Consider the following 57,671-nt stretch of genomic DNA (forward strand, 5'->3'; position numbering starts at 1 on the left):
TCACCGCTTGTTCCTTCAATTTCAAAATAGGCTTGATAATCGAACGAATCAGGAAATAGACAATGATTATGCCTACTACAAGACACCCGACAATCGTAAGCAAAGTGCTGATCAAAATCGGCTGTGCTGCTTCATCCACTTCAGATAAATACAGCGTTCCGCCTATTTTCCAGCCTGTCAGCTTGTTGGTCGCATAGTTCATGTATTTGGGCTGGCCTTCATACTGATACTCGTATTCACCCGCGTCGCTCTCATACATACGTGATTCAATATCTGCAATTTTGGTGCCTGGTGCCTTCGTCGGATGAACAATGTAAGTACGATTGCTGTCTAGCAATATAGCATAGCCCTCATGGCCTACTTTAATATTGTTCAAAGTCTCCTTAATACCGCTAATCTTCAAATCAATGCCAATAACACCCGAGCCATCCGCCGTGGCTCTGGACACCGTAACTGTCATTTGCTTGGAGGAAGAGGAGAGATAGGGCGAACTAATCACTGTTTTGGCTTGTTCCTTTGTGGCATCCTCATACCAAGATCTAACTCGAGGGTCATAGTTATCGGGTAATTGCTTTTGTGGATAGGTTATAAATTTACCATCCTTTGAACCATAATAAATGGCTTCTGCTTCAGGATGGATTGTAATATATTGCTTAAAAAATTCCTCCAGATCGGCTACCTTTTCCTCCGTCTCTACTCGATTGCCTTTTAGCTTCTCAGCAAAATATTCTGCGTCGTATATCTTAGGTGAAACAGCACTGTCAATAACATAATTAGTGCGGACAATGGCCTGCTCGGCGCTATATTCAATCTGGTTTCGAATCTCCTTGCTGGCGCTCACAAACGACAGAGCGCCAACAATCAAGGACGGTATGATCAAAAAGGCGATAAAAGCTACCATCAACTTCATTTTAAAGTTATTGCTGAGTTTCCCTCCCACGAGCCATTTTCTCGAAAACTTCTTCATCATCAACATCTCCATTTCATCATTAGAATGTTTGTATACGGTGAACCACTTCGTGTTACCAGTGATATTCACTCGAAAAATCCATTTTGCGTTCTTTATCAACTCCCCCTAAAATGCTTGTACACATAAAGTTATAAACATAGTAGCGAGTAGGTCTATGTACTTAGTTTTGAATGCGGCAAGGCTCCTTGGAACCGATTCCTTAATGTAATATACCTAAAAAATATTAAAAAAAATGCGCTATACATGTTAAGGAAATGTTAGTTTCAACTTATTATGCCTACCGCTTAACATGAAATAATCCCCTTGAAGGTGGCATACATAAGGTCATTTTTCGTAAAATTACCATATGCTTGCTACCCCAAAGGGGATCAAGTTTGTTTTTATTTCATTCTATTCAATCCAGTAAAGCTTTAAGATCGTCGAGAGTCATTACAGGTGCCTGGCAGGCAAAATGCTCACACACATACACAGCCGGTTTACCGTCGACGAGCGTATAGTCACGGATATAAGGGACTATGTCTGCGATTGCAGACTGCCCTTCATCCTTCAAAATAGCAACTGTATTCGGCCTGAATCCAGCCTGAATCGCCCGAATGAATTGGAGCGTCTGCGGATCATCACGCTGGCCTACAATCACAATTTCCTTCGTCGTCCCGGTCGCGTACAACAACGAGCTTAGCAAGGCCGAATATCCTGGCGGATCATAAGAAACCATACCCCCAAAAGCCTTGAACTGCTTTGCTGCATAATCCTCCAAGCGGGCTTCACCCGTCAGTCGTGCCAGCCGCACAAAATTATGGGCCGCTATGCTGTTGCCGGACGGGGTCGCACCGTCGTAGATTTCCTTAGGCTTGGCAATGAGCTGCTCACTATCCTTCCCATAAAAGAACAAACCATGATGCTCCTCATCCCAAAATAGATGAATCATATCCTGGTTTAATGTCAGCGCTCGTTGCAGATATTGTACATCAAAGGTCGCCTGATACAACTCAATCAAGCCCCACACATAAAAAGCATAATCATCCAGATATCCGGGATAAGCCGCATCACCATCCCGATAACGCGCCAGCAGTCGCCCGTCCGCCCGTCTCAGGTGGCTCCACAGGAACGACTCTGCCTTCTGTGCCCGTTCCGTATAAGTCACGTCCCCAAAAGCCTGTCCTGCCTTGGCCAATGCAGCGATCATCAGCCCGTTCCACGAGGTCAAGATCTTGTCATCCTTGTGAGGATGAACCCGCTTTTCCCTGGCCGCAAACAGCTTGTCTCGCAGCTCACGTACCCGATCTTCCAGCTCTTGTTTAGTCAGGTCATGCTTCAGCCCGTAGGCTTCCAGATTGATATCAATCAGATTTGGAATGTTGTGGCCTTCAAAATTCCCATAAGGTGTAATCCCGTACAAATCGTTGAAAAAGGAGGCATCCTCATCACCCAGTACTGCCCTTACCTCGGAGTCGTCCCAGACGTAAAATCTCCCCTCTTCTCCTTCGGAATCCGCATCCTCTGCCGAATAGAAGGCCCCTCCTGCATCCGTCATCTCCCTTGCAATATATGTAAAAATTTGTTCTGTAATCTGCCGATACAGCTCCTTGCCCGTCACTTGCCAAGCCTCCGTATAAGCAATGGCGAGCAGAGCATTGTCATACAGCATTTTTTCAAAATGCGGCACCAGCCACTTCTCATCCACTGCATATCGTGAGAATCCCATACCCACATGGTCGTAAATTCCACCCCGATACATCGCATCCAGCGTCTTCTCTGCTATTTCCAGTGCCTGCTGATTTCCAGTGTGCTGTGCATATCGCAGCAAAAAGGACAAGTTATGCGGAGAAGGAAACTTGGGTGCTTCTCCAAAGCCGCCATATTCCTTGTCAAAGGTGTGGCTGTATTGGTGGAAGGCTTTATTCAAGCTCTGTTCATCCAGTTCACCGCGATATCCTGCAAGCATGTCCTGCCGCTCATGCTCTGTCAGCACTTGCTCACTTAATTCCACCAGCTCTTCGGGCTGTTCTTTCCACCGGGTCCCCACCTTGTCCAACAACTCCAACAGACCGACACGGCCAAACTTTTGCTCCTTGGGCAAATACGTACCCGCAAAAAAAGGCTTCTGATCCGGCGTCATCAGAATCGTCAACGGCCAGCCCCCATGCCCGGTCATCGTCTCGCAGATGGACATATAAATATGATCCACATCCGGACGTTCCTCCCGATCCACCTTAATGGATACGTAGTCCCGGTTTAATATCTCCGCAATCTCTTCATCCTCGAACGATTCTCTTTTCATAACATGACACCAGTGACAAGTTCTTATATTATACCTATGTTAGCCCGAAGGCTAACTATAGCCTATACTTAAAAATATAGGTTTTCCCTCTCGTTTAGCCTTTGTAAAGGCTTCAGGACTCCATGAGAGCCAGTTTACAGGGTTATGGGCATGTTGTAAGAGGTACGGGCTTCTTTCGCTAATAAGGCTGTTTGTATGCTTGTGCTTAACGGTTTCGTCACGCATCCTAAATCACTCCATTCATGAAAAATAGGGAGTCTTCATTGACTCCCTTATAGTTTGCCCAATTTTATGAAATTGTTATATGTATGATTGATATTTATAACTATAAAAAAAGCTCACTCCCATTTTTATTGTTAAAGGAGCAAGCTTAAAAATTCCTATATGGCGCTGTAATGCAACTTACTTATCCTCATCATTAAAAATAGCTTCAAACTCTTCATCTGTATAATCTCTATTGCTAGGTACATGATAGCGCTGAGGTAGTCCATTATGATCAAGTACATGATCAACAATCCCATCACTATCCGAAACAACAAAAGTAATTTCATCATCGCCTTCATAGCTCTTTGGCGTGATATCAGCCAAAACCAACCAAGCAGCACCCTCAACTCTGTAGAATTCCGGGTAAAATTTTACGGACTTCTCAGTGTCAGCATGAATTACACCGTATAGCTTATATTTTTCTTGATAATCCTGAGCAATTTTTCTGGCTTGCTTTGCTGTTAAATTAGTATTTACTCTTTCGTCCACTATTCTTCATATCCTTTCCAACTAGGCAGAGGCCACTGTCCGTTTCTCAATTTATAAATATATCTCTGTGCTTCGTATATTTCGGAGGAATTAAATTTGTCATTACTTTTCATAATTTCATTATAAACATACTCTTCTTTTTCTATAGTCGATAACTTCATATATTTTTCTTTTCCAAGTTCTCCAAAGTGTTTTGCATGAACATTCATAATTTTCAGTCCATCTGGTGTTAACCTTCTCTGACCACTTACAGGCATTTCTTCCCATGATTTCAAATCTAGATCATGGCCTTTGGGAAATGGTCTAACCTCACCGTTAAATCTTATTGTATTACCAATCCCAATTTTAGGTTTGATTACCGAACTGACTCCTCCAAATAATCCTGCTGTACCGAATCATATTAGCCCAATGTTCCTTTGACCAGGCATTGTTTGGATTAAATGCCCCTTGAATCATACCCGTTACTCCAAATGTACCGAAATTGAGCATGTCATTCCATGAATCGTTTTGTTTAGCTGCCCGTTCCATGTAGCCTTGATACATTCCTTTTGGAATACCATACGAAATATAATCTAGGAAGCTCCAGACTTTAATGGTTGTCATAATTTACCTCTGATTTGAGTTCGTTATGACATAATAACACTATTCAAATTTATGGAAAATGACCTTAATTCCCAATTGTTATGAGAAGGATTAACCTTTCTACCTATGACCAAAAGCTTATAGTCGTCGCTTTCAACTCCTGATCTTCAATCATATCCTGTAACTCAGGAATCAGTGTTAGGAGTTTTTTGTAGTTATATAGCTGCTGTTTCGCGATACCAAGTTCATGAGCAATATCGGTTTGCGTTTTTTGCTGAGTCAAATATCAGCAATTCATATGTATGTTAATTGCTTAAATATAAAATGCACCCCCAATTTTTATTGGCTGAACCTGCTGGTCCTCTCCAATAACTGTTTTGGGAGTGCATCTATTTTAGCTCCTTTTTCATTCCGTTTTATTTATGTTTAAGCACCTCCAATGGTAACTTGAGGCTTAATACCGTGGTGGTGGTTAAAGGCTTGATCTGGCACAGTAACAATAAACAAAAAACTAGCCGCGATGATCAGAAGAGCTACTTTTTTCAACATTATCTAACCACACCTTTTCAATAAGATTTAAAAACTTCGCTTTGGTTTCGGTAACCACATACTCACGAAAATGTAAAAACAGACCCATACAATTTATAAAATAAGTCTCATTATTTAGTATATGATAACTTTCCATTGAATACATCAAATGTTTAAAACCATCAATATAGGAACCTCGATGTAAATAATAATAAGCTAACTCGTAACCAAACCACGCGATATAGTCCGGTATCACCTGTTTGGTGTACATATCATCGGATGAGGAACGCTCAGAAAACGAATTAATCTCCGTATCAAACCGTTGAAGTATATCATCCACTTCTAATTCAAATCGGTTTGCTGCAATTACAACATTCAACAATTTGGAGATTTCCTCTTGTTCGTTAGAGCCTGATGTTGCTGCAATATATTCAACATAATCTCGAAGCACACTTATATCTCCTGACAACAGCTTGTATACGTAAGTATTACCTTCTGCCCAATGTTGGAACAAACCAATCCAGTGTTGGGTTTTTTCGTCAGTCTCTTTGACCCAATCTAAATTAGTGTAGGTGTATGTATAATCTAGAGCTTGTTGGTAATCGCCTTGCGCTTCACATACACTGGCACACAGTAAATCAGCATAGGTGATGTAAACAAACATGGGGCGACTTAGCCTTTTAGAGCACTCATCATACTCTCGGCTGTCCTGTTGGTGTTTCATCGAATATTGGATTTCCGCTTTAGCCCTCATTTTTCTCGCCATTTCATCAACTTTGTCCCATTTACGCAAAGACCTGTACACGTTTGCCAAATCCTTCAATGCGTCAAGCTGATCTATTTCATCTAGGCGTTCAACAAACGCTTCAAATACTGCTGAGGCCCTGAGATTTCCGCTTTGATCGTCTCCAATCTGAATCGTGAATATACGATATTGACAAATGGCTAAGCGTTCGGAATGTTGATACTTTTCCGCTTCAGCTACGCCCTCATAGAGCAGTAGTGCGGCAGCATGTCGTCCCTGTGCAAATAGGGTTTCCGCAATGTCAAATAATTTGGGCGAATAGAGTAGATTGTCCATGATGGCTCCTACCACCCGATGGATCGCATCCAGCTTGTCCAGCTCTGCACAACGATATAGCAACCGCTCAATTCGACGCATATTCGGGGGGAAGTCGATGATGTAGTTTTCTATAAATAAGTCGTAAAAGTAGCCTTCCGCTAAACCCATAGCCTCAGTAATTCGGTCAAGCTGGTTTACAGACATAGACTTATTTCCTGTCACAATACTACTTACTATTCCCCGATTCATCCCTGCAATATGTCCAAATTGCGTTAGGCTCAAACCCTGTTGTTTTAAGTATCTGTCTAATTCAGCTCGTATCGTAGGTGTGATTTCCATGGATAAACCACCCTTTCAGCATAAACTTATCATTTGATGCATAGTTAAATAAACTATGGAATTGGAAAACAAGTAGTAATATAATAGTCTGATTGCTCATAATTGTACCATTTTTTAGAATAAAATCATATCCCTTTCAGATATTTACTCAAGATACCTTTTTGAATAGCTTCTAAAACCATTTTTAGTTTTTCAATCATTCGCTTACGTTGAGAAATAGCTTCATTTAACAAATCATGTGGTTTCATGCTTCTACCGAAATCAACGGATGCATTATTAAAAGCCTGTACATGGGGATGTTCTTCAAGGCTATATAGTAAATTGGTAACAAAAAAACGCCTATTGCTAGGTCGTCTCATCCTCAGTATGTTCAATGGCCTAAATAAAAGGCATCAATGATTTCTCATGTTTGTTTGCATATCATTATGTATACGCCATGAGAGGATGAAATAATCTCACAAGAAACAAAATACTGATTACATCCGCAGCACTCCTGTAAGAATGTTGCGGATGCATTCCTTCCTGTCATCTTATTGCTCCAAGTGTACATAATCAAAATTAACAAAACCACCAGTTGATTTAGTGGCATAATTGAACAAAGGTTTAGAAGCTTTAAGTCCTTTCTGAGGTTGAATCACCAACCGTTAATTAATTTCTAAATAATCCACGAATGCATCCCAAGTCCCGTTATCGGTAGTTACGATCAGTTTAACCTCTTGATTTCCAGTTGCATGGGTGATATTGGATAAGGTTTGGACCGTCGGCGTAGTTCCGGTAAAATAAAATGAACCAACTGTGGTTCCTCCTATTTGCAAGTCTACTCTGGCGGTGCTTGAATTATTGGAAGAGCCCCTGACTGAAATACTATGGGTGGAGTTTGCAAAATACTGAGTGTATGCGCAATAATCATTATTTGCATATAAAGCGACCCCATTGAAAGGAGAACTGATCTTCCCAGCGTAAGTACCGCCAAGAGTCATATTCTCGGCTTCAACCTTGGTTCCTCCAGTAGTGTTGGGTGAAAACTGCCAGTAATCAATATTAAATAAGTTATTGGTCCCTGCTCCGGTAAAGACTAAGAAAACCTTGTGAACACCGGTTGCATTGCTTACAGTGGTTTCTATTTCCTTCCATGTTTGTGTTCCTCCAGTGGAACTGACGTTAAGAGTTCCAACAAGAGTACCCGTGGTACTGTCCAGACGTATTTCTATTTTGCCGCCTACATTTGATGCTACATTTGCTTTAAACGTCTTGGCTCCGCCGGAACCAAAGTCAGCGTTTCCTACAGCAATCCAGTCACCATTGTGTATATTTGTCACATCAAGATTATTTGTTGGTCCGCCTGCTGCCTGACTTACCTCAGTTGTAATGCCTGCATTCCATCCGATCGTTTCAGCCTCAGTCCTATTGTATGGATTAAGATTGGCTATCTGAGATACACCTGCCATATCTCCCTGAACCTCTTGTACTGTTCCATCAGCATTATGCACAAGCTTATTGATATGCGGAGAACGGTATCCTTTTCCATCTCCCAATACAGCCTTGCTGACCGTTTGGGCATGGTACACTACATACCATTGGTTATTAAAGTTAAACACAGCATGATGGTTATTTCCGCCAACTCCAAAAAATGTAGATGGATTTTTCAGAAAATGCCCTTTATAAGTAAAGGGACCCATAGGACTGTTGCTCACCATGTAGCCGATTTCACCTGCTGGATAATTTGACGGGTGTGTACCGGAAAAATTAATACAATAAGAGTAATAATATTTGCCGTTATACTTATGAATTCCAGAATCTTCAAACATGTAAGGAGCATCAATGGTTACTGCACTTCCAACAATGCTAGTCATATCAGCGCCCAATTTTAAAACTCTGGCTGTTTTAGGATTTGCAATTGACGCTGGGTCCGAGGTATTGGGTATACCTCCACCAGCATACAGATATCCTGTTCCATCATCATCCACCAATACTGCCGGGTCAAAAAGCCATGTAACTCCGGACATTCCAGCTGTGCTTTGTGTAACAAGAGCTTTTCCGACTGGGTCTTTCCACGGTCCGATCGGAGTGTCTGCAGTTAGCACACCAATACCAGATGCACCATTTGCGAAATAAAGGAAGAATTTATCCTTACCGTTTATATTTTTGTGTGCAACTGACGGAGCCCATGAGAGTGATGCCCATTTTGCAATGCCAGTTCCATTATTTGCATTATTGTATCCTGCGACCGGAATTGCACCGTGGTCCGTCCAGTTCACCATATCAGCAGAAGATATGACGTTTATTTTATTAAGTGCACTAAAATCATTATCTTTAATCGTTCCGTCACTATTATAGACGTACGCATCGCTTGACATAAAGATATAAACCCTTCCATTATAGACTAGTGCAAAGGGATCGGCTCCCAATTTATGGTCCATCAGAGGATTTGAATTCCCAGAAAGTTTTGCAATTGTACTGTTAGCAGCATGAACAGACATCATTGGTAAACAGCTCAGCAATAATGTAAAAGCTAATATAAACACCGAAAGCTTTTTAATCATAAACGTATTACCTCCATTTTTTATTTATCAGTCTATTTAATGTTACATTTTCAGAAAACAATATGGTCTACTTTCAATTGAAATCGCTTTCAATATTTCAGGCATCTTTTGGATACCCGTACCTTAAGTTTTCCGAAGAGAAAGCCATAGCGAGTCTCTTTCACGCCGAATATATTAGCATTTTAGCATTTATCATATGATCTAGTTCATTAATTCAATTTCGAGTCTTTGTTAATAATTTTTTTCCTCCACCCTCTTCCTTTCGTCATCTGCAACAATTTTGTTGAGCTTTTCCCTGCCCCGCTAGCTCCATTTAATCCGGTGGTACTTCCATGTGCTGCTAAAGCTAGCGCCTCAATTAAATGGGGTGTTTATATTTTTTTATGCTTGATCTAAAACCTATTTAAAGCGACTATGCAAAAAATCAATCCTTTTATGGTAAGGAATGGGCCTGTAAAATATTGACCTATTTGAAACTCTATCTCCTCCAACTAGTACCTCAATGCTTTTCAAAACAAACCAAGCGTGCATGGACAGCACGAACCCGACTATTTATACTCTGCGAATGCCCCCTGCTGTTTCACCATGCCGTTAAATATAAAATATATAAAAGATTCTTTATATCTATAATTATCCCGAAATAAATATGGCTCACAGAACCAATTTTATTTCTTTGGCAAGTTCGGACAGCTTTTGATTTCTAAGATGTTCATCCATTTTGTTCTCCGCTGAAACCATTACTTTTTGAATTAAGCATTCTGCTTCATGGTTCATGCAACAATCGAACAAAGAAGTTGTGCCTTCAATCGCATGAATGACATCTAGAAACGAAATATCCTCCCAGTTCCGCTTCAATCTATAACCGCCATTGGCACCTGAAGTGGATTCAATCATTCCCGCCTTGACCAGCTTGGTCAGTATTTTAGACAAGTAAGTAGGTGAAACCCCTTGTCGATCCGCTAACTGTTGTACACCAACAGGCTTATTATTAGGAGTTAATGCTACTAAACAGAGCATGGTGTGAAGGGCATAGTTCGTCGCTTTAGAATACTTCATCCTCGGTGGCTCACCTCAATTCAGGATTTAATCTATATATGATATCCTTTATAATGCGGCATCGTCAAGTTTCGAATGCTCCGACAGATACAAGGAAAAGACAACGCCAATCTCTGAAATAAGCAAGGCACCTCCCATTACTTTAGCTGATTAAAAATATATTCTTGCATTTGGTCTAAAAAAATAATAATATTAGCATCTTTGCCATTTTTCAAAACCCAATGGATAGTCATCATTGAGTTAGCAGCATATAGTTCTGCTAAATACTCCAATGCGATCGACGTTGAATATTTCTGTTGCTTTAAATAAGCTAAGCAAGTCCTAAACAAAATTTGTTCAAACTCCTTACGTAGATCAGCTGATGCTATATGAACGGCTAACAATGTTGAAATCTCAAACTTATTTGTAATCATTTTATCGGTTACAAGTTCTATGGCATTAGCCACCTTCCCCTCTTCCATTGCCTCAAAACGATGTTCAACCTCAACTTTAAAATCAGAAGCATACTGTTTAACTATTTTTTCTAGCAAATCGTACTTATCCAAATAATGACTATAAAAAGTAGAACGTCCGATAAGAGCTTGATCACAAATTTTTTTGATCGTAATATCTTTAAAATCATGTTGCTGGAGTAATTCAATTAAGGCTCGTTCAATAGCCATTTTTGTTTTGTAAATTCTGATATCTTCATTCATTTAGCCATTTGCTCCTTATGTGTAAGTTTTCGAACAATTCAAGTATAACGTGTAAGATATCCTACAGATGATACGATATTAATTATGTTTTAAGCAGTAACTATGCTCTATAGTAAGCACATACCCGAATCGAAGGAGGAAAATATATGTTTAAGCAATATGTAAATAACGAACAATTTAATCTTCAAATTAATCGTTTTATCAATGATTATTACCAAGAAGATGATCGTGCCGAAGCTGATTTGGAAATAATCATTCCGAAATTAAACGATACCCATAGCTGGTATGAAGCTTGGCTAGATTTTGCAAAGAAACGCGAAGATAGCAAGGACTATGACTTAGCCTCAGCCTACTATCAAGCTGCCGAATTTTATCTTGCACCCACCGACCCCAATAAAGTAAAAATGTATCAAAAATATAGAGAAACATTCTATAGAAGCTTTCATGATTTTGATTATGAATCCTACAAGATTCCCTATGAGAACTCCTATCTGCCTGCTGTAAAATTATTGACACCTGGAGCTACGAAAACATTACTTGTCTTTGGTGGGTATGATTCTTACATGGAAGAGATGCTTAAAATGATGAAATTTATGAAAGGAATTGATTACAATATTATTGTATTTGATGGTCCTGGACAAGGAACTGCATTAAAAAACGGTCTTAAATTCATTCACAACTGGGAAAAGCCAATATCAACGGTGATTGATTATTTCCAATTAGATCGTGTAAGCCTTGTAGGTGCTTCTTGGGGAGGGTATTTGGCTATGCGGGCAGCAGCTTTCGAAAAGAGAATCGATAAAGTAGTTGCTTTTAACATTTTCTATTGTGGCTTGGATGCATTAAAAATGGGTATGCCAGAAGAAACGTATCAGAGTATAATGCAGCTAGTCGATCGTAATGAAGTGGTTCAAGTGAATTATTTATTCGAAAAGATGATGTCTCACAATATTGATTTACATTGGAAGATTACCAAGGGGATGGAAAACACGGGTGAAGCAACGCCTTTTGATCTCATTAGAAATTTCGAAAAACACACGATGCACGGCATTGGAGCATTCATTAATCAAGATGTTCTTTTATTAGCTGGAGAAAATGATCAATACGTACCTATTAGCCGACTCGCACAAATTCAACAAGAATTAATCAATGCGGCTTCTATTACAACCAAAGTATTTACTAAAGAAACGGGTGGCGAACAACACTGCCAAGCAGGTCACAGGGAGTTAGCATTTAATGAAATGAAAAAATTCCTATAACAATGGCTTATAAATAATTCGATATAAGTCCCAAAACCATGGTTGAGAATTTTGGACTCACCAAAAAACAATATGGGCATATGCTAGTGTATTCTTGCTGGAAAAAAGGAGGAGAATTAATTGGCATATACTCATTATCCGCAAACGGCTTATATGTATAGCCATTATCCGCAGTCGACTCATATGCACAATTTAAAAAATGAAACATTAGCAGTAGTTGAGCCTTGGGTAAAAAACGGTTTGTGGGAAGCCAAGACCATTTCCACGGAACATGCTTTAAGAGAGGCGGCAGCAGTTTCCTACCTCATCGGAAGAGGATATCATCCACAACATGCTCATCAAATTGTGGAATCGTGGTGGCATCATCAATAAAATAGGAATGTACAAATGGATCGCCTATGCGGTCCATTTTAACTTTAAAAACAAAGCGATCATGCAAACTAAGCATGGTCGCTTTGTTTTTTTCGACGCTATCGCCACTCCTTTCCAACTCTACACTTACCCAAAGAAAGAATTGCAAGCAATCAAAATAATGATAACTCCACTTAAGACCGTGCTGAACTGACCTAATGTGAAAGAGCCAATGCGAATCGACGACACTTTTTGTCCCAGGATCACACCAAGCCAGACCGTAATATAACTGCCGATTGCTGCGGTCAGAGAGATCGCGAGCGGTGACAGTCCTATCAGACCTGCACCGATCCCATTCGTAACGGCATTAGCGGCAAGTGCAACCCCCAGCACCGCTGCCTCAAGGTATCCAATAGAGCCTGATTTGTCTTTATCCACGGTTTCTGGATTTTGCAGAATTCCTTTGAGTGATCCGCCTGACGCAGCCTCTCCGTCTTCTTCACTGTCCTGGCTGGATTCCTGCTTCTTACGCGGTACTGCCAGCAGAATGATGCGGGCACCGACAATGAACAGCAATAATGCTCCAATCAGGACGGGGAATACGCCCGGAAGAAACTTCGCCAGCCACTGACCGGATATGATCCCTGTCATGCTAAGGATGAAACAGATAACCGCAATGATTAAATTTGATAAATAGTTAATACGGATCCCCCGAATCCCTTATGTCATGGGTCGGCAAAAAGAGGCTGTTTCCCTTTGCAGAAAGAACTCTGCACAGGGGACAGCCTCTATTTCTTTTTGTTCCTCTTTGTTCCGCCTAGGGTTGAAAAAAATTATAGATTGAACTGGAGAAGATGATCAATATGTACCTATTAGCCGACTAGCACAAATTCAACAAGAATTAATAAATGCGGCTTCCATTACAACAAATATGATGACTTTTCCTTGGCTACTGATTTTGAGGTTGAGCCAAAAAAATACTCACAGCCATGCTGAAAGCAGATGTTTTTTCAACAACGTCCATTCGCTCTCATTAATGCCCGATCCTTTTCTTTTAATCGCGGACATGCGTAACAGTAACCAAATTCACGATCCAAGCAATAAGCCAGGCAACAAGCTGTTTTCACTAACATTTTTTGATCAGGGATATTTGGGTGTTCAATGAAATTTGGTTTAATATTAAACGGGTTGTTACGGAGTCCGAACGCACTAGCATCGACATCGTGGGTGAGCAATTTGAAAAAAGAAATGATCCTGCTTCTACTTTCTTCATCAGACGCTTCGGCCAACTCTTCTTCCATTTGAGCATACAACGCATTAACGATTTGTCCCCATAATGGAATAGCGTTTATGGGGGCCAGTTGGGACAAAAGTTGGATTATAGGCGTTACCTGTTCCCTGTAAAAGGAATCAAGCGATTTCTTGTACCCCTCATCCCGGTCCATTATCGAAATTTGGTTAAATCGCACTTCGTTGATTTTAAATGAAAAAAGCGGATAGCCGTCAACTACATATAATTGTACGGCTAAATTAGATAATGATAAATCCAACAGCAACACGTTGCCTTGATACAGCATGTGCTGCATCGCACCGCATACCCCGGCGTACCAGCTAATAAAAAAAGCTGCCGCTACAGATCGTTCTTTAGCTTTGATGAGCGTGCCGTATGTGTCGATTAAGTGACTCATATTTTCAACTTTTAATAGATCAAATGCAGGGATGGTAAGCACGGTTTTATCGAGCTCATTCAAAGTAAGGAAAAAATTTTCTTCCAAATGTTGAAAATCAACCGTGCCCATAGCATACACTCCCATTATTGTTATCTATTTTTCAAAAGCATGAACGACATCGTTAATAGCATGAAGATCTGCCAGTGGAGACATGCCAAGACTAAACCATTCCTTGCCTCCCATCATGTGAACCTGTTTTTTCTTCACGGCTGTCATGTTTTTCCATAAAGAGCTGTTCAGCATTTCCTCATATCTATTCCGAACTTCTTGGCTGGAGTCATCATCTAACTGCAAAATGATATGGTCAGGATTATATTCCGGTATTTTTTCCAATGAAATGGATAGACTTAGCTCACCCTGTGGATATTCTTTAATCGGCTTTAGACCTAGTGTCTTATGGATGAAGATTCCCCGATCACTATTTTCTCCGTAAATAACGATCTCCTTCGCCATAATCATCATGTACATGACTGTCTCGTCACCAACTAGAGAATGGAGTTTCTCCTTGGCTTCAGTTTCTTTCGTTTGCAAATCCTGAATGACCTTTTCAGCCTGTTCCACTTTGCCTAGAACCTCGCCAATATCCCGTAACTCATCACGCCAATCATCCCGCTGCGGTAAAAGCACCGTTGGTGCAATTTTGGAAAGCTGAGCATAATCCTTATCGGACCACCACGTAGGGGCAATAATTAAATCCGGCTTAGAAGCCAGAATAGCTTCAAAATTAGGAGTTTGGGCAATTCCCATCTTCAGTGTATCTTTAAACGGTTCTTTTAAATAGGATGGGAAATCCGGATGATAGTTTTGTACCGCAACAGGCGTAACGCCAAGTGCATATAACAACTCCGGGTAAACAACAGAAAGTCCAATGACTCTTTTGGGCTCCGTTGGAATACTAAGGTCCCCTTTTAAAGTTGAAATAACGTGCTGCTCAGCAGTGGCTCCTTTATTTGCTTTTTCAGAATTGCCAGCTATGTTTCCTGCATTATTGGCTCCACAAGCAGTACTTACAATGACGAACAATACGATAATTAAACCTGCGATTATATGTCGTTGTTGCTTCATTCTTCGGTGGTCCTCCTGATCATTTGATTTATTTATGACAACCTCTAATTGATTATCATTATCATATATTAGGAGTATAGATGAATTTATAATTTCGGAATATTGACGATAGCGACTTTTTTTTATGCACGATCCCGCCAAATCTTTAAAACTTCATCCAGCATAAGCTCATGAGTGAAAGCCGTATATTCTACCCAAGGATATGAGGGAAGGAAGTCCACCCGGCTGTTCCTGACAGCTTTCAAATCACTCCATAGCTTAGAGTTCATGAGTGTTCGCCAACTTAATTGTGACTGAATGTCTTCGTCTACGATGAGCAATAAACGATCTGGATCAAAATTCGCTAGTTGATCAGGCGTTATCTGCTGATTTTGACTCAAAAGATCGACGCCTTGCACAGGCAGAACATGCAGATCATCGTAAAATACTGTACCTAGGCTTCTACTGCCCAAAACATTGTAACGATTGCCGGTGATTCTCAGAATGAGGAGACGATCATCCTTGAATACGTGTTTCACTTGCTCTCTTACAAAAAGAGCCCTTCGATCATATTTTTCAAGCCAAGTCTCGGCTGCTACGGTCTTGTCCAGAAATTCCCCAATTAAGCGCAAATGCGTACGCCAATCGTTCTTCACCCAGGGTACAAAAAATGCAGGTGCAATTTTCCTCAGCATATCCTGTTCCTCAGGAGGTACCAGAGTGTCGATACCAACAATAAAATCGGGTTCAGCAAGTCGAATTTCTTCTCTCTTGATCCATTGGTTTGAACTTAGAGGCAGCACGGCATCCATTTGATACTTTCGCTTGTAATATTCAGTCCATGGGTGGTCCGCTGGTGCAGCGCAAGGATTAATTTGAAGCGCAATCAATTGCCCAATGTTGGGGAAATCGTAAGCGACTATTTTTTTCCTGCTGTTCTTCATAAATGCCGCTGGAGGCACACCCGATACCTGTTTAAATTTGCGCCGAAAATAAGTATCATCATGGTAACCTACATGTCGTGCAATATCCCGAAGACGATTTTGCCCACCCGATCTCATCAGCTTTTGTGCCTGCTCAATTCGGAAAACTGCCAAATAATCTATCGCGCTGCAGCCATACCTTTTTTTGAATAATCGCATAAAATGACGGGTACTAATACCCGCCACCTTGGCCAAATGATCGATTGTGAGTTCTTGCTGATAGTGCTGCTCGATATATCCTTTAACGTATTCCAGAGCCGTTTCTGAATCATTTCCTTGTACAAGATAGGCATCTTGCAGGATGGTATGCAACAGTTCTTGAAAGAGAATTTGACCGCGAAAGCGTTTTAAACGATCCTCGTCCTGCAAGTATTGGCAAATGGTATCGCACAACGTATTAACAGAAACCTGCGACGTAAGGGTAACTTCCCCTTTAACGGGAAACGGGCTGTTCCTCTTAAGAATCTGCATAGAGTGGACTGAAGATCCCTCATCCATAACATCGAATCGCATATGATAAAATCCCCGTTCATCAAAGGTGTTCACGGCTGCTTCGACGAGTTGACCTGGCATGCACACGTAAACGCTGCCCTGTCGAAGTTCGGTGAATTGCCCATCAATCGTTAGCCACCCTTGGCCGCTTGCTGCAACAAGAATCATGTGGGATTCAATAAACTGAAGTCTCAGCTCCCAATCATTTGCTTGGTTCTTGATATGCTCAATTTCTCGAAGCTTGAAGCACATCCCTTCGAGTGATGCATATTCCTTGTGTTTAAAGTTCTTTTCTGTATCAACCAAGCAATCTCACCGCCCTTATACCAACTAAAAACATTTTAGCTCACAATTTTTCTCATCGCAATTTCCATGTGAATGTGACAGTTGACAGCGCGAACCCGGCTGTTGAGTAGTGAGCGCAAAGCGAGCGCCACCTCCAAATTCTGCAACGGCTTCGTCAAAGGGACAGCTCAGAAGTTTGCCTTTTGCCTTCCGGGCCTGAACAACACACAATCGAGTAGGAGGCTACCCATTAGTTGAGTAGCCGACCTCTCACACCACCGTACGTACCGTTCGGTATACGGCGGTTCAACCGCTTGAGTGCAATTGGCGTAGACGCTCGTACTGGGCAGGGAAGTCATAATACCCTGCCTGTGCGAGCCTTTCGTTTGTTACAGAGCGAGTCAGAATCGCGCTTCCGGCAATACGCCAGTAACCAAGCCGGGTATTTCCCCACTTGTAAGCTTGCCACTCCGGTATCCCTAACTTTCGCAGGTTTTGCACCTTCGTTCTCGGTTTCTTCCACTGCTTCCAGACGTACATGCGCATCCGCCTTCGCAGCCATTCATTCCAGCTTTGCAGGATTCGCTTCATGTCGGCTACATAGAAATAGCCGATCCATCCGCGAATGTAGGCCTTCACGTTCTCCATCACCTGCCGAGGGTTTCTGCCTTGGCTTCGGCTCGTTAAATCTTTCAGCTTCCTCTTTGCCTTTGCAAGGGATTGTCTGTGGACGCGGATATACACACCACTCCCGTTCTTTCCCAGCGCAAAGCCAAGGAATTTGAAGTGTTTCTGCGCTACGACGCTAACTACCTTGCTCTTCTGCGCATTCATCTTGAGCTTTAGCCTGTTCTCCAGATATGCCCCACATGATTCCAGAAGCCGTGTAGCCGCCCGCTTGCTTTTCGCCAGCACGACAATGTCATCCGCATAACGGATGACTGTCACACCTCGGCTTTTCATCTCCTGATCGAATTCGTTCAGATAGATGTTCGCTAAAAGGGGCGACAACGGCCCACCCTGAGGAGAGCCTTCTTCCGTTTCGCGGCGTATTCCGTTTTCCATGACTCCGCTTTTCAGATACTTTTTAATCAGGTCGGTTACACGCTTATCTTGGATTTGTTTACGCAAGAGGTTCATGAGTAGCTCATGGTTCAACGTGTCGAAGTATTTCGAGAGGTCGATTTCTACCGCATGGCCGTATCTCTGCTCCGCATACGCTTTTACTTTTCGGATGGCTTGCTGCGCACTCCGCCCCGGGCGATAGCCGTAGCTCCCATCCGAAAAGAGCGGTTCGAACAGCGGTTGCAACTGCTGGGCGATGGCTTGCTGGATGATGCGATCCACTACGGTCGGAATCCCGAGTTTCCGCACTCCGCTTCCATCTGGTTTGGGAATTTCCTTGCGACGTACCGGGCTTGGCTTATATCTGCCTTCCCGGATGTTTTGCAGGAGCTCGTCTCTGTTTTCCCGCAGCCACGGCAACGCCGCCTCGACTGTCATTCCGTCGATTCCCGGCGCTCCATGGTTGCGTTTGACCTGCTTGTAGGCTCTGTTCAGGTTGTCCCTGTCCAGTATCGCCTCCAGCAAGTCGCTTGCACCGTCTCTTTCTCCACTTTCCCGAGTTTCGGCACTCCGCGCTCCCGCATACTCTTCATGTTCCACACTATCCCTTTGCGGGCAGCCCTTTCGATATTCTGCTTTCATCGCACCGACTCTCCTTTCAGTATGTACTCGAGACTTACGATTGTTCGGCCCTTCCCGAGAAAAAAAACTTCCCGGTAGTATGGCCTCTGCTGACTTCTCACAGTAAGCTTTACTCCGTCTTTCGGATTTTTTTTTTTTCCCTACTCCACGTCTGTGAGATCTCCCCGGGTAAGAGCGATAACCTTCCCCTCATCTATCTGCCACATTTACATGATGGGATTCGGGCAGTATTGGACTTTACTTTGTCTTGCAAGCTCGTCCGTCCCACCATGCCTTCTATGTGATTTCTGTTCGTCAGACCGAGGGTTTGCCTCAGGCTTCCTTCAGATTCGGCCTCCCAGCCGACACCCTTGCCCTTGGCTAACAGTTCCTACTGCCAAGCCTGTAGCGGACTTTCACCGCCTAGTTATCGCCCATGCCGGGCGCACAAGAAAAAGCCATCTCTCCACTGCAACAGTGGATGGATGACTTTGAATTAGCGGTGCGCTTACTTACTTAAAGAAGGAATTGCAAGCAATCAAAATAATGATAACTCCGCTTAAGACTGTGCTGAACTGACCTAATGTGAACGAGCCGATGCGAATCGCCGACACTTTTTGTCCCAGGATCACACCAAGCCAGACCGTGATATAACTGCCGATTGCTGCGGTCAGAGAGATCGCAAGCGGTGACATTCCCATCAGACCTGCACCGATCCCATTCGTAACGGCATTAGCGGCAAGTGCAACCCCCAACACCACTGCCTCAAGGTACCCTATAGAGCCTGATTTGTCTTTATCCACGGTTTCTGGATTTTGCAGAATTCCTTCGAGTGATCCGCCTGGCGCAACCTCCCTGGCTTCTTCACCGTCCTGGCTGGATTCCTGCTTCTTACGCGGTACTGCCAGCAGAATGATGCGGGCACCAACAATGAACAGCAATAGCGCTCCAATCAGGACGGGTAATACGCCCGGAAGAATCTTCGCCAGCCACTGACCGGATATGATCCCTGTCATGCTAAGAATAAAACAGATAACCGCAATGATAAAATTTGATAAATAGTTAATACGGATACCCCGAATCCCATAAGATATTCCAACCCCCAAATTATCCAGACTGGATGATACCGCAAAGCCAAAAATTAAAAGCCATGCAACCATGGGTGTCTCACTCCTTGTTGTCGGTTTACAGTCATACTATTGAGCATATTGCAAAAAGGTGCTCATCATTTCTAAAAATGTTGAGATTCCCTCAACATTCGATTCAACACCAATACAAGGTGAGGTGAACTGCAAATGTCCGATGCGAAGAGAAACGCCACACTGGGCGAGACACTGCTCTCCTTGCTGAAAGAACGTTCTTTGTCTATGCGCAAGCTAAGCGCCGCTACCAGCATTGATACGGCCACGATATCGCGGATCGTTAACGGGAAGCAAAAAGCCAAGCCTGAACATCTGGAAGCTTTTGCCCTTCATCTTGATGTTCCTTCCGCTCCACTCTTCCAAGCTGCTGGTTATGGTGCTCCCGCTCCCCCTATTCATCAGAACCAGCCGAACGATATCTACTCCTCCATCAACAGCATTAAAGAAATTCTTCAAGCCTCCAACCTCATGGACCACCAGTTTACTGCCGAGCTGGTTCAGAAAGAACTGAGCAAATACGAACCCTATGTTCTAACCGAAGAAGGGGCACAGATTATCCACAATGACTTTCACGGTAAAGTAAAAAGCGTCAACGGCGCGGGACCGTTCATTGAGGAGCTCAAGAGAATGTATCAGCTCTACAGTAGCGATAACATCACCCTGGAGGAGCGCTCGATCCTCGGCAGCGGCTTGTTGTACTTCGTCTCCGCCACAGATATCATCCCCGATTATGTATTTCCATTAGGTTATCTGGACGATGCGATTGCCGTACAAATCGTACTGGGTCGCCTCCAGGATACGAGAAACAACAAGCCTCAGCCGTAGACCTCAGATTGTTATAGTATGGTTGATAATGCAAGAACTTATGTCATGGGTCGGCAAAAAGAGGCTGTCCCCTTTGCAGAAAAAACTCTGCACAGGAGATAGCCTCTTTTTCTTTGTGTTCCTCTTTGTTCCACATAGGATTGAAAAAAAATTATCTATATAAACAGGAGGCTTACCATTCGATTTCTTCAAATAGACGGAAAACCATCTTTTTTTCAAATTCATCTAAAGTTTTAAATCCAGATATTTCATCTTCTTTTTCTCCAAGTTTTATCAAAGTCGCTATAGCTAAGTCCCCCACCTTATAATGACCTAATAGCTTATCTTGGGGGTCCCTTTTTAAAGATAATTCACTTAATTTTTTTATTATTTTCTCTGTACGAAAGCCTTCTTTTCCGATATGTGCCATTGCATGATATAAAACTATGGGGTTTTTTTCTTCTAGCAAATTTTCCAACTCCATCTATTGAACATTTTCCTTCCGCTTTTTCGATCTAAAATTCCCTTATTTCAACTAACTTAGTTAGAAATGATCTTTTTTACTCTTAAATTATTCTATTTCATATGTGTTCATTATCTAATTTATTCAAAGTTACATCACTAATATCTTGAATGGGAATGTTTAAATTACGCCAGTAGTTTAAAGGATAAGCCGACCTACCCACAAGTATTTCACCTTGGCGTATATAGAAACTGCCCCCTCTTTCAAAGAATTTAATCATGGGTTCATACAAATCTATATGATCTAATGCTTCTTTGACCCCTTCATCGGCTAATGCGGAAATTTCCAAGTAACAGTAACTCAAAGCTTTGATATATATGTTCTCTAGCTCTTCAAGTTTGGGGCAAACTTTAGATACATCAAGGCTAACTGTTTTTCCAAGCACACTAGCAATACTAAATATAGGATACTTATTGACAGCAACAGATGAAGATTCTATAAATGCATTGACTCTTCTGAAATATTCACTAATCAAAATATGGTGTGAATCACACACCTGATCCCCTAAACTTTCAAAATGAATCGAGGACAAACGCTCTACAGCTTGATTAAGTATTCTTCCCAATTAGTTTAACCTCGCTTATTTAAACATATTTTTAAAATAATAATCTTCATATCCTGGAAAGGACTTGTTCGGTTGAGAAGGGGCATTTTCATGAGCACCGGGCGGATAACCTTCGTATGTTCCCTTTTCTTGATTCCAAGATTCAAGCGTGCGGTACTTCTGACCTTCCGCCATTAATTTACGCTCTGTTAGCTCATGCTCAGCCAATTGCTTAAACCACATTTTTTGTTCCAGAGATAATTCTCCTTTTTGTGCTGTTTTCCAAGCAAAAGCAATCTCATCATCAGCAGTAAATCGCTCAAGCCTAAATTCTAGTCCTCCCGGTTGAGGTACTTCATGTTTACCAAAGAATAGATGCTTTTTCATAGTTATTATTTCATCAATACTAAGACTTGTATTGCGAGCAACTTCCTCAATATCATTCATCTTTAAATTTCTTATTGATTGGTACTCTGCTTCTGCAAATGTATCATAATTCTTTGAACCAGCACCAGTAAAGCCTTTTCCATCTCTTGTCTCTGTGTTAAAACCAGGGTGCTGTTCGCTTTCTTTTAAAACATTAGTCGTATTCTTGGTAACTTCATATTTAACAGACCCTTCCAAAATATTCTTGGGCTTAATCAGCGCTTTGGTAGTCGTAGAACCTATCATCAAACCTGCTGTACCGATCATATTTGCCATATGTTCCTTTGACCATGCATTGGTGGGATTAAATGCACCCTGAATCATGTCTGTCACACCAAATGTAGCAAAATTGAGTTTGTCATTCCACGAATTATTTTGCACGGCTGCCCGTTCCATGTACCCTTGATACATTCCTTTTGGAATACCATACGTCATATAATCCATGAAGCTCCACACTGAATCGAATTTCTTCTCATAGCGTTCTGAATTAGCGTCTACAAAATCCTGACCCAGTTCAGTTAAGCTATCTGCCGATTTCTGAAATGCATTTCGTGTATCTGGAGTAGGAACAGCACATGAATTAGGTGGAGGAGGTAAACAACCCGTGTCAATATTGCCTGCTTCCATCAGATCAGCTAATCTGAATTTATCCGCATGATGGCGCAATTCTTTTGAAATTGAATCAGTTAGTGTAACAAAGTCATCCATATTCTTTTGTGAAATATGAAAGCTGTAGTAGAATTGCTCCTTCGTTATGCCATCCCAAAATCGTTCCATAAACGAAATTTGCTGCGATAATTGACTATTCATTTTCATCACGGTTTGCTGTGCAAGATCAAATTTCTTAGAGACAGTTATAAGTTGTTCAGGTGTCACTTTAATGGTTGTCATAATTTACCTCGGTTTAGGTTCGTTAAGACATAATAACATTATTCAAATTTATGGAAAACCATCTCCACTCCTAATTGTTATAAGAATAAGAAGACTTAATCCCTATGACCTATGACTTATATAATTAAATACAGCTCCCTCTTAATTATAAAAAAACACCTTCTATAACTCCTCATCTTCTGCTGAATATCGTGAAAATATATCTTATTTCAGTTATATGATCATAAGATTAAAAACCATCTCATATTAAATAAGCCGGTACGCTATAGCGTCCGGCCATGGCCTTTTAACTCTATTTTGTATAAGTTTTCTTTCCCTTTACTTTACAAAGGTATACCTTAGTTTAGATAATTTTTCCCATCAAATATTTCTAACATCATCAAAACTCCCGTTTTGTACCCAGAAATATAATCCGAAGCAGATAATATAGAAATTAGGACATCATTTAAATCAGATAGTTCTTCAATTAACTTATAATCGTGTTCTGGCAATCTTGCTTTTAGAGTTTCCATAGAAGCGGATATTTTCTGATGGGTTAGTTCAAGTTCAGGGTTCTTCGGTTTGCTTCGTTCACTTGGATACCATTTGCCGTAATATAAATCCTCCAATATACTCATATCATCTTCTCCTTCTTGATACAGACTTTGCGTAAATTTAGGATCCGTAGATGCATTTTGTTCCCCAAAAATAAGAATATCCTATTGGAAATATCAATATTGAATTTTAGCGAATATTTCACTAGAAAATAATTGAAGTACTGCCTTCTAATTTCCACCAAACAAGCACAGACTATTTATTAAATAGAACGAACCAAAAAAAGCCCTACCCCACAGGGTAGAACTCTAAAATCATCAAGCCGTCTCACATATGAGCATTTTCCGCTACAAAATGATCTGATCCTATTGTTCGGTCGGCATCTTCCGTTCAAGCAACAATTTCATCTTGATATCCAATGGGTAAGGGAACCTCCACAAATGAGGCTCCCTTTTTTTAATAAGATAACATGAATATTTAGAATAGCTCATTTATTAAGCAATTTTTTGGTTACCCAGGTTATAGCTGCATTATTGACATCTTCACCCTGGCCTCCGTGAGGAGCTTTAGAGTTAGACATAAAAATATTTTCTACTCCAGCATGGTTAAGAGCATCTCTAAGTCTCCAACTTTGTTGAATAGATACTAAACTGTCACGTCCTCCATGTGCAATAAACATTGGTGGGTCATCTGAAGATACATAATTTATAGGACTTGCCAATTCTGCCAACTTTACTTTTTTCCAATAAGGAGAATTGGTTTGTTTTTTATCCCGAATATCTCTCAGGACTGCCACACCTTGTCCTTCTTTATCAAATCCAAGAAGTTTGGCTTCAGCTGCTCGTGGAGAGTCATGTGTTTCGGCTGCCTCCTCAGGAGATTGCAGGGTTGGGTCCATCTCAGGTCCCATGGTAAACATATCTGTTGGACCGTAAAAATCAACTGCAGCCATTACTTTGCTTGAATACTCAAGATTGCCCCCAACATCACCTTCAAGCTCTTTTATATCACTAGTAACAGCAAGTTCGGTAGCCAGATGTCCACCTGCAGAATTTCCTGCTACTGCAATTTTTTCTGGATCAATACCGTATTCCTTGGCATGAGCACGCAGATATCTGATACTGCCCTTAACATCATAAATGGGAGCCGGGAAAATAGCTTCGCCACTTAGCCGATAATCTATGGAAACAAAAGTAATTTTATCCTCTAATACTTTTTTGAAAACCTGGTATGCTGAATCTGTAGCCACTTGATCTGTGGCTCTACCTGTCATTTGTGCTGGGCGATTTGGTGGTGCGGCTGTTTCCTTTTTTGCATCTTTAGGAGCATCATCGCCCTGATAGTCCCCTATAAGCCATCCTCCTCCATGAACATACACCAAGACAGGAGTTGCTTCGGTTACACCCTCCGGCTTGAAGATGTTCATTTTTAACTCTTTTTTCTTTCCATCGTCATTAGTTACGGTTGCATACACCACATCTTTATAGGTAGGAGCCATACTAATAACATCTGTAGGAGGACTTTCAGCTGCAGCGAAACTTTCCTTTTGTGTGGCAAAAGCCAATGTTGCTAAAAGTGCGAAGGATACCATTCTTAGTTTTTTATTCATACTCTCTCTCCTTGAATATATTATTGATACTGGTCTGGAATCATTTGATTTGAATTAGGATTCTCACTTTTTTTCATTCTCGCATTCTATCAGGTTATCTAAAGTTCTTATTAAGAAACTTTGATACAATGCTATTTCATCCTCGCTAAATCCCTTGTAAAAAATCTCTCCGACTTCATCAATAATCTTTTTGTTCAATTCCACTAGATTTTCATTTCTATTCACTACTTTAACTATTGTTTTCCGTTTGTCTGTTTGGCAAGGCATAAAACTGATATGTCCTGCTTTTTCCAACTTAGTTAATATACTCGTTAAAGTTGACTTCTGAAGATTGGTAATCCTTGAGATTTCATGTATAGGTATTTCGTCTTTCGTCCAAAGATAAAACAAAATCCTTGCTTGTGTTGCTGTTAAAGTATCAACCTCAGATTCCCTGTGTTTTCTTGAAACTATTCTAGCCAGCAATGCATCTATGGATGCTGATAAAAAAACAGATCTTCCTTTTATAATTCTCATTTGCACCTCCATTTTTTCAAAAAAAGTACCATATCGTACTAAAATTATAGTTCGATATGGTACTATTTTCAACAAGTATTTTTTTGGTGCTTGCATTCATTATCTTTTGCGACCTGTAGATCACCCCAATTAATAGTAGTAAGTACGGCCTTTTCTTTGTTTTCTAATCTACATCTTTAAAATTTGAACAGAGATCTTAATTAAATACTCTTCATAACCTCTAACTGAAAGATCATCTAACAAGACATCCTCATAAAAAAATCCCTGTAGTTCTATGCTCTTATCATTAGCATAATTTATTATTCGATCATAAGTGTCACATACACTCGAGTATCCCTCTGTATGGTACGCGATTAAATATGTTCCTTTTTTTCGCTTGAAATTTGAATAATTTGATTTTTTACTAACTCTAGTAAAAAGATAATCATAATTGAACGTTTCATTTGCTAAAACTCTTTTTGTATCTCTCATCCAGCCTACTGTGTGAGAGGCATCAATACTATAAATGTTCAAGTACTTTTCGTGTTTTATCATAGAATCGTAAATGCTTTTATCATTTGTATAAGGATCAGCCTCTGTTATTACCAAAAACTCATCGTTATTTTCCTCAATAATCATATCAGTTGAAATGATCTCAGTTGCTGCTTGGGTAATTCGTTTCTTCTCTGATATTATACTTTTCATTTTTTGCAGTTGTTTAATTTTTGAATTCAGCATTGCCTCTTCATGATCAAGTAGGGCAATGAGCTCATGAGGTGACCTTTTATTTAAATATTCTTTTATCTCTTTTAATGGCATTTCTAATTCTTTAAGTATTGAAATCACTTTAAAAACATCAATTTGATTAATTGAATAATATCTATACCCATTTTCAGCTTTAAATTCAGGAGAAAGAATTCCAAGTCGATCATAGTGAAATAAAGTATCCTTGCTAATACCCATCACTTTTGCAAATTGTCCTGAAGTTAAATGAGTTTGAACATTATTCTCCATGAAATCCCTCCTTGACTATGGTGTTACACCACACTTTATTATAACCAAGTAACCTTCAAATAGCAGTAGACCATGAGGAGTATCTAATCAATTTGCAGTGGATATTACGAAGAAGGCTACTTGGAAATTTAGTAATGCCTAAATCATTAATCTTGGGAGGATATAAGGAATGAAAGTTCTAGTTACAGGAGCAACAGGAAGTGTAGGAAGTTATATTGTTGAACAACTACTTGCAAAAGATATAGAAGTAAAGGCATTGTCAAGGAAGGAAGGCAACTTGCCTAAAGGAGCACAAGTAGTTCTAGGTGATCTTGATATTCCCGAAACTATAAAAGCACATCTCCGAACTATAGATAGCTTGTTTCTGATCACTCAGAGTGAACAATCGGACGAAAAATTTATAAAAAACAAAAGAATTATTCAGATGGCAAAAGAAGCTAATGTTGCAAGAATAGTAGCCCTGATCGATTTTGAAGGGAACCCAATTGAGGAGGTTATTAAAAATAGCGAAATGGAATGGACTTTATTAAAGCCAGTGGAATTTATGAAAAATGCACTTTACAGTGGTTGGGCAGAATCAATCCAAAAAGAAGGAATTATTCGTACGGCTTTCCCCGATAGTTTAAGCGCTAGAATTCATGAAGCTGATATCGCTGATGTCGCAGTAAAGGCACTGACAGAAGAAGGCCATGATAAACGAACATATGATTTGACAGGACCAGAAGCATTGTCTCCAAGAAGTATGGTTAAACAAATTTCTGCAGTTACAGATAAATACATTGATCTTGTTGAAATTACAGAAGAACAAGTAAAACAAGATTGGAAAAGCAAAGGCTATGACAATGAATTTATTGAATACTTTATTATAGGGATTGGGAAAAACCCTCCTAAAGGAGCCTATACAGTTCTACCGACAGTAGAACAAGTTACAGGCAAGCCAGCCAGAACATTTACTCAATGGGTTAATGAAAACAAGCATTATTTTGTATAATGTCAAAGAGTAAAACGATACTACATTAGACTAACCCAAGTAATAGAAACAGCGGTAGCCATGGATGGGAAATTAAAGTACTACCGCTGTTTTCTTGAACTATCGTACACATTAGCTGAACTGATTTGGTATCGAAGTGTGATTTGAGATAGAATTAATTAATAAATCCCAGTCTGTAGTTTGTTTCAACCTACTTCCTCCTCAATTTATATGTGACATATATTCAAATGCTGTTGTTCCATATACGCTTTTAAAGTGTTTATTTAAATGGGTTAAATCAACAAAACCACATTCTGCTACTGCTGAATAAATATCTCCATTTTTTTCTATTAACTGCTTTGCACGTTCGATCTTGCAGTTAAGAAAGTATTGGTATGGTGAGATTCCAGTATGAGCATTAAATAATCGGATAAACTGAAATTTCGATAAATTAAGCTCTTTACATATCTCGTCAAGTTTAAGTACATTTTCTAAGTCAGTATGAATCATATCCTTCGCTTTTCTAACTAGAGCGTTATCCTTCTTATCGCCTGTAGAAAGATTAGTTTGAAAAAGGCTATCAGTCAGGGATAAAAGTAATTCGCTACACAAAGCCTCATCTTTTTCGCTTAATATTGCATTAGAAAGACTTAATATTCTTTGTTCAAGTCTATAATCATACACAATAGGAGTTGAAAAACGTACGATATCCTTTTTCTCAATAATCTCTAAAAGCAATTGTGGCTCAATATATAGCATGACGTAATCAAGGCCCGCCTCATTATGTGCCATTCCGTCATGTGCCTGTTCTGGATTAAAGAGCATAACACCATTTTGATAGGATAATTGTAGGCTGCCATCCAAGTTATACTGTTGAATACCACGCAATGTTACGCCTATTGCATACTCCATGTGAGAGTGCTTCTTATACTTAAATTCAGTAATACTTGCTGATAACGCAGTAATACCTGCTGATTTTTTATAGATAAATTTGTCCATTTCAATCACCTCTAAGTAAGCTTACCTACATCCATATCATTATGGCAGCATAAGCTAAAAATAAGGCCATCATTACATTAACAGTCTTTTTATGATTCTGTAAAAACTCCTTGAAGATTGTACCGAAAAGAACCCATGTCACAAATGCTAAAAATCCAATAAGAGTTATAGCGACAATACTTATCGTCACCGCAGGTATTGCGATATAGTGAGGCATAATAAAACTAGGAATTACAGTCATTGTAAATAGTACTACCTTTGGATTTAAAAACTGCATAAGGAAGCCTGACATAAAGGTAGCCGTTTGGTTTACGGTTGGATTGGATGTATCCATTTTGTAAACTTGATATGCGAGATAGAACATATAACAGCTTCCGATTATCTGCATAACAATTAAAATTTTCGGTATGATCGTTACAAGCATAGTATTCAATATAGCAGAAATAACAAGTAATAAACCAAAAGCAATAGTTGCTCCATACGTATATTTCATTGCTTTTTTTGCACCAAAATTATGCACTGTGGATAATATGACGATATTGGTAGGACCTGGTGTAAAAGTAGCAATAATACAGTAAATCAAAACAGATGTAATATTCATGAGGAAAACTCCTTTTAACGTATTCTCATGAAATAATACATCTTAAGATAAATAGCATATAGTATATTATTGCAGGTATTGTAGCCTTCTTTTGAACAGTATAAAGACGTATCTGGACTGATCGTTCATTGATGTTAGTGAGTGGAACTTGGACCCAGAAGCGCCTATTTGGCTAGGGGAACGACTATTAATAGTTCGAAATTTCGATCAGATTACCATCAGGATCTCTTAAATACACAGATGTTATAGGGGCTAATGCTCCAGTTCTTTGTACTGGACCTTCTTCAACAGGTATTCCGAAGCTATCCAAATGGGAAATCACTTCTGATAGTGGGACATCTGTTATAAAACATAGATCAGCACTACCGGACATGGGGGATTTTGCTTTGGGTTCAAACTCTTTACCCACTTCATGCAGGTTTATTTTCTGTTGTCCAAAGCGAAGGGCCTTTCTCCCCTCTCCAAAAGTGATCATTTCCATCCCTAATACTTGGCTATAAAAATCACAGGTTGTATCTATATCTTTAACCGTCAACACCAAATGATCCAATCGAGAAATATGGATAACGTTCATCTCCCTTTTTTCGGTTATGCTCTAAGTACATTATACGATAATGAAACCGTGAGAGCTGGAATGAGTCTCTGAATCTAACCGGGAATGCACTTTTGTGGTATCCACTATTTCAATTTAGCAAGCAGCAACTCCAGTTCTTCTCTGTCTAAATGTCTCCATTTCCCCCGTTCCAGATGATCCAGTGTAATATTCATAATTCGAACACGCTCCAGCTTTAGCACCCTGTATCCCAGAGCCTTGCACATTCTACGAATTTGCAAGTTCAGACCCTGTGTCAAAATGATTCGAAACTCGTATTCGCCCGTACGATCAACCTTGCACGGCTTGGTAATGATGTTCAATATTTCAACACCGCGAGACATGGCCTGCGTAAATTCATCTGTAACAGGCTTGTCTACAGTCACCACATACTCCTTTTCATGACCATGCTCGGAACGCATCATTTGATTGACAATGCTTCCATCGTTCGTTAATAAGATTAGCCCCTCTGACGCTTTATCCAGCCTGCCAATGGCAAAAATGCGTGAAGGATAATTGACATAACTAATAATATTGCCAGCCACCTGCTCCGCTGCCGTACATACAATGCCGACAGGCTTATTTAGCGCCAAATATACAGGCTCACTACGATTAACTGGAATAGCTTCCCCATCGATCAGCACAATATCCTGTGGCTCTACATGAGCCCCTGCTTCACAGACTTTGCCGTTAATCGTAATTCGCCCGGCGGTTATCAACCTGTTCGTTTCCCGACGTGAGCAGAATCCCGTTTCGCTTATGTACTTGTTAATTCGCATGATTCACCTCATTTACGTCGTAGTAAGAGATATATGGATAAATAAGAAAGTACATTCTACACTGGTTTATTTAAAAAAACATCTGATTACGTATGCATAATCAGATGTTCGCTTTTGAAGACAACCCTATACATACTCGGCTTATTTACTTCTGCCGCCGCTTTTGTTCCCACTTGGTTTGGCAACGCTGCCTTTTGCAGCTCCTGCTGCCGTGCTTCCCGGTGCGCTTGTAGAAGCGCTTTTTCTTCTGACAGGCTTCGCTGTTTTATTCCAGCGTGTCCAGCCCTTACTGCCTGTACCTCTGCCGGTTCCGCCGCCTTTGCTTTTTCCACCCATATGATCACTCCATTAGTCGTCGTTCAGATGTAACTACGCTATCATACCATTACTTTAGGCATAATGCCTCCTTGTTTTGAAAATAGAAGCATAAGCTGTGCCAAATAAAGGAGAGCATAATTATGTGAGAGCTCACACATGTTAGTTTAGGCTGCAAAAAAGCTTTCTTTTCCCTGCTGATGAGGCTAATTTCCCTAGTAAAGAAGGATACAGGATGAATAATGACGTAAGGCTGTTTGTGGTCCGTCACGGTATCGGGACTGGTAATGGACCCGATGCTCCACTTAAAAATCCAGAGGGTTTCAATCAAGCCGAGCAGTTGGCGGATTCTCTGCTGCAAATGGATGGCTTCCATGTAGACCATTTGATTTCCAGTCCATATATGCGAGCCTGGCAAACTGCAGAAATCATTGGAGAACGATTAAACATAAGACCTGGTCCTGAAGATCGTCTTAGAGAACAAGGGGTAAGAGGTATTACCGAAGAAGAATCCGATGAAATGGTTACTGCCCGGGTCACTACCCTAACGGAAGAATTGCTGGAAAGCGGTCAACACACCTTTCTGTTAGTCACCCATCGCTTGATCCTAACACTTTTGTTGCATCACTATGCTCCAGATTTTGTTCCAGAGGAAATAACAAATCCGGATCTCTATCTTTTAACGTTCCGTGATGGAAAATGTCAAGTGAAGCGTTTGTGGAATACGAAGCAGCCTGTTGTAGTTTAATTCAAAAACCTGGGAGGTATTTAATTATGCAAGGAATGCTAGAAAGAAATCGCATCACTACCGTTAACAAACCCGATATATCCAACATGTCTGTTTGTATCGAAAATGTAAAGAAAGCTGTGCTCTCCAACCTTCAGGGACCGCCAGACCCTACGGATTATCACCAATTGATGGGAAGACTTCACACAGCCAAAGCCAAGCTTCCGAAAATTTATCAGGAAACAGTTGCCTGCCCTTTTATTAAAGTGCTGGAAGAGCTTGGACAACAGGGCTTCACCGAAATTTTACTGCAAGACCCGAATCGAAATAGTACGGCTAGGCTCATGCTGGATATCGCCCAAAGCATTCTCCAAAACGGAGAAGGCTATAATGCTCTAGCGACTGATGCTTTCCAGGAAATTGTCAGTGACCTGTATGATGGTTTTCTTAGTGCGGAAGATCGCGAAGGAATAAAAGAACCGGATCTTAGTGTTATCCCGGCACTTGTGAAATGGGGAGAACCAGAAAGCGGTCCATACACATGGCCTGCTGATGCCACAATAGTATTTAAAGTACAAACAGCGATTATCAGTCTTCCTCCTGCACATGCAACCAACGGACTGCTGGCTTGGTCCAGTATCCCACATGAAGTATGCGGTCATGACATTTTGCATGCTGATCTGGGCCTGCTTCAAGAGTTGACCAATGTCGTCAGAAACCGATTAAACAGCGAAAATATCGGACAAGGACTACCGGACTACTGGGCTTCCCGCATCGATGAAACCGCGTCGGATGTATTGGGTGTCCTGAATCTGGGACCAGCAGCTGCCATTGGTTTAATCGGTTATTTCCGGGGTATGAATGCCGCTTTTTCGGGAAGAGCTCAACTTCGAAATGAAGGACCTGCCCGTGATCCACACGCCGCAGATATTTTACGGGGATACTTGGGTGCCTACGCTACTGGACTGTTGGAGTTTGACCAAGCTGGAGCATGGGCGGAAGTCATTAAATCGGAAACCGATAAGGATTTGTCAAACATTAAACTTGACGGCAGAGCTATCGACGCTAACACAGCAAAACATTCTGCACAAATTGTGGCTGAAGCCATAATGAAGACTAAACTTGCAAGCCTTGAAAATCACAGTCTGAATGAAATCCAAAACTGGAGAAACGAGGATGAGAGCGTCGCCACACTTTTACGTACCTTGCTGCAAACCACCGGTTCGCTTACCGACGAACACCGCTCCGGCTTCTACGCCGCTCATGTGGTAGCTGCTGCTATTACCGAGGGACTTTCCCGCGAAGCAGATCTGCAAGTTATATTTAATCGGATGATGTCGCTGTTAAAGCTGATGCACGACACCAATCCTGCTTGGGGGCCACTTTTCGTACAGCATCCCGGGGATATTTCACGTCATCTGCTCTATCACCCAGCCACTCCAAACCTGATTTCCCTCTAGGTAATTCATAAGCATAACCCGCAAAATAGTTTGCTTAAGGACAAGCAGCCTTTTTGCGGGAACCTTTAATTCCCAACGTGGTATTTTTGCTTGTGTACAGGTTAATAATGATAGATGGGAATTTAGCCTATGAAGAAATCAGCCATAAAGGAGTGAAGCAGATGTCTGTTGATGTTTATCTTAACTTTAATGGTAACTGTCGTGAAGCAGCGGAGTTCTACGCAGAGGTTTTTGGTACGGAGAAGCCAAAAATCATGACGTTCGGTGAAGCACCGCCTAACCCCGAGCACCCTCTACCGGAAGAGGCAAAAAACTTAGTCATGCACACACGGCTCAACATTGATGGAAGTAATATGATGTTTTCGGATGTTTTTCCCGGTATGCCTTTTGTTGCTGGGAATAACATCAGCCTCGCCTTCGTCAATAAGGATGAGGAGAGAATCAGATCGGTCTTTCACAAATTAAAAGAAGGCGGGACCGTAAATATGGAGCTTCAAGAAACATTTTGGAGCAAATGCTACGGTAGCCTTAAAGATAAGTTCGGAATTGAATGGCAATTAAGTCATGACAGTGGAGAATCGGCCTAAGAAAAGTAAAAAAGACGTTAACCCTCTTCAAGTTTCACGTGGGTTAGCGTCATTTTCATTCATCGTATGCCCTTTAAATATCACTCCCGCACAAAAGTGTTGCAATAAGAAGCGAAATTCTTTTTTTACCAAAATTAACAATTATTTATCTTGGACGTGTCTTCAAACCGGAAATTGGTTCATATCGTTTCAATATGATAAATTGGCGTATACGTTCAAGGCCTTTTTGACGCTGGCTTCCATTATGATCTGGCTTGCTTGAGTTTGAAGACACGCCTTAGCAAACCCTAAAAAAGTTAAATTGATTTCTTATCTAAAAGGTTGTCTTGTACACTACTACTACCCATATAGTTTCTCATTAAAATAAATACCAAACTCAATAGTAACGATAAAATCCCAACTAATACGACGTATTGTGTACCCATTTCTGATATAAATAACCCGCCTACAGCTGCACCCAATGTTGTTCCTACGTTACAGGATGATATAAATAATCCATTGGCAAAATCAGGCGCTTCGGGAGCTGAAGACGCAATCAAATATTGATTAATATTTGCCATTATCCCTCCAGCCAATATTCCCCAAATTAAAGTTATAATTGCCATAGATGCGGTAAACTGTCCTGTGAAGAATAAAATGATGTAAACAGCACCCAATAACAAAGGAAAAGTTACTATAGATTTGGTGGCACTATGAGTAAGTGACTTTCCTGCGACAATGTTTCCAATAATATTGGCTCCACCGAAGATGAATAACGTTAAACTTATGGTATTCGGAGACATATTCGTTACTGTTTTCAGATATTCTGCAAGATAACTATAAACTCCAAATACAGCTGAGTTTAATAAAATGACAATCACGATGGAAAGCCATATAATAGGTTTTTTTAATACGGAAAATTGTGTACCATAAGAAAGTCTTTCTTCAACAGGCATAGATGGTACAAAAATCAATGTAGCAATGAATACAATGACATTAACAATAGCAAAGAATGCCATCGCCATTTCATACGAAACGGTACTATTAATAAAACTTGCGATCGGTACGCCAGCTACCATACCAGCAGATACTCCTATAAATACTTTAGCAACTGCTTTTGGAGCTTCTTCTTTACTTACTGAGGAAGCAGCTACTGTAAATGCCAATGAACAATAAATAGGATGAAAAAAGGCCAATATTACACGAACAACTAATGTAATGGTAAAGCTAGATGTAAATAGGGAGACTATGTTCCCCAACACGAAAACACCAAGTACAAGTAACATAACCTTCTTTCGATCTATACCCGAAAACAATAACGGCATAATAGGACCAGATATTGCAACACCAAGGGCAAAAAGACTCACCAGCCATCCTGCTTTTGGTATGGTGACATGAAAGTGATCAGCAATGGAAGGCAATAACCCAATAACCCCCATTTCGGTATTTAAAATGCCGAAGACCCCTATGGTCAATATGAAAATCAACAATTTATTTCGTTTAGTCAAAATAACAACTCCTATCTTCAAGACTTCTCAGTCTGTTCGATACACGTGACTTTACAAGTAACAACGGGCACTCATAAAAAAACTCCAATTTATTGTGATTATTAACAATATCATCAAAATTTACATAGCGTATGAAATTCTATTCAGTCAAAAAAGTGTGAACCCCGACAAGATATGCAGGATTCACACAGCGGTTTCACTCAAAGTACCATTGGCATGCAAAGCTCTCTACGAGTTTCAACACAAGCCTTATTTTTTCTTCAAATTTTCTTTGAAGAAGGATGTGAGCTTGTCAAAAGGAATTAAATTCACCCGGTCGTACAGATCCACATGACCTGCGCCCGGAACAATGTAGAGTTCCTTTGGTTCGGCCGCCAGCTTGTAGGCGTCTTCGCTGAACTCTCTGGAATGAGCGTTTTCACCCGTAATGAAAAGCATCGGACGAGGAGAAATCGTCTCTATGTCTGCGAACGGGTAAAAATTCATGAATTTGACGTTACTAGTAAGCGTCGGGTGTGTCGTAAGTTCAGGTGACGAGCCCTTGGGAGTGAATTCACCTCTTGGCGTGCGGTAGAAGTCATAAAACTCACGCTCAATGGCGGTAGAATTTTCATTCAGTTCATGTACTGTCCCACTGGTGTATTTAGTTTTACCGCCTGTGAACTCCACATAGCGTTGCTCCGCTGCCTCTTCGAGAATCTTCTTTCTCTGCTCGAGAGTCTGCGAGTTTTTAAGCCCGTTACGGTTGGCGGTACCCATGTCGTACATACTGACTGTCGCAATGGCTTTCATACGCGGGTCGATCTTGGCTGCGCTAATGGCAAAGCTCCCGCTGCCACAAATCCCGATAACACCAATCCGATCCCTGTCAACAAACGGCCGGGTGCCTAGGAAATCCACCGCAGCACTAAAATCCTCGGCATAGATATCCGGCGAAACAGCGTTGCGAGGCTGACCCTTACTCTCTCCCCAGAAAGACAAATCCAAGGACAAAGTAACGAATCCCCGTTCTGCCACTTTAGTGGCATACAGATTCGCACTTTGTTCTTTTACTGCGCCCATAGGATGCCCGACAATGATCGCGGGATTTTTGGTTTTCTGATTCAAACCTTTGGGAATAAAAAGATTCCCTGCAACCTTCATGTTGTATTGATTTTTAAACGTAACCTTCTGCACGGTTACCTTGTCGCTCTTGTAAAAGTTATCTGCTCCATTGGACATGTCTGGCGTGTATGCAGCGTCAACGCCGGTCGCGGATAAAACCAAGCACAGTGCTATCACTGTAAGTACAGGCATGATAATAGATTTTTTTTTCATTTTAAAATAACACCCTTTCTTAATTTTTAGGATAAGCAACCATATTACCTCTCTGTTATTTATTTTAGCGTGCTTTTTGTATATAACAAATACTCATATCTTATATCAAGATATGCTTGATAAGCATTTCTGAAACGTATATACTAAAACATTATAAAGGAGGAGTGATATATGGAATTTAGAGTTTTGCGATATTTTCTTACTGTTGCAAGAGAAGGAAGCATGACGGGTGCTGCTAATTTTTTGCATGTTACACAGCCAACCTTGTCAAGACAATTAAAAGAACTTGAACAAGAGTTAGGAAAAAAGCTATTTATTCGCAGTAGCCACAGTATCATTCTCACAGATGAAGGAATGCTCCTGCGAAAGAGAGCAGAAGAAATCGTTGATATGATCGATAAATTAGAGGCAGAATTTAGTTCCATGGAAGAAACAATAAGTGGCGATGTTTACATAGGTGGTGGAGAAACAGACGCCATGAAACAGATTGCACGGGTAGTAAAAGATTTACAGTTAAGTTATCCAAATATACGGTATCACCTCTACAGCGGAAACGAAGACGATGTAACTGAACGGCTTGACAAGGGACTGCTTGACTTTGGTATTTTAATTCAACCAGCCGATGTATCAAAATACAATTATATCAATATCCCCGCCAAGGATGTTTGGGGCGTTGTTATGAGAAAAGACAGTTCTCTTGCTTTCAAAGATACCATTCAAACAACAGATTTAATAAATGTTCCGCTAATCTGTTCGCGACAAGCAATGAAGCAAACATTTTCTAAAAATGAATTTGCGGATTGGTTTGGTGAAGATTTTGATAAATTAAACGTCGTCACTACATACAATCTTGCATATAATGCTGCTATTATGGTTGAAGAAGGCATTGGTTACGCATTGACACTTGATAAAATAGTGAATACGTCTAGTGATAGTAACCTTTGTTTTAAACCGCTAGAGCCAAGACTTGAATCTGGCTTAAATATTGTTTGGAAAAAGCATCAGGTCTTTTCGGCTGCTGCCGATTTGTTTTTAAAAGAAATCCAGGCTAAATTTTGAGATTCTTTATCAGATGTATAGGAAAAGCTCGTAGTCGTATGATGAATTAAATGTAAAGGTCTCCACGATTTCCTCCAAAGGTTCTACCGTTAAGTTAAGAGTCACGGTTACTGAAAACCGTGGTCGTTATTCAGGTAATCAAGCTGTGTGGGAATTTACGTACAAAATTAAGAAACAATAATAGAGCATGTAGAAATAGACCGTCACTCTTTAGAGCGTCGGTCTTCATTATTTTAATGGAACTTTTGCTTAATCGCGGTAACTCGGCACATACCATTTGGGTATATAGGTTTGAAAGTAATCATACGCCTCCAAAACCTCCTCAGCTCGTTGAACCATATCGTCCACTTCTTTTTTCCCAAACGGAATCGCCCAGTGGATGGATGATATTTGATTACTTGCAATATACAAAGCCATTAATTTAAAAAATAAATCGGGTACATCGTTGTTAAAGTAACCGTGGATACGGCCCGATGCGAATACGGGGCTTCGAGACGCACACCAGGTAATACGATTGAATTCCTCCCAGGGATCACCATAATCCAGTCTATTAAAATCAATGATTCCCAGTTCACCAGATCGCGTAATCAACATATTACCCACATGATAATCACCGTGCTGAAATGTCCTGGGACGATTGTCGAGTAGATGACGGTTTTGCTCAATAAAGCTGATGGCTTGATCTGCTCCTTTTAAAAGGATGCCGCATGACTTATAATTTCTAATATATCTGTTGATTTTGGCATTATAATATTCGGCCCAAGGTGCTTGATCCTGCTCTGCGGAAACCTTATGCATTTTTCTCAAAGCATTTCCTGCTTGAACGCCGAGTTGATACTGCTGTGCTGTGTTTAACGAAGGAAGAACCTTTTCAGCATCTTCGCCTTCGATCCAGGTAAACATAGAATAGACCGATTGACCATCGTTGCAAATCCCAAATTCTAGCGGCCGGGACATTAAAAGATTCTCCACATGATCCAGCTTTTTTACAGCTTCAAACTCACGTTTCCTTCTATTATAATGAGCTATATCCGCTATTCTTAGCAGCAATTCCCTACCGTCAGTGGTTTGAACATAATATTTCTTATCACTTGACCAGCCTTTATGAATCTCTTCCACATTGCTCCACATGCTGAAGCCCGGTATTTCACTAAAGATTTGATTCATGCGACACCTCCCACGGTCTCTCCCTTTTCCTTCCATAGTTTACCTTTAGATTGACAAGGAAATCAATACGTCCTGTAGCCGTGTGCGCCAATAAAAAAGGTTGAAAAGACAGTGCTGTCTCTTCAACCTTATTAGCAAGTGAGCTGCTATGATCATACTTAGTACTTTTGTACCGTCAATTAATAAGAAAACGAAAACTCATTTTTGAATGCGTCTACCCTTTGGATGGTTTTTAAAATATTGCGGCCTTCCCGGGTACCATCAATAATACGACGAGCTTGTTTGCTATCCCCGATGTTAACAACTTCCACCTGATGTTCTTTACCATATTCGAGCAAGCTGTCCATCAGCGGACTATATGAACGCATGCCCAAGCACACGAACCCAAGGTCAAATGGAATCTCAAACTCCTGTTCGCCGTGTTTTACTTTGAAGCGGTCGCTGCACACTTCTGTCAAAGCCGTTTCTGTATGGACGTTTACTTTCCGCTCCTCTACCATTTTCATCATGGAAATCCGCGTAATCATATCCAGGTCTTTGCCCAGTAACGGCATCATCTCAATGATCGAAACTTCTTCTGCTCCACGTTCTGCATAATATTCGACGACATCCAACCCTACAGCTCCGCCACCGACTACAGCAATACGTTTGCCTTCAAACTCCCGGAACTTCTCTATATTGTACAAAAGATCAAAGATGGAGAACACTTTGGTACCTGGCTTGCCCAGTTGCTCATGCAGACCTGCAATGGGTGGAAGCAGCGGTTTGGCCCCCGTGGCATTGACAATAATATCAGGATTCAAAGCAGTAATCATCGGCAGATCAGCCCGGGTCCCAGTGACGATGTTCAGATTCGTTAACTGCTTGGTGCGCTGGATCAAATAATCAGGAAAATCATTGATACGTGTTTTGTCCGGCAGACGGGCAATATCACGAGCCAGACCACCCAGCTCTACTTTTTCTTCAAAAAGGGTTACTTTGCAGCCCACTTCGGCTGCCGTACATGCCGCTTCCATCCCTGCGGTACCCCCACCAATAACAACAACATTGATACTGTTCTTAACGCGTTGTTTACGGTATTCAGCTTCTTTGAACAGATCAGGATTTACCGTACAGCAGATCGGTTTGCTTTTGGAAATACGGTGATCAGCACAACCGATGTTGCAGGAAATACATTTTCTAAGCAAATGCTCGTAGCCATTCTGTACTTTAACCACCCAGTTGGGTTCTGCGATCAACCCTCTACCCATAGCCAGAAGATCAGCGTCGCCTCTTACCAAAATATCCTGGGCAACCTGCGGGCTCCGAATATTACCTGAGGTCATCGTGACCTTCCCGAATTTTTCTTTTACAGCTTTGGCCATATAAGAGCGCCAGCCATCTGGCAGGTTCATTCCGTCAATCTGGAACTGGATGGAATCATTCAAAGCGGCAGACACGTTCAAAATATCTACCTCATCATTCAGATACTCCAACAACTCCAGTGTGTCTTCCAACGTGTTGCCGCCTTCTGTAAACTCCTCTGCACTAAATCGCAAGCATATAGGGAAAAATGGGCCAACCACCGAACGAATTTCATCAATGACTAATCTGGCAAAACGGGTACGGTTCTCTGCGCTGCCGCCAAATTCATCCGTACGCTTGTTATACATCGGGGACAGGAACTGGCTTAGCAGATAGGAATGTCCCGCATGAATTTCAACACAGTCAAATCCGGCCCGTTGCGCTCTTCCTGCTGCTTCTCCGTATTTGCGTACAATGGTGTAGATTTCTTCTTTTTCCAATGGTCTAGGAATCGCTCCGCCCTTTTTCGATGGAATATTCGAAGAAGATACAGGCTGAACTCCGTTCAATCGCCCGGCATAAGCGGAAGCACCTGCGTGGTTAATTTGGACTGAAACACAAGCGCCGTAGGAGTGTAAGGCTTCTGTTAATTTAAACAGTCCGGGAATAAACTGATCATTATCCATACGCAGCTGGGTTGTACCGTTCGTCCCCATCGGGAAATCCAGACAAACATTTTCTACGGTGATCAGGCCGGTTCCACCTTTGGCCCGTTGCACGTAATAATCAATATGATCCTGAACAAAGCTCCCATCCATTGCAGCAAAGTTAGTTCCCATGGGGGGCATTACAATCCGGTTTTTCAACGTCATCCGCCGTATGGTCAGAGGTTCAAAGATAGCAGGATAGTGGTTCATTGTTCTTCCTCCTTGCGAGTTTGCAAATTTCATTTTCAGGTTTCATTAAAGATTCTTATATGTGATTTTTTTCACTTTAAAGAATATCGAGATTTTGTTGAGTACGATCATTCCTTATGACTTGATTTTATATCATTCAATTCATAAATTCTAATGCTATTTTATGTACAAAACTATAGTTTCAATCTATAGATAATTGGAGCTAGACACAAAAAAGGAACAAACCAATGAGGAATGTTCCTTTTGTACAGACAAAGATTATACTTCTATTTCTATTCCACTTCTACTTCTATTCCACTACAATTTCAATTCACCATCATAGGTAGCAATCATTTTGTACAGTTCTGGACGACGGTCGCGGAAAATCCCCCATTCAATCCGTCCTACTTCCAGCTCATCCAAATCAAATTCGGCAGTAAGCACTTCCTCATCGGTACGGCCAGCCTCTGCTATCTTGTTACCTTGAGGCCCGGCAATAAAGGACGAGCCGTAGAAGTTGATACTGGAATCCTCATCTGTTTCAGTTCCAATACGATTGGAGGCAATAACAGGAATCAGATTGGAAGCAGCATGACCCAGCATGCAGGTCTGCCAGTGATCCTTGGAGTCAATGGAAGAATCCTGCGGCTCTGAACCAATAGCTGTCGGATAAAACAAAATTTCTGCGCCCATCAGTGCCATACAACGGGCCGCCTCAGGATACCATTGATCCCAGCACACGCCTACTCCAATTTTGGCATAACGTGTATTCCAGACTTTAAAACCGGTATCGCCCGGATTAAAATAAAATTTTTCCTCGTACCCCGGACCGTCCGGGATATGGCTTTTGCGGTATTTACCCAACACTTCACCGTCAGCATCAATGACAGCCAGGCTGTTGTAGCGCGCGTAGTTTTTCTTCTCATAAAAACTGATTGGCAGCACCACCTGTAATTCCTTGGCGATCTTTTTGAAATGGTTAATCGCCTTGTTGTGCTCCAGCTCGGTTGCATATACATAATAATCAGACTTTTCCTTCTGGCAGAAATACGGAGTCTCGAACAATTCCTGCAGCAAAATAATTTGCGCACCTTGTGCTGCCGCTTCACGTACCAGCTTTTCGGCTTTGCTTATATTTTCTTCGATATTGGTAGAGCAGCTCATTTGGGTTGCTGCTACTTTTACTTTTCTCACTTTAGTCCTCCTCTTTGATATTGTATCGCTTAGCGTTTTACAGCAGGCATCTGCTGAGTCGTGCAATGCACGTTGCCGCCTTCACGAATAACCGCCATACCATCTACAGTGCGGATCGTGCGATTCGGGAATACTTTGGCCAGCACCTGCTGGGCTGCAAGATCGCTCTCAGCGGCAGTGCCGCCAAACACCGGCAAAATAATCCCGCCGTTCACAAAGTAGAAGTTAATATAGCTCAGTGTCAATCGGCTATCTTCATAATCCACACGCGGCGGCTGACCGATCCGAATCACTTCCAACTTGCGGCCCTTGGCATCCGTTGCCTGCTCCAGAATACGCAGATTCTCCTGTGTAATTTCGTAATTTTCATCCTCAGGATCATCGCATACTTGCATAATGACCTTACCGGGAGCAGCAAAACAAGCAATATTGTCCACATGACCGTCCGTTTCGTCGCCACTCAGTCCACGTTTTAGCCAGATAATTTTCTCAGCCCCTGTGTACTCGCACACGTATCGTTCAATATCTTCTCTGCTTAGCTCCGGATTGCGGTTCGTATTTAACAGACACTCTTCCGTTGTAATCAGTGTGCCCTCGCCGTCTACGTGCAATGAGCCGCCTTCCATCACAAGCGGTGCATCAAACCGCGGTACGCCAAGCTTGTCCAAAATTTGCGGTGCTACCTGGTCATCCAGGTCCCAAGGAGCGTATTTGCCGCCCCAGGCGTTGAACTTCCAGTTCACACCTGCCAGTTGGCCATGTTCGTTCGTGAGAAAGGTAGGACCGTTATCACGCAACCACGCATCACTATGCTCAATTGGCAGCAGTTCTACCCTCTCCCCAAGTTCAAGCGCCCGAACGCTCTCCAGATCCTCCGGATTTACAACCACGGTAACCGGTTCAAATTCTGCCATAGCGCGTACAATTCCGGCATAGCCTTTGCATACATCAGCATGCATATCCGGGTAAACCATAGAAGACTGTACCGGCCAGGAAATATACGTGCGTTCATGCGCCGCCCATTCAGGTGGCATCTTATAATGTGAATCCTTAATTTGCATGTATTGAAGCTCTCTTTCTTTTTCATAATATGAAGCCTGAAGACTCCGCTCCTATCATACAATAATATGATCTTTGTCTCAATCAGAGCCTAAAAGTTTTGAATATTTTACATTCATATCGGAGTAACTACTTTGAAAATGTGATGGCTTTAAGCGTATTTCCTTCAAAATCCTTCACTGTAAACTGTGCTTCTTCCAGTAAAGCGTAAGATGGCGGATAGTTTTCCTTTGGCAACGAGATAGAGCCCGGATTTAGAACAAATACCCCTTTTTCTACATCCGCCACCGGAATGTGGGTATGTCCCTGAATAAATACATCCCCCGCTTCCAGAGGAGGTAAATTCCCGATGCTGAATCCATGTCCATGGGTGACATAAATACGCCGCCCTTCATGGTATAACAGGACATAATCGCCCATCATCGGGAATTCAAGCAGCATTTGATCCACTTCTGCGTCACAATTTCCGCGGACAGACACCGCAATATGAGACTTGTGCTGATTCAGCAAAGCAGCTACTTCTGCTGGGTTATATCCCTCCGGCAGTTGATTGCGCGGTCCATGGTACATATAATCTCCGAGCAGGACAAGACGGTCGGCTTTCTCCTCCTTGAACTTTTGCAGCGCCAACTGCAACCAGTGAAGCGAGCCGTGAATATCTGATATACACATCAATTTCATATTTATTCTTCCTTTCTGAAAATGCTCTATTTAAAAATATACTCCTGACCGCATCATATCCCTTCTGGCAATTACTCGTCAGTAACAAAATTATCAGCTAAGAAGCTCACAGGTGCTGGTCAGCATTTGGTTTGTATTATGTACTTTTCATACGAAAAAACCTAACGACCGCTCCCTGCCTAGAGGGAAGCGGTCGCTGTATAACCGTCGTTTTCACGGTTTATTTATAAATTAACGTTTAAGGCTTTGGCCGTTCGTGGCAATAACCTCTTTGTACCAGTGGAACGATTTTTTCCGGTATCTTTCAAGTGTACCGCTGCTATCATCATGACGGTCTACATAAATGTAGCCGTAACGCTTTTTAAGCTGAGCAGTCGAAGCACTGACAAGGTCGATACAGCCCCAAGACGTATAGCCCATAACCTCTACTCCGTCCTCAATCGCTTCCCCAACTTGAACCAAATGATCATTCAGGTAGTTGATCCGGTAGTCATCTTCAACGGTTTTTTCACCTTTTTCATTGGTGATAAGCTCGTCAACGGCGCCCAAACCATTTTCAACGATGAAGAGTGGTTTTTGGAAGCGATCATAGAACGTATTCAGCACATAACGCAGACCTTGCGGATCAATTTGCCAGCCCCACTCACTAGCCTCAAGATGCGGATTGCTGATACCACCGAGGATGTTGCCTTCACCTTTGACTTTTTTAGCTTCGTCGGCTGTCTCACAAGTGCTCATATAATAGCTGAACGAGATAAAATCAACGGTATGCTTCAAATCTTCGGCATCACCCGGTTCAAAATGAATCGTGATTCCTTCTTCTTTAAAGAAACGTTTCATGTAGCCTGGGTATTGACCTCTTGCATGAATGTCCGCAAAGGCCATGTTTCTGTGATCAAACTCCATTGCAGCGATCACATCGTCTGGATTAGGTGTCAGTGGATAAGTAGGCATGCTTAGCACCATACAACCGATTTTGAAATCAGGGTTGATTTGATGACCGATTTTTACCGCTCTTGCACTCGCCACAAGCTCATGGTGAATGGCTTGATAAAGATCTTGCTCACTAAGCTGATCTTTAGGTGTGCTAATCCCGCCACTCATGAATGGAGCTTCGAGAATGGAGTTGATTTCATTGAAAGTCAACCAGTATTTTACTTTATCTTTGTAGCGCTTAAATACGGTCGTAGCATAGCGCTCATAAAAATCAACCAGCTTGCGGTTTACCCAGCCGTCGTATTCTCTGGACAGATGTAAAGGTGTCTCATAGTGAGACAATGTAACGAGAGGTTCAATACCGTATTTATGAAGCTCGTCAAACAAATCATCATAAAATTGCAGGCCTTTTTCGTTCGGCTCCAACTCGTCACCCTTAGGAAAAATACGCGACCAGGCAATGGAAGTACGGAACACTTTAAAGCCCATTTCGGCAAAAAGCTTGATATCTTCCTTAAAATTATGATAAAAATCAATACCGATCAACTTCATATTATCTTCTGTTGGTACATCCGTAACCGGTCCCCAACCACCACGAGGGGTTACATCCTGAATGGACCAGCCTTTTCCATCTTCTTGATAAGCGCCTTCGAGCTGATTCGCAGCAACTGCTCCGCCCCACAGGAAATCTTTTGGAAACTGTGTACTCATGTTCTCTCCGCCTTTGCTGATATTTTTTCATTAACAAGGATAGGAATTTGTCTCCTCTATGCTAATGTGTTCTAAAATACTTCTAATTGAATCTTAAGTATTGTAACGCGTTTCATGTCAAGTATTTTTTTAACTCCAGAGGTCAGTGACTATCGCGGCACACTTCCAGTGCTTATCATGCTATGATCTCCAAATAGCTATTCTTCAATTGGCGGAAAAAGCATTGTGCTATACTATTCATATTGAGCTAATTTTTCAGTGTGTCATTTTGGGAGTACGCTTATGCTGATTAGGGAAGGAAGAAGTAAGATGAGCACCAGCAAAACAAACGCCATGCGTATTTTGGACGGGCAGCACATAAACTACAATATTTTGAGTTATGATCATCAAGATGGAAAAATAGACGGCATGAACGTAGCTGAAAAGATCGATAGAGCGCCGGAAGCGGTTTTTAAAACTTTGGTTGCACACAGCAAACAAAGTTTGTTTGTTTTTGTGATTCCTGTACATAAAGAGCTTGATCTTAAACAGGCTGCCAAATCCGCGGGAGAGAAAAAAATCGAAATGCTTCCAGTCAAAGATCTGCAAAAGCATACAGGATATATTCGCGGCGGCTGTTCGCCGATTGGAATGAAAAAGCTCTACCCCACTTTTATCGACCAGCCCGCATTGGAGCTGGAAACCATCGTTGTAAGCGCTGGAAAAATTGGAACCCAACTGGAGGTGAATCCACAGGATTTGGCTCAAATTATTCAGGCACAGTTTGCAGATCTGACCCATACAGCATAAAACTCTCCACATGCTCATAAAATCTTTATGCGTATTTTTCTTATCCTTAGCTTCAACCTGGAGAGGAAGATCAAATCATGTATAATGACTGCTCGAAAAATGGTGGAGTTCCACAGCCCATTAGAAGCGATGGCGCTGGGGGCATCGACAAGGGCCCTCGTGATGTGATGAGGGATTTGCAAAATCCCGATATGCTCGTCCCACCCGTAACGGATAATGGACTCATTCCGAACATGAGATTTTCTTTTTCAGACGCCCATATGCAGCTTAATCATGGTGGGTGGTCAAGAGAAGTGACTGTCAGGGAATTACCCATTGCCACAACCCTTGCCGGAGTGAATATGAGTTTGACGCCTGGAGGCGTCCGCGAGCTTCACTGGCATCAGCAAGCGGAATGGTCCTATATGCTGCTGGGAAGTGCCCGCATTACGGCTGTCGACCAAAATGGGCGTAATTTTATTGCTGATGTCGGCCCAGGCGATCTCTGGTACTTTCCCCCCGGCATTCCGCATTCTATACAGGGTCTTGAGGACGGTTGTGAGTTTTTGCTGGTCTTTGATAATGGCAGCTTCTCGGATTTAAACACTTTATCCATCTCCGATTGGTTCGCACATACCCCTAAAGATGTACTGTCTGCCAATTTTGGTGTTCCAGAAGCTGATTTTGCAGCGATTCCTCAAGACCAAGTATACATCTATCAGGATGCCGTTCCCGGTTCTCTTCAAAGCCAAGCGGTGTCCTCTCCCTACGGTATGGTTCCTCAATCCTTTAAGCATGAATTACTCGCTCAATCCCCGATTAAAACACCAGGGGGAAGTGTACGAATCGTCGATTCCTCCAATTTTCCAATATCCAAAACCATCGCCGCTGCTCTAGTTGAGATTGAACCCGGGGCCATGCGGGAAATGCACTGGCATCCCAATAATGACGAATGGCAATACTATCTTGCCGGGCAAGGACGGATGACTGTCTTTGGCGGTAATGGTGCAGCCCGTACGTTTGATTTCAGAGCCGGGGATGTTGGATATGTGCCTTTTGCTTACGGCCATTACATTCAGAATACAGGCACCAACACACTTTGGTTTCTAGAAATATTTAAAAGTGATCGTTTTGCAGATGTTTCGTTGAATCAATGGATGGCTCTCACGCCGACAGAACTGGTTCAGAGCAATTTACATGTTGGCACCGATGTGACCTCAAAATTACGGAAGGTCAAATGGCCTGTCGTCAAGTATCCAGGGTATTCTTAAGCATATCCTCATTCATTTCTTACTGCTTTCTAATGCGAATTTAATGATCTCCGGATATAGTTACGCAAATGGCATTTTATAAAAACAAAATGCTGTAAAAATTCGGGGAGTGAGAAATAAAGATGCAAAAAATCGCACAAGTTACGGCCATTTTTTGGATTATGAAGATTTGCGCTACTACGCTGGGTGAAACCGCGGGTGACTTATTGTCACAAACTCTTAATGTAGGCTATGCCATTAGTTCCATGATTTTGTTTAGTATTTTTTTAGTTAGTCTTATTTTTCAACTTTTCTCTAAGAAGTACCATCCATTTCTTTATTGGACTGTAATTCTTACAACGAGCACTGCTGGCACAACCATGTCAGACTACATGGATCGTAGCCTAGGATTGGGTTATGCAACCGGATCATTCATTTTAGTATGTATATTGTTAGCCATTTTTTCATTTTGGTATTTTAGTGAGCGATCATTGAACGTCAATAATATTACTACACGGAAAGTAGAAGTAATCTATTGGATTGCCATCTTGTTCTCAAACACTTTGGGAACAGCTTTAGGTGATTTTTTGGCGGATAGTTCCGGCCTTGGATTTGTAGGAGGAGCGGCTTTAATAGGGGGCTTGCTGGGTATTATTCTACTATTAACTTATTTTACAAATGTCTCACGAGTATTTCTATTCTGGTTAGCATTTGTATTAACACGTCCTTTTGGAGCGACATTCGGAGACCTTCTTACCAAATCACACGCAAAGGGAGGTTTGGATTTAGGTACTATGGGATCTTCGCTGGTACTGGTTACAATTCTTATAGCTTTAATTATCTATACTACTCTAAATGCTTCTAAAATGAAACAATCACCGGAGTTAAACGCAAGTTAATCATTTGTACCGATTCGTTATCCATAGCTACTTTATATACAAAGATATAGGCCCTCTGACTTTAGTCGGTAGCCTATATCTTTTTTAGCATTGTCTGTTCAAAATATAATATAGTAAATTATTGAAATTAATAAACAAATGCCTTATAATTACAAAAAACAATCTCTTCTAACAATTATAATCAGCAAGTCCCAGCCAAATTTGTGTTTAGGTTTCTCTTTCCCTCACATTGTTAAATTCATACTATTTTCGCGTTATTATTCTATTATTAGAGGAGTGGTTGTAATTATGGTTAAAAATGAGATTTTAACAAACTCAATACAGGAGCGCAAACAGATCGTAATCGATGATGTAGCAGCATTGGGCTACCCTTACAATGAGTACGATCAGGGGCGAAAGGTCGGTGGTTATGCGGCTATGGCGCAATTTTCCAAAGGAAATATCAGCACTGGACTTACCTACGTCAACATTCATTTGGATCGGAACAAAGACATGTTCTGGGGAATTAACGTAATGGAAGCTTATATGAAGTTTAAAAAGTATTACACACCTGAATTAAAGAATAAAGTAAAAGCAAAAATGCTCAGTTTTAACATTTTGAATGCCGATGGGACGGCTCTGTTGGGAAATACAGAAAATCAACGACTCATGTACGCAGCAGTCGGGGTTGTCGGAGCGGAAGAATGGCCAGATTATCCGGTGAATTATGCTACCATCGCCAGAAGCTATCTGCTGTCCGAACTTCCCACAATTACAAAACAGGGGTACTTTGAATACGACTCTCCAACATATTTTATCCATCATGTAGGACCGCTATTGTTCATTACCGAACACTTGAAAGATACGACATTGCGGAATATGGCCAAACTGACGTTGGAGTGGTATTTTGCCAGTATCGTAGGAGAGTGGCTGCATGGGTACTGGGTGACCAGTCAGGCCAGAACATATAATGCGCAGCAAGAGCCGGGATATACACTTGATGAGAGTGCAGTACTGCTGTGGATGTTGTTTGGAGACAGTCGTAAGCCGATATATCTCGGCAATGAAACCAATCTGAAATTTACCACGATTCCATTTACGGTTGCGAGCTACGAGTTACCAGACATTTTCAAGCGTATAGCAACAGCCCGTTCTACAACTTACACACATAAGGAACGTATGTCCAGAAACAGCAACAAACCGTATAAGACAAGCTACATTACCCCGGATTACGCCGTATTCAGTCAAAAGGACAATCGGCTCGCACAAAACCAGCTTCATCGTTGGGGCATCAAATGGGTGGGGGATACATACAGTGACGAACCAAATACGTTCTTCATGAAACAACACTTCAATGAGCCGATTAACTTGAATCCGTCCAACTCGGAATATTGGATGGGCGGAACGAATATGGAGGAAGTGCTTCAGGACGACGGTGCACTCATTGCAGTATACAATATCACAAATTCAAATACATGGATCGACGGCCCTGTTTCATATAACGGAATTAAAGCAACGATCGAACAGGACCCATTCAACAGGAACGGCTGGATATTCTTTCACACAGGTAAAATGCTGATGGCTGTCAGGACGGCACAACCTTACGTTTGGCCTTATGACACGGAATCGTGGAAATATGGAGGTTATCAGAGAGCATTGCGGAGTGACGGGGCAAAAAATGCAGTCATCGTTGAAACAGCACCTCTTAAGGACTATGCAGGAGGTACTTGCATCAGGGAGCTCAACTGCTTTGCTGAGGCTGTACTGACGAAAACCGTAGTGGATTTCAGCGGTGTTAACGATGCCAATCCCCGGGTCTATTATAAAGGTTTAACAGGTAAAGAGATGGAAATCGTATATGCCACCTCACGTAAAATTCAGGGTGCAGAAGTCAATTATGCGAATTGGCCTCTGCTGGATGATCCGTGGATGCATCAGAATTATAATGGAAATAAACTCGATTTGGTTCATGATAGAGAGAGACGGACCTATGATTTCAATAGCTGGAAGGTAACATCTAGCATTATGTAAGTGTCTGTCTACAACTGACAAGGGTGTCGCAACCAGGCTATCAGGCTCTGTTTGTGACGCCCTACAATTTTAGTTGTCAATAACAAAAAACACCGTATCGAAATACGATGTTTCTATAATCTGTTCAACAGAAGCTATTCCTCAGAATCTACGTTGTGGTAAACCTGTTGAACATCCTCCAGATCTTCTAATGCATCAATCAATTTATCAAATTGTACCTGTGCATCTTCTGGTAGTGAGATGTCATTTTGGGCAAGCATGGTGAGCTCAGCCACGGTAAATTCAGTCACTCCTGCCTGTTTGAAAGCTTCCTGTACAGCATGGAATTGGTCAGGCTCTGCATATACGATAATGGCTTCATCTTCTTCGATGATGTCACGTACCTCTACATCTGCCTCCATCAGCAGCTCCAGCACTTCATCAGCAGTTTTGCCTACCAAACCAATAACAGCTGTTGAATCAAACATGTAAGCTACTGATCCGCTTACTCCCAGACTGCCGCCATTTTTGGTAAAAGCAGAACGCACATCCGATGCTGTGCGATTTACGTTATTCGTCAGTGCATCTACAATAACCATGGAACCGTTGGGTCCGAAGCCTTCATAACGAAGCTCTACGTAGTTTTCATCGCCGGCACCTTTTGCTTTTTCAATAGCGCGGTCAATGATCGCTTTCGGTACATTGTACGTTTTTGCACGTTCTAGTACGACTCTTAACACCCGATTGGATTCTGGATCAGGTTCGCCCTGCTTGGCTGCTACATAAATTTCCACACCGAATTTAGCATATATACGACTCGTATTAGCATCCTTGGAGGCCTTTTTTTCTTTAATGTTATTCCACTTACGTCCCATAGTATCCCGCTCTCTTTCTATATGAATATACACAACGGTATTCATTATATCCTTGTATATTATATCTCCTAAAGGACATATGAACAAGTTCAAACGATTTAGTCATATTAAGAAAACGCTTTCTCATGAAATTCTAATTTTCATTTAAAGGTGCTCCCATGTTAAAGAGTTAAGATCATATTACTTTCGAATCACATTAGAAAAGGAGTATCCCTGTATGTTATCCAACCTGGACTATCAGATTTTTCACCTTATCAATGAACAAGCGAGTACCTTTACTTTTCTGAATGGAGTCATGCGTTTTTTCGCCGAAGATGCTCAATATGTGTTCGCCTTGGCTTTGATTCTCTACTGGTTTTCAAGAAATAAACTCAACCGGAAAATGGTCTTGTCTGCTGCAATATCTGCAAATCTGGGCATGGGGATCAGCTTTATCATCGGACATCTCATGTACCGGGATCGTCCATTCGTCACCCACACCGTTATTCAGCTCATTAAACACCCGGCCAATGCCTCTTTTCCGAGCGACCACGCCATTGGAGCTTTTGCACTGGCGGTCACGTTCTGGCTGTACGGTAAGAGGTTTAGAATGTTCTGGCTCGCCGCTGCTCTGCTTATCGGTTTCTCTCGTATCTGGGCAGGCGTCCATTATCCGTCGGATGTTGCGGCTGGTGCGCTGGTCGGTGCCTTATGCGCAGTTAGTACTCAGTTTATGCTTCTACGTTTCAAGCGTCCTCAGCAATTGGCAGACTCGTGCCTAGAGTTGTACGAAAAAGCAGAACATAAAATTTGGAACAAATCAACAAAGCCTCAATCTGAGGATGCTTGAGTGTGATGAGGCCCCATTAGCCATGGATATGGTTTATGGGGCTCCTTTGATTTATCCAGTATGTTCAGACCCTGTACGCCGGCAAACAAAGCGTTACGGTTGTCCCTATATGTTCAGTACTGCTCACTCTGATGTTACCGTTATATCGCTTGACCAGCTGCTTGGCTATAGCAAGGCCCAGGCCTGTCCCCCCCTGCTCACGACTTCTGGCCTTATCTACCCGATAAAATCGGTCGAATAAATAAGGCAAGTCCTCTGCAGGAATCCCGATTCCGTAATCCGTAATATGAATAAAAACCTCGTTTTGTTCCAGCGTTCCGGTTACAAGGATTTCTTTCGAAGAGCCTGCATATTTGACGGCGTTATCCAGCACGATCAGCAATAACTGTTCCAGATGCTGCGGCGTGATATGAACCTGTACCTGTTCGAGGAGAGTTAGTTCCCCCCGGAATATCATATCAGGATGCAGCATAGTAAAATTGGTGAGCGTATATTGAATGGTGTGACTGATATCTATCGCAGGCACATCCTGTTCCAAATTTTTGGATTCAGCTCGCGTCAACTCCAGAAGATCGTTTACAATACCCTTCAATCGCTCAAGCTCCTGAACAGAAACACGAAGCGACTCGTCCAATATGGCCGGATCGTGCTTGCCCCAACGGTTCAATAAGGAGATATGACCTTCAATAATCGAAATTGGGGTGCGCAATTCATGGGAGGCATCCTCAACAAACTGTTTTTGTTGAAGGAAAGAACGCTCCAACTGATCAATCAACTCATTAAATACTTTCCCCAGATTTGACAGCTCGTCATTGTTATCGAATACTTGCACACGTTCCTCATGCAACCCTTTTTTGCGAATTCTGATCATCGTATCCGACATGGACTGAATTGGCCGCATCAATTGGCGTGAAAGAAAAATCCCTCCCAAGGCGCTTAATATAATCGCTCCTATACCGCCTGCAATCATGACACCTTTTATTTTGTCACTAATCTTCTCTATATTTTCCATGTTGTTTATAATTTCAATGGTTCCGCTAAAGTGATCTGAATTCAACGGACTTCGCATAATCAAGACCTGATCCTCCAGATGCCAGGCAGTCATAATCTGGGTGCTATGTGTTGTTTGGGGCAGGAACCAATCCTCAGGCAGCTCGTTGCTGACGCTGAGCAGTGGAACCCCCTGCTGATTCAAAATGCGGATCATTTGATGCCGATCATTCAAATTCTCAACAAAACGTCGACTGTTCACTATTTCCTGAGCAGACAAGTGTTTTTCCTGCAAAAGGGTTTGGAGTTCGTTCATACTTTTGCGGATACTCACTTTTCCCTCACTGACCATCCACTGATTAATCGTAAAATATTGGACACCATTATACAAAACAAACAAAATACATAACAGCAACGAAGACCACACCGCCAATTTCCAACGGATGGGCAGCCGGGAGAATAGGGTTCTTAGCGTTGCCATTATCGAATCACATACCCTAATCCGCGTAATGTCTGTATAAAGCTTGGTTCTCCAGGCTCGTCGATTTTGCTACGCAAGTAACGAATATATACGTCGACGACATTCGTTTCGACCTCCGAATCATAACCCCATATAAGCTCCAGCAGTCTCTCCCGAGTCATGACGCGTCCGATGTTATGCATCAATATGGACAGCAGATCAAATTCACGCTTCGTCAATTCAATCATCTGTTGGTCTTTTGTCAAAATACGCGCTTCGCTATCCAGCACCAGCCCGTTGTAAGTAATTTGCTTGGAATCTTCAACAAATCCACTGCGCCGAAGCAAAGAACGCATCCGGGCCAGAAGTTCCTCAATGGCAAAAGGCTTTGGGATATAATCATCGGCTCCACTGTCCAGTCCCATCACTTTGTCCATCACACCGTCCCTTGCAGTTAGCATAATGATCGGGGTTTGCTTTGTTTTGCGAATCCGCCGGCACACTTCAATTCCATTGATGCCTGGTAGCATTAAATCCAGCAGAATGATGTCCCATTCCTCGCTTAACGCAGACTCCAACCCTTTCCGCCCCTCGTACTCGACAGTCACCTCGTAAGATTCATGCTTTAGTTCAAGCTCAATGAAACGGGCCAAGTTTTTCTCATCCTCAATCAGGAGTATCTTTTTCATAGCTTTCCTTTCCAGGCGCAAGAGCGTCTTTTTCCAAACGCTTGATATAGAAATCAGTTTACTCTATGTACATTAAAAAATAATGATCTTTTCAATTTATTTTTCTCATGATATTTTAATGTGTCCTGTGTAAGCTGGATCATGACTCTATGAACATGGCTCTGTTAGCCGTTCATCATGAAAGAAGGTTGTATTCTTGAAAATGAAAACACTGATAACCGCCATCACTCTATCGGCAGCTTTCTGTATGTTGTCTCACGTCGGCTGGTTTACTGTCCGCTCTGATGCTAAGGCCGTTCAATCCACAGCCTGGGCTGACTCCTCTGTAAAGGTTAAAGCATCTCAGGCCAGTACTGTCAAATCCCCGCAACGTATTGACCATATCGTCATTGTGATAGAAGAAAATCATTCGTCGAAAAAAATCTCAGGCAATCCCTCCGCCCCATATATGAACGACTTGATGAAAAAAGGTGTCAATCTGATGAATCATTATGCGATTGAACATCCAAGTCAACCGAACTACCTGGATTTATTTGCCGGTTCCAATCAGGGCGTCCACAATGATTTGGCTCCAAAGAAAATGAACACCAGCAATCTGGCTTTGCAGCTTATACAGCATGGATATACGTTTGGGGGTTACTCGGAGGGGCTGCCTCAGACCGGATTTACCGGTCCATATGATCTGAAAACCCTGTATGCACGTAAACATAACCCGTGGGTGAATTTCACCAATCTGCCTGCTTCAATCAATATGCCTTTGACCAGCTTTCCACAAAACTTTAATCAACTGCCGACGGTTTCTTTTGTCATTCCCAATCTGAACCACGATATGCACGACGGTACGATCCGGGAAGCAGATCAATGGCTACAGGCCCACTTATCCTCTTATGCTCGTTGGGCACCGCAGCATAACAGCCTTTTGGTTATAACATGGGATGAAGATGATATGAGCAGCAAAAACAAAATTCCGACTGTGATCATAGGCGCTCATTTGAAAAATGGCCCCTACAATGAGAAAAGCAATCATTTTTCCATGCTGCGCATGATTGAACAATTATACGGATTGGATTTGCTCGGCAAGAGCAGAACGGCCCCGCCGCTTAATATATGGACATCAGGCTCATAAATGTCTAATATGAGGGTGAAGTATGACTTGAAGGAGATTAATCACTTGGATGTATTGTATAGCAAACGCAGTAATAACCATGAAATCACGGTGTACGACACCTCGGAACTATACGGTGAAAAGGGTTCATTCCGTGTCATGCAATTTTCGAATGCAGCGATTCAAGGTGCTTTGGATTTGAATGATCCGCAGCGTATTCTGTTTGAATACCCGCGAGCTATCATCCATCTGATGGAGCTGAACGATCCTTCGTTCGAGGACGTATTTGTGATCGGGCATGGAATTGGAACGATTGCTCGTCATTTTACAGAAAAAAACTTTAGAATTGCAGAGCTGGATGCCCTGGTCGTGAAGTTAAGCCAGCTCTTCTTTGGATACGATAAAGACAATGTGACGATTGGGGATGGACGTCGCATTTTGGAGCAGGAGGCATCGGACGCTTATGACTATATTATTTTGGATGCCTTCACGGAGCAGGGTACGCCACTGCATTTGGTATCCAGAGAATTTTTTAAGCTGGTCAAAGAAAAGCTGGATACCGAGGGCTCTATCATCATGAACTTAATGGGTAAAAGTGAACACGATCACGTGATAAATGCTATTCATACGACATTGTGTGAGGAGTTCGCTTATGTTACTGCTTTTTCATTACCCTCGGAAGGCGCTGCTGATATTCAAAATATTATCATCATCGGCCGGCACAAACCGATCCGATTTCAGACACGTCAAATGGCCGGCTTCTACGAGATTACACTTGGTGAAGGTCATATTTTACGAGACACTGATGCTTGAATATCCAAAATCCGTCTGCTTGCTTCTCTAATGTGAATCGTCTCCCTGTTGTATCCAGAGAGATGAACGATATTTGGATTTCAAAATAATCAAACTGCGTTGGCTGCCATATTGCATAATGGACGGCCAAATTTTAGGTCGTACACGTCTGCGAAACCCCAAAACAAAGCGGACAAACCGAGGCGAAATGTCCCAAATACGGACCGCTTCCTGCTCTATTTCTTCGGGCAGCTCCTTAGAGAAAAGAAAGCGATTAAGCGATCGTGTAATTACTCCTGTTATCGCCTCAATCGTACTAACATCCATTACAATGATCGTGTCAGAGCGCTGGAGCCGCTCGGTAAAATAATAATCATGATAATTCCCTTCAATGATCCATTCTTCCTTTTCGAGCACTTCTTCCAACTGTTTGAGAAATTGTTTGTCCGTGCTCCGCTGCCACTCCGGTCCCCAATACAAATCATCCATAGAGATGTACGGCAAATGAGTCCGTTTGGAAAGGCGTTTGGCCAAAAAGGTTTTGCCGCTCCCTGGCGAACCGATCACGCTAATACGTTTGGCGTGCCGCACAGCAAGAATTTCGTCATCCAGCCTCCGATGCAGGCGCAGCATTGGGTACATCATTCGATAAAGCAAACCTGCCACGAACGAACCTCCCTTTAAAAACAAATACAGGAGGAACAGCGGCAAAAAAACGATGGCGTATTTCATATTGTTCATCAATCGACCTGCTCCTTTTACAGTTTCAGCACCAAAAGTAGGTTAGATTCTCTTTTTATTTATGTATCTTTCTCCTTAAAATACATACATTTATAAAACATAAACTTTTGCGAATGTATGCCGTACAACTGTTTAAACATGGAATGCAGCTTATTCAGAGATAGAGTCTCTGAAACCGTCCGATCCGTTTGAATAGTTAAGGCGGCACAACTGATTCCGAATTGGCACACCTGCTCCATAGGGTATCCTTGGATAATTCCATATATCATTCCGGCAATAAAGGCATCTTCTCCACCCGTTACATCAATAACTTCCGAAATGTATTGTATGGAAATTTGTGCATGAGTTCCATCCTGAGAGGCAAATAAAACACTGTCCACTCCCCGGAAAAGAATTACATTTTGAACTCCAAGTTGATGAAAAATTCGGGCTGCGTCCATTAGTTGCTGATCATCCGTAAATTGCATCCCCAAATAGGCTTCAGCTTCCATATGATTGCATACCATCCAATCCACTCCATGCAAATTTCGGGGAAGTCTGCTCATTTTGGAGGCTGATACCGAAGAAATAACAAGCGGGACCCGATGTTCATTGCATATTCGTATGGTGGAAGCAATTACACTCATAGGGAAATTAGTGTCCAAAAACACCAGTCGGGATGCGGTGATTAAGGGGATATTCCCAAGGATGGCTGAAGGACGAATCTGATCATAAATCTCCATCTCTGCTGTCGCTACAACCAGCTCACCATGCTCGTCCAGCACAGCAGTGTAAACCCCGGTTGACGGTTCTCCCTTGACCTGCAAAGGAATCACATTCATGTAAAGTCTGGATTGCTCAA

The 57,671-nt window shown here is 41.8% G+C and carries 53 protein-coding genes and 3 pseudogenes (2 of these 56 only partly in view); 15 read left to right on the plus strand and 41 right to left on the minus strand.

Going from position 1 to position 57,671, the window contains the following annotated elements; translation table 11 throughout:
- The 10 genes and pseudogenes from BAZ21_RS13530 to BAZ21_RS13565 all read right to left on the minus strand — a co-directional run.
- Positions 1–967 carry the 5' end (the start) of a methyl-accepting chemotaxis protein gene (locus BAZ21_RS13530; protein ID WP_068501349.1) on the minus strand. It extends 1,031 nt beyond the left edge of the window, so 967 of the gene's 1,998 nt are visible here — the first part of the coding sequence; the start codon lies at positions 965–967; its stop codon lies beyond the left edge, outside the window.
- Positions 968–1,364: 397 nt separating this feature from the next.
- Positions 1,365–3,476 (minus strand): annotated as a pseudogene (locus BAZ21_RS13535) (thioredoxin domain-containing protein).
- Between the two features lie 177 nt (positions 3,477–3,653).
- The gene (locus BAZ21_RS13540) at positions 3,654–4,004 is read right to left on the minus strand and encodes a hypothetical protein (protein ID WP_068501355.1); all 351 of its coding nucleotides are present in this window, start codon (positions 4,002–4,004) and stop codon (positions 3,654–3,656) included.
- Positions 4,004–4,592, minus strand: a pseudogene (locus BAZ21_RS27935) (zincin-like metallopeptidase toxin domain-containing protein); the annotation flags it as partial. The pseudogene BAZ21_RS27935 and the gene BAZ21_RS13540, both read right to left, overlap by 1 nt.
- 118 nt (positions 4,593–4,710) lie before the next feature.
- Entirely contained in the window at positions 4,711–4,869 is a 159-nt protein-coding gene (locus BAZ21_RS30385) for a hypothetical protein (RefSeq protein ID WP_444939612.1), read from the minus strand.
- 228 nt (positions 4,870–5,097) lie between these two features.
- Entirely contained in the window at positions 5,098–6,516 is a 1,419-nt protein-coding gene (locus tag BAZ21_RS13550) for a helix-turn-helix domain-containing protein (RefSeq protein WP_068501358.1), read from the minus strand.
- Between the two features lie 125 nt (positions 6,517–6,641).
- Entirely contained in the window at positions 6,642–6,875 is a 234-nt protein-coding gene (locus tag BAZ21_RS29645) for a hypothetical protein (protein WP_256020924.1), read from the minus strand.
- Positions 6,876–7,160: 285 nt separating this feature from the next.
- The gene (locus tag BAZ21_RS13555; RefSeq protein WP_068501363.1) at positions 7,161–9,059 is read right to left on the minus strand and encodes a carbohydrate-binding protein; all 1,899 of its coding nucleotides are present in this window, start codon (positions 9,057–9,059) and stop codon (positions 7,161–7,163) included.
- A gap of 651 nt (positions 9,060–9,710) precedes the next feature.
- Complete coding sequence (locus tag BAZ21_RS13560; protein WP_068501366.1) at positions 9,711–10,115, minus strand: Rrf2 family transcriptional regulator; 405 nt, start codon at positions 10,113–10,115, stop codon at positions 9,711–9,713.
- A gap of 137 nt (positions 10,116–10,252) precedes the next feature.
- A complete protein-coding gene (locus tag BAZ21_RS13565; protein WP_068501369.1) occupies positions 10,253–10,810 on the minus strand; it encodes a TetR/AcrR family transcriptional regulator in 558 nt (185 codons plus the stop codon).
- A 146-nt stretch (positions 10,811–10,956) separates the two neighbouring features.
- Here BAZ21_RS13565 and BAZ21_RS13570 point away from each other — a divergent pair, with 146 nt between their 5' ends.
- Both BAZ21_RS13570 and BAZ21_RS13575 read left to right on the plus strand, forming a co-directional pair.
- Entirely contained in the window at positions 10,957–12,069 is a 1,113-nt protein-coding gene (locus BAZ21_RS13570) for an alpha/beta fold hydrolase (RefSeq protein WP_068501372.1), read from the plus strand.
- Between the two features lie 120 nt (positions 12,070–12,189).
- On the plus strand, positions 12,190–12,441 hold the full coding sequence (locus tag BAZ21_RS13575; RefSeq protein WP_256020929.1) for a hypothetical protein: 252 nt from the start codon (positions 12,190–12,192) through the stop codon (positions 12,439–12,441).
- Between the two features lie 126 nt (positions 12,442–12,567).
- Here the strand turns inward: BAZ21_RS13575 and ytaF (BAZ21_RS13580) are convergent.
- The 6 genes and pseudogenes from ytaF (BAZ21_RS13580) to ytaF (BAZ21_RS13605) all read right to left on the minus strand — a co-directional run.
- A pseudogene (gene ytaF, locus BAZ21_RS13580) lies at positions 12,568–13,140 on the minus strand (sporulation membrane protein YtaF); the annotation flags it as partial.
- 290 nt (positions 13,141–13,430) lie between these two features.
- Positions 13,431–14,219, minus strand: coding sequence for a hypothetical protein (locus BAZ21_RS13585; protein WP_068501374.1), 789 nt, complete (start codon positions 14,217–14,219; stop codon positions 13,431–13,433).
- Between the two features lie 24 nt (positions 14,220–14,243).
- Positions 14,244–15,215, minus strand: coding sequence for an ABC transporter substrate-binding protein (locus BAZ21_RS13590; protein WP_068501378.1), 972 nt, complete (start codon positions 15,213–15,215; stop codon positions 14,244–14,246).
- A 122-nt stretch (positions 15,216–15,337) separates the two neighbouring features.
- Positions 15,338–16,975 carry a helix-turn-helix domain-containing protein gene (locus BAZ21_RS13595; RefSeq protein ID WP_068501382.1) on the minus strand — a complete coding sequence of 546 codons (1,638 nt, stop codon included), beginning with the start codon at positions 16,973–16,975 and terminating at the stop codon, positions 15,338–15,340.
- Positions 16,976–17,260: 285 nt separating this feature from the next.
- Positions 17,261–18,661 carry a group II intron reverse transcriptase/maturase gene (gene ltrA / locus BAZ21_RS13600; protein ID WP_068501386.1) on the minus strand — a complete coding sequence of 467 codons (1,401 nt, stop codon included), beginning with the start codon at positions 18,659–18,661 and terminating at the stop codon, positions 17,261–17,263.
- A 491-nt stretch (positions 18,662–19,152) separates the two neighbouring features.
- Positions 19,153–19,800: a sporulation membrane protein YtaF gene (gene ytaF / locus BAZ21_RS13605; protein ID WP_068501391.1), complete on the minus strand. Its 648-nt coding sequence runs from the start codon at positions 19,798–19,800 to the stop codon at positions 19,153–19,155.
- A gap of 135 nt (positions 19,801–19,935) precedes the next feature.
- Here ytaF (BAZ21_RS13605) and BAZ21_RS13610 point away from each other — a divergent pair, with 135 nt between their 5' ends.
- Entirely contained in the window at positions 19,936–20,607 is a 672-nt protein-coding gene (locus BAZ21_RS13610; protein WP_068501396.1) for a DUF1232 domain-containing protein, read from the plus strand.
- 172 nt (positions 20,608–20,779) lie between these two features.
- On the opposite strand, the gene BAZ21_RS13615 is transcribed toward BAZ21_RS13610, so the two are convergent.
- The 7 genes from BAZ21_RS13615 to BAZ21_RS13645 all read right to left on the minus strand — a co-directional run bounded on the left by BAZ21_RS13615 (position 20,780) and on the right by BAZ21_RS13645 (position 26,622).
- Positions 20,780–21,070, minus strand: coding sequence for a hypothetical protein (locus BAZ21_RS13615; RefSeq protein ID WP_256020935.1), 291 nt, complete (start codon positions 21,068–21,070; stop codon positions 20,780–20,782).
- Between the two features lie 97 nt (positions 21,071–21,167).
- Positions 21,168–21,674: a hypothetical protein gene (locus BAZ21_RS13620; RefSeq protein ID WP_141694974.1), complete on the minus strand. Its 507-nt coding sequence runs from the start codon at positions 21,672–21,674 to the stop codon at positions 21,168–21,170.
- A gap of 15 nt (positions 21,675–21,689) precedes the next feature.
- The gene (locus BAZ21_RS29650) at positions 21,690–22,970 is read right to left on the minus strand and encodes a WXG100 family type VII secretion target (protein ID WP_084011633.1); all 1,281 of its coding nucleotides are present in this window, start codon (positions 22,968–22,970) and stop codon (positions 21,690–21,692) included.
- 338 nt (positions 22,971–23,308) lie between these two features.
- Positions 23,309–23,587 carry a DUF6809 family protein gene (locus BAZ21_RS13630; RefSeq protein WP_068501403.1) on the minus strand — a complete coding sequence of 93 codons (279 nt, stop codon included), beginning with the start codon at positions 23,585–23,587 and terminating at the stop codon, positions 23,309–23,311.
- Positions 23,588–23,991: 404 nt separating this feature from the next.
- The gene (locus BAZ21_RS13635; RefSeq protein WP_068501406.1) at positions 23,992–25,113 is read right to left on the minus strand and encodes an alpha/beta hydrolase; all 1,122 of its coding nucleotides are present in this window, start codon (positions 25,111–25,113) and stop codon (positions 23,992–23,994) included.
- Between the two features lie 63 nt (positions 25,114–25,176).
- Positions 25,177–25,629 (minus strand): MarR family winged helix-turn-helix transcriptional regulator, encoded by a 453-nt coding sequence (locus BAZ21_RS13640; RefSeq protein WP_025718962.1) that lies wholly within the window; start codon positions 25,627–25,629, stop codon positions 25,177–25,179.
- 168 nt (positions 25,630–25,797) lie between these two features.
- Positions 25,798–26,622, minus strand: coding sequence for a MerR family transcriptional regulator (locus tag BAZ21_RS13645; protein ID WP_068501409.1), 825 nt, complete (start codon positions 26,620–26,622; stop codon positions 25,798–25,800).
- A 169-nt stretch (positions 26,623–26,791) separates the two neighbouring features.
- On the opposite strand from BAZ21_RS13645, the gene BAZ21_RS13650 reads away from it, so the two are divergent.
- On the plus strand, positions 26,792–27,613 hold the full coding sequence (locus BAZ21_RS13650; protein ID WP_068501412.1) for an SDR family oxidoreductase: 822 nt from the start codon (positions 26,792–26,794) through the stop codon (positions 27,611–27,613).
- Between the two features lie 201 nt (positions 27,614–27,814).
- Here the strand turns inward: BAZ21_RS13650 and BAZ21_RS13655 are convergent, their stop codons facing one another.
- From BAZ21_RS13655 to BAZ21_RS13675, 5 genes are all read right to left on the minus strand, one after another.
- The gene (locus tag BAZ21_RS13655) at positions 27,815–28,591 is read right to left on the minus strand and encodes an AraC family transcriptional regulator (RefSeq protein WP_068501416.1); all 777 of its coding nucleotides are present in this window, start codon (positions 28,589–28,591) and stop codon (positions 27,815–27,817) included.
- A 25-nt stretch (positions 28,592–28,616) separates the two neighbouring features.
- Positions 28,617–29,192: a LysE family translocator gene (locus tag BAZ21_RS13660; protein WP_068501420.1), complete on the minus strand. Its 576-nt coding sequence runs from the start codon at positions 29,190–29,192 to the stop codon at positions 28,617–28,619.
- Positions 29,193–29,379: 187 nt separating this feature from the next.
- Positions 29,380–29,766, minus strand: a complete 387-nt coding sequence (locus BAZ21_RS13665) for a VOC family protein (RefSeq protein ID WP_218061427.1) — start codon at positions 29,764–29,766, stop codon at positions 29,380–29,382.
- Between the two features lie 104 nt (positions 29,767–29,870).
- Entirely contained in the window at positions 29,871–30,563 is a 693-nt protein-coding gene (locus BAZ21_RS13670) for a pseudouridine synthase (protein WP_068501423.1), read from the minus strand.
- Between the two features lie 141 nt (positions 30,564–30,704).
- Entirely contained in the window at positions 30,705–30,899 is a 195-nt protein-coding gene (locus BAZ21_RS13675) for a DUF3934 family protein (protein ID WP_084011635.1), read from the minus strand.
- Between the two features lie 214 nt (positions 30,900–31,113).
- Here BAZ21_RS13675 and BAZ21_RS13680 point away from each other — a divergent pair, with 214 nt between their 5' ends.
- The 3 genes from BAZ21_RS13680 (at position 31,114) to BAZ21_RS13690 (ending at position 33,652) form a co-directional block, all read left to right on the plus strand.
- Positions 31,114–31,626 (plus strand): histidine phosphatase family protein, encoded by a 513-nt coding sequence (locus BAZ21_RS13680; protein WP_068501430.1) that lies wholly within the window; start codon positions 31,114–31,116, stop codon positions 31,624–31,626.
- Positions 31,627–31,652: 26 nt separating this feature from the next.
- Positions 31,653–33,065: a hypothetical protein gene (locus BAZ21_RS13685; protein WP_068501433.1), complete on the plus strand. Its 1,413-nt coding sequence runs from the start codon at positions 31,653–31,655 to the stop codon at positions 33,063–33,065.
- Positions 33,066–33,226: 161 nt separating this feature from the next.
- Positions 33,227–33,652 (plus strand): VOC family protein, encoded by a 426-nt coding sequence (locus BAZ21_RS13690; protein WP_068501436.1) that lies wholly within the window; start codon positions 33,227–33,229, stop codon positions 33,650–33,652.
- Positions 33,653–33,948: 296 nt separating this feature from the next.
- Here the strand turns inward: BAZ21_RS13690 and BAZ21_RS13695 are convergent, their stop codons facing one another.
- Together BAZ21_RS13695 and BAZ21_RS13700 are read right to left on the minus strand one after the other, a co-directional pair.
- Complete coding sequence (locus BAZ21_RS13695; protein WP_068501439.1) at positions 33,949–35,139, minus strand: MFS transporter; 1,191 nt, start codon at positions 35,137–35,139, stop codon at positions 33,949–33,951.
- 249 nt (positions 35,140–35,388) lie between these two features.
- On the minus strand, positions 35,389–36,456 hold the full coding sequence (locus BAZ21_RS13700; RefSeq protein ID WP_068501441.1) for an alpha/beta hydrolase: 1,068 nt from the start codon (positions 36,454–36,456) through the stop codon (positions 35,389–35,391).
- A 171-nt stretch (positions 36,457–36,627) separates the two neighbouring features.
- Between BAZ21_RS13700 and BAZ21_RS13705 the strand changes: the two genes are divergently transcribed.
- On the plus strand, positions 36,628–37,515 hold the full coding sequence (locus BAZ21_RS13705; protein WP_068501443.1) for a LysR family transcriptional regulator: 888 nt from the start codon (positions 36,628–36,630) through the stop codon (positions 37,513–37,515).
- Between the two features lie 249 nt (positions 37,516–37,764).
- Here the strand turns inward: BAZ21_RS13705 and BAZ21_RS13710 are convergent, their stop codons facing one another.
- The 6 genes from BAZ21_RS13710 to BAZ21_RS13735 all read right to left on the minus strand — a co-directional run bounded on the left by BAZ21_RS13710 (position 37,765) and on the right by BAZ21_RS13735 (position 45,443).
- Positions 37,765–38,682, minus strand: a complete 918-nt coding sequence (locus tag BAZ21_RS13710; RefSeq protein WP_068501446.1) for an aminoglycoside phosphotransferase family protein — start codon at positions 38,680–38,682, stop codon at positions 37,765–37,767.
- 179 nt (positions 38,683–38,861) lie between these two features.
- Positions 38,862–40,883 (minus strand): NAD(P)/FAD-dependent oxidoreductase, encoded by a 2,022-nt coding sequence (locus BAZ21_RS13715; protein WP_068501449.1) that lies wholly within the window; start codon positions 40,881–40,883, stop codon positions 38,862–38,864.
- Positions 40,884–41,180: 297 nt separating this feature from the next.
- Positions 41,181–42,056, minus strand: coding sequence for an N-carbamoylputrescine amidase (gene aguB / locus BAZ21_RS13720; RefSeq protein WP_025718236.1), 876 nt, complete (start codon positions 42,054–42,056; stop codon positions 41,181–41,183).
- A gap of 29 nt (positions 42,057–42,085) precedes the next feature.
- Complete coding sequence (locus tag BAZ21_RS13725) at positions 42,086–43,117, minus strand: agmatine deiminase family protein (RefSeq protein ID WP_068501453.1); 1,032 nt, start codon at positions 43,115–43,117, stop codon at positions 42,086–42,088.
- Positions 43,118–43,244: 127 nt separating this feature from the next.
- Positions 43,245–43,796, minus strand: a complete 552-nt coding sequence (yfcE, locus tag BAZ21_RS13730; protein WP_068501455.1) for a phosphodiesterase — start codon at positions 43,794–43,796, stop codon at positions 43,245–43,247.
- Between the two features lie 231 nt (positions 43,797–44,027).
- Positions 44,028–45,443 carry a glycoside hydrolase family 1 protein gene (locus BAZ21_RS13735; RefSeq protein ID WP_068501458.1) on the minus strand — a complete coding sequence of 472 codons (1,416 nt, stop codon included), beginning with the start codon at positions 45,441–45,443 and terminating at the stop codon, positions 44,028–44,030.
- A gap of 309 nt (positions 45,444–45,752) precedes the next feature.
- Here BAZ21_RS13735 and ybaK point away from each other — a divergent pair, with 309 nt between their 5' ends.
- The 4 genes from ybaK (at position 45,753) to BAZ21_RS29000 (ending at position 50,370) form a co-directional block, all read left to right on the plus strand.
- Complete coding sequence (ybaK, locus tag BAZ21_RS13740; RefSeq protein WP_068501461.1) at positions 45,753–46,232, plus strand: Cys-tRNA(Pro) deacylase; 480 nt, start codon at positions 45,753–45,755, stop codon at positions 46,230–46,232.
- Positions 46,233–46,309: 77 nt separating this feature from the next.
- The gene (locus tag BAZ21_RS13745) at positions 46,310–47,482 is read left to right on the plus strand and encodes an oxalate decarboxylase family bicupin (RefSeq protein WP_068501463.1); all 1,173 of its coding nucleotides are present in this window, start codon (positions 46,310–46,312) and stop codon (positions 47,480–47,482) included.
- A gap of 122 nt (positions 47,483–47,604) precedes the next feature.
- A complete protein-coding gene (locus BAZ21_RS13750; RefSeq protein ID WP_068501466.1) occupies positions 47,605–48,360 on the plus strand; it encodes a COG4705 family protein in 756 nt (251 codons plus the stop codon).
- A gap of 288 nt (positions 48,361–48,648) precedes the next feature.
- Complete coding sequence (locus tag BAZ21_RS29000; protein WP_068501469.1) at positions 48,649–50,370, plus strand: hypothetical protein; 1,722 nt, start codon at positions 48,649–48,651, stop codon at positions 50,368–50,370.
- A gap of 134 nt (positions 50,371–50,504) precedes the next feature.
- Here the strand turns inward: BAZ21_RS29000 and BAZ21_RS13760 are convergent, their stop codons facing one another.
- Positions 50,505–51,224, minus strand: a complete 720-nt coding sequence (locus tag BAZ21_RS13760) for a YebC/PmpR family DNA-binding transcriptional regulator (RefSeq protein WP_068501673.1) — start codon at positions 51,222–51,224, stop codon at positions 50,505–50,507.
- Positions 51,225–51,441: 217 nt separating this feature from the next.
- Between BAZ21_RS13760 and BAZ21_RS13765 the strand changes: the two genes are divergently transcribed.
- On the plus strand, positions 51,442–52,053 hold the full coding sequence (locus tag BAZ21_RS13765; RefSeq protein ID WP_068501472.1) for an undecaprenyl-diphosphatase: 612 nt from the start codon (positions 51,442–51,444) through the stop codon (positions 52,051–52,053).
- Between the two features lie 64 nt (positions 52,054–52,117).
- On the opposite strand, the gene BAZ21_RS13770 is transcribed toward BAZ21_RS13765, so the two are convergent.
- Together BAZ21_RS13770 and BAZ21_RS13775 are read right to left on the minus strand one after the other, a co-directional pair.
- Positions 52,118–53,524 (minus strand): HAMP domain-containing sensor histidine kinase, encoded by a 1,407-nt coding sequence (locus BAZ21_RS13770; RefSeq protein WP_068501475.1) that lies wholly within the window; start codon positions 53,522–53,524, stop codon positions 52,118–52,120.
- Positions 53,524–54,192 (minus strand): response regulator transcription factor, encoded by a 669-nt coding sequence (locus BAZ21_RS13775; protein ID WP_068501480.1) that lies wholly within the window; start codon positions 54,190–54,192, stop codon positions 53,524–53,526. Before BAZ21_RS13775 ends, BAZ21_RS13770 begins: the two co-directional genes overlap by 1 nt.
- Before the next feature lie 202 nt (positions 54,193–54,394).
- Between BAZ21_RS13775 and BAZ21_RS13780 the strand changes: the two genes are divergently transcribed.
- Positions 54,395–55,318, plus strand: a complete 924-nt coding sequence (locus BAZ21_RS13780) for an alkaline phosphatase family protein (RefSeq protein WP_256021043.1) — start codon at positions 54,395–54,397, stop codon at positions 55,316–55,318.
- Positions 55,319–55,345: 27 nt separating this feature from the next.
- On the plus strand, positions 55,346–56,110 hold the full coding sequence (locus tag BAZ21_RS13785) for a spermidine synthase (protein WP_084011637.1): 765 nt from the start codon (positions 55,346–55,348) through the stop codon (positions 56,108–56,110).
- Between the two features lie 27 nt (positions 56,111–56,137).
- On the opposite strand, the gene BAZ21_RS13790 is transcribed toward BAZ21_RS13785, so the two are convergent.
- Both BAZ21_RS13790 and BAZ21_RS13795 read right to left on the minus strand, forming a co-directional pair.
- Positions 56,138–56,830 (minus strand): adenylate kinase, encoded by a 693-nt coding sequence (locus tag BAZ21_RS13790; RefSeq protein WP_068501488.1) that lies wholly within the window; start codon positions 56,828–56,830, stop codon positions 56,138–56,140.
- A gap of 59 nt (positions 56,831–56,889) precedes the next feature.
- Positions 56,890–57,671 carry the 3' portion of a carbohydrate kinase family protein gene (locus BAZ21_RS13795; RefSeq protein ID WP_068501491.1) on the minus strand. The gene runs 262 nt beyond the window's last position, so the window shows 782 of its 1,044 coding nt (coding positions 263–1,044); the start codon falls outside the window, past its right edge; it ends in the stop codon at positions 56,890–56,892.

The organism is Paenibacillus kribbensis (genome assembly GCF_001705305.1).
In the GTDB taxonomy this organism is placed as follows: Bacteria; Bacillota; Bacilli; order Paenibacillales; family Paenibacillaceae; genus Paenibacillus; species Paenibacillus kribbensis_B.

Bases quoted from the DNA above. Each gene is read 5' to 3' on its own strand.
- BAZ21_RS13550 (WP_068501358.1), bottom strand. From the start codon at position 6,516: ATGGAAATCACACCTACGATACGAGCTGAATTAGACAGATACTTAAAA.
- BAZ21_RS29645 (WP_256020924.1), bottom strand. From the start codon at position 6,875: ATGAGACGACCTAGCAATAGGCGTTTTTTTGTTACCAATTTACTATAT.
- BAZ21_RS13555 (WP_068501363.1), bottom strand. From the start codon at position 9,059: ATGATTAAAAAGCTTTCGGTGTTTATATTAGCTTTTACATTATTGCTG.
- BAZ21_RS13560 (WP_068501366.1), bottom strand. From the start codon at position 10,115: ATGAAGTATTCTAAAGCGACGAACTATGCCCTTCACACCATGCTCTGT.
- BAZ21_RS13565 (WP_068501369.1), bottom strand. From the start codon at position 10,810: ATGAATGAAGATATCAGAATTTACAAAACAAAAATGGCTATTGAACGA.
- BAZ21_RS13570 (WP_068501372.1), top strand. From the start codon at position 10,957: ATGTTTAAGCAATATGTAAATAACGAACAATTTAATCTTCAAATTAAT.
- BAZ21_RS13585 (WP_068501374.1), bottom strand. From the start codon at position 14,219: ATGGGCACGGTTGATTTTCAACATTTGGAAGAAAATTTTTTCCTTACT.
- BAZ21_RS13590 (WP_068501378.1), bottom strand. From the start codon at position 15,215: ATGAAGCAACAACGACATATAATCGCAGGTTTAATTATCGTATTGTTC.
- ltrA (WP_068501386.1), bottom strand. From the start codon at position 18,661: ATGAAAGCAGAATATCGAAAGGGCTGCCCGCAAAGGGATAGTGTGGAA.
- ytaF (WP_068501391.1), bottom strand. From the start codon at position 19,800: ATGGTTGCATGGCTTTTAATTTTTGGCTTTGCGGTATCATCCAGTCTG.
- BAZ21_RS13610 (WP_068501396.1), top strand. From the start codon at position 19,936: ATGTCCGATGCGAAGAGAAACGCCACACTGGGCGAGACACTGCTCTCC.
- BAZ21_RS13615 (WP_256020935.1), bottom strand. From the start codon at position 21,070: ATGGAGTTGGAAAATTTGCTAGAAGAAAAAAACCCCATAGTTTTATAT.
- BAZ21_RS29650 (WP_084011633.1), bottom strand. From the start codon at position 22,970: ATGACAACCATTAAAGTGACACCTGAACAACTTATAACTGTCTCTAAG.
- BAZ21_RS13630 (WP_068501403.1), bottom strand. From the start codon at position 23,587: ATGAGTATATTGGAGGATTTATATTACGGCAAATGGTATCCAAGTGAA.
- BAZ21_RS13635 (WP_068501406.1), bottom strand. From the start codon at position 25,113: ATGAATAAAAAACTAAGAATGGTATCCTTCGCACTTTTAGCAACATTG.
- BAZ21_RS13640 (WP_025718962.1), bottom strand. From the start codon at position 25,629: ATGAGAATTATAAAAGGAAGATCTGTTTTTTTATCAGCATCCATAGAT.
- BAZ21_RS13645 (WP_068501409.1), bottom strand. From the start codon at position 26,622: ATGGAGAATAATGTTCAAACTCATTTAACTTCAGGACAATTTGCAAAA.
- BAZ21_RS13650 (WP_068501412.1), top strand. From the start codon at position 26,792: ATGAAAGTTCTAGTTACAGGAGCAACAGGAAGTGTAGGAAGTTATATT.
- BAZ21_RS13655 (WP_068501416.1), bottom strand. From the start codon at position 28,591: ATGGACAAATTTATCTATAAAAAATCAGCAGGTATTACTGCGTTATCA.
- BAZ21_RS13660 (WP_068501420.1), bottom strand. From the start codon at position 29,192: ATGAATATTACATCTGTTTTGATTTACTGTATTATTGCTACTTTTACA.
- BAZ21_RS13665 (WP_218061427.1), bottom strand. From the start codon at position 29,766: ATGAACGTTATCCATATTTCTCGATTGGATCATTTGGTGTTGACGGTT.
- BAZ21_RS13670 (WP_068501423.1), bottom strand. From the start codon at position 30,563: ATGCGAATTAACAAGTACATAAGCGAAACGGGATTCTGCTCACGTCGG.
- BAZ21_RS13675 (WP_084011635.1), bottom strand. From the start codon at position 30,899: ATGGGTGGAAAAAGCAAAGGCGGCGGAACCGGCAGAGGTACAGGCAGT.
- BAZ21_RS13680 (WP_068501430.1), top strand. From the start codon at position 31,114: ATGAATAATGACGTAAGGCTGTTTGTGGTCCGTCACGGTATCGGGACT.
- BAZ21_RS13685 (WP_068501433.1), top strand. From the start codon at position 31,653: ATGCAAGGAATGCTAGAAAGAAATCGCATCACTACCGTTAACAAACCC.
- BAZ21_RS13690 (WP_068501436.1), top strand. From the start codon at position 33,227: ATGTCTGTTGATGTTTATCTTAACTTTAATGGTAACTGTCGTGAAGCA.
- BAZ21_RS13700 (WP_068501441.1), bottom strand. From the start codon at position 36,456: ATGAAAAAAAAATCTATTATCATGCCTGTACTTACAGTGATAGCACTG.
- BAZ21_RS13705 (WP_068501443.1), top strand. From the start codon at position 36,628: ATGGAATTTAGAGTTTTGCGATATTTTCTTACTGTTGCAAGAGAAGGA.
- BAZ21_RS13710 (WP_068501446.1), bottom strand. From the start codon at position 38,682: ATGAATCAAATCTTTAGTGAAATACCGGGCTTCAGCATGTGGAGCAAT.
- BAZ21_RS13715 (WP_068501449.1), bottom strand. From the start codon at position 40,883: ATGAACCACTATCCTGCTATCTTTGAACCTCTGACCATACGGCGGATG.
- BAZ21_RS13725 (WP_068501453.1), bottom strand. From the start codon at position 43,117: ATGCAAATTAAGGATTCACATTATAAGATGCCACCTGAATGGGCGGCG.
- yfcE (WP_068501455.1), bottom strand. From the start codon at position 43,796: ATGAAATTGATGTGTATATCAGATATTCACGGCTCGCTTCACTGGTTG.
- BAZ21_RS13735 (WP_068501458.1), bottom strand. From the start codon at position 45,443: ATGAGTACACAGTTTCCAAAAGATTTCCTGTGGGGCGGAGCAGTTGCT.
- ybaK (WP_068501461.1), top strand. From the start codon at position 45,753: ATGAGCACCAGCAAAACAAACGCCATGCGTATTTTGGACGGGCAGCAC.
- BAZ21_RS13745 (WP_068501463.1), top strand. From the start codon at position 46,310: ATGTATAATGACTGCTCGAAAAATGGTGGAGTTCCACAGCCCATTAGA.
- BAZ21_RS13750 (WP_068501466.1), top strand. From the start codon at position 47,605: ATGCAAAAAATCGCACAAGTTACGGCCATTTTTTGGATTATGAAGATT.
- BAZ21_RS29000 (WP_068501469.1), top strand. From the start codon at position 48,649: ATGGTTAAAAATGAGATTTTAACAAACTCAATACAGGAGCGCAAACAG.
- BAZ21_RS13760 (WP_068501673.1), bottom strand. From the start codon at position 51,224: ATGGGACGTAAGTGGAATAACATTAAAGAAAAAAAGGCCTCCAAGGAT.
- BAZ21_RS13765 (WP_068501472.1), top strand. From the start codon at position 51,442: ATGTTATCCAACCTGGACTATCAGATTTTTCACCTTATCAATGAACAA.
- BAZ21_RS13770 (WP_068501475.1), bottom strand. From the start codon at position 53,524: ATGGCAACGCTAAGAACCCTATTCTCCCGGCTGCCCATCCGTTGGAAA.
- BAZ21_RS13775 (WP_068501480.1), bottom strand. From the start codon at position 54,192: ATGAAAAAGATACTCCTGATTGAGGATGAGAAAAACTTGGCCCGTTTC.
- BAZ21_RS13780 (WP_256021043.1), top strand. From the start codon at position 54,395: ATGAAAACACTGATAACCGCCATCACTCTATCGGCAGCTTTCTGTATG.
- BAZ21_RS13790 (WP_068501488.1), bottom strand. From the start codon at position 56,830: ATGAACAATATGAAATACGCCATCGTTTTTTTGCCGCTGTTCCTCCTG.